The sequence below is a fragment of the Sphingobacterium micropteri genome (genome assembly GCF_014692515.1).
Classification (GTDB): domain Bacteria; phylum Bacteroidota; class Bacteroidia; order Sphingobacteriales; family Sphingobacteriaceae; genus Sphingobacterium; species Sphingobacterium micropteri.
Genome location: NZ_JACOIK010000003.1, coordinates 288,357 through 346,027, shown reverse-complemented (window position 1 = coordinate 346,027; position 57,671 = coordinate 288,357). Strand labels below are relative to the sequence as shown.

Annotated in this window: 47 protein-coding genes and 2 tRNA genes (1 of these 49 only partly in view); 19 read left to right on the top strand and 30 right to left on the bottom strand. The window is 40.7% G+C overall.

Features of this window, described 5'->3' with window-relative positions; translation table 11 throughout:
• Nucleotides 1-326: 326 nt before the first annotated feature.
• Nucleotides 327-411 (bottom strand) — tRNA-Ser (locus H8B06_RS05560).
• 207 nt (nt 412-618) lie between these two features.
• Here H8B06_RS05560 and H8B06_RS05555 point away from each other — a divergent pair.
• A tRNA-Arg gene (locus H8B06_RS05555) sits at nt 619-692 on the top strand.
• A 51-nt stretch (nt 693-743) separates the two neighbouring features.
• Here H8B06_RS05555 and H8B06_RS05550 read toward each other — a convergent pair.
• The 5 genes from H8B06_RS05550 to H8B06_RS05530 form a co-directional block, all read right to left on the bottom strand.
• Nucleotides 744-1,787 (bottom strand): ferredoxin--NADP reductase, encoded by a 1,044-nt coding sequence (locus tag H8B06_RS05550; RefSeq protein WP_190993300.1) that lies wholly within the window; start codon nt 1,785-1,787, stop codon nt 744-746.
• Between the two features lie 109 nt (nt 1,788-1,896).
• Nucleotides 1,897-4,944: a translation initiation factor IF-2 gene (gene infB, locus H8B06_RS05545; RefSeq protein WP_190993299.1), complete on the bottom strand. Its 3,048-nt coding sequence runs from the start codon at nt 4,942-4,944 to the stop codon at nt 1,897-1,899.
• Nucleotides 4,945-5,051: 107 nt separating this feature from the next.
• Complete coding sequence (gene nusA / locus H8B06_RS05540; protein WP_130139955.1) at nt 5,052-6,290, bottom strand: transcription termination factor NusA; 1,239 nt, start codon at nt 6,288-6,290, stop codon at nt 5,052-5,054.
• A gap of 2 nt (nt 6,291-6,292) precedes the next feature.
• Complete coding sequence (gene rimP / locus H8B06_RS05535) at nt 6,293-6,757, bottom strand: ribosome assembly cofactor RimP (protein WP_190993298.1); 465 nt, start codon at nt 6,755-6,757, stop codon at nt 6,293-6,295.
• A 126-nt stretch (nt 6,758-6,883) separates the two neighbouring features.
• Complete coding sequence (locus tag H8B06_RS05530) at nt 6,884-7,657, bottom strand: XRE family transcriptional regulator (protein ID WP_190993297.1); 774 nt, start codon at nt 7,655-7,657, stop codon at nt 6,884-6,886.
• Between the two features lie 113 nt (nt 7,658-7,770).
• Between H8B06_RS05530 and H8B06_RS05525 the strand changes: the two genes are divergently transcribed.
• Nucleotides 7,771-8,100, top strand: a complete 330-nt coding sequence (locus H8B06_RS05525) for a GIY-YIG nuclease family protein (RefSeq protein WP_190993296.1) — start codon at nt 7,771-7,773, stop codon at nt 8,098-8,100.
• 66 nt (nt 8,101-8,166) lie between these two features.
• Here the strand turns inward: H8B06_RS05525 and H8B06_RS05520 are convergent, their stop codons facing one another.
• Nucleotides 8,167-11,361, bottom strand: coding sequence for a DPP IV N-terminal domain-containing protein (locus tag H8B06_RS05520; RefSeq protein WP_223857497.1), 3,195 nt, complete (start codon nt 11,359-11,361; stop codon nt 8,167-8,169).
• Nucleotides 11,362-11,559: 198 nt separating this feature from the next.
• Nucleotides 11,560-13,890: a penicillin-binding protein 1A gene (locus H8B06_RS05515; RefSeq protein ID WP_190993295.1), complete on the bottom strand. Its 2,331-nt coding sequence runs from the start codon at nt 13,888-13,890 to the stop codon at nt 11,560-11,562.
• Between the two features lie 225 nt (nt 13,891-14,115).
• On the opposite strand from H8B06_RS05515, the gene rpoN reads away from it, so the two are divergent.
• Both rpoN and H8B06_RS05505 read left to right on the top strand, forming a co-directional pair.
• Entirely contained in the window at nt 14,116-15,579 is a 1,464-nt protein-coding gene (gene rpoN, locus H8B06_RS05510; RefSeq protein WP_190993294.1) for an RNA polymerase factor sigma-54, read from the top strand.
• A 71-nt stretch (nt 15,580-15,650) separates the two neighbouring features.
• On the top strand, nt 15,651-16,325 hold the full coding sequence (locus H8B06_RS05505; RefSeq protein ID WP_190993293.1) for a hypothetical protein: 675 nt from the start codon (nt 15,651-15,653) through the stop codon (nt 16,323-16,325).
• A gap of 14 nt (nt 16,326-16,339) precedes the next feature.
• On the opposite strand, the gene H8B06_RS05500 is transcribed toward H8B06_RS05505, so the two are convergent.
• Complete coding sequence (locus H8B06_RS05500) at nt 16,340-17,860, bottom strand: GH3 family domain-containing protein (protein ID WP_190993292.1); 1,521 nt, start codon at nt 17,858-17,860, stop codon at nt 16,340-16,342.
• A gap of 173 nt (nt 17,861-18,033) precedes the next feature.
• Between H8B06_RS05500 and H8B06_RS05495 the strand changes: the two genes are divergently transcribed.
• Nucleotides 18,034-19,221 (top strand): YbfB/YjiJ family MFS transporter, encoded by a 1,188-nt coding sequence (locus H8B06_RS05495; RefSeq protein ID WP_190993291.1) that lies wholly within the window; start codon nt 18,034-18,036, stop codon nt 19,219-19,221.
• A 3-nt stretch (nt 19,222-19,224) separates the two neighbouring features.
• Here the strand turns inward: H8B06_RS05495 and H8B06_RS05490 are convergent, their stop codons facing one another.
• Nucleotides 19,225-20,346, bottom strand: coding sequence for a WG repeat-containing protein (locus tag H8B06_RS05490; protein ID WP_223857496.1), 1,122 nt, complete (start codon nt 20,344-20,346; stop codon nt 19,225-19,227).
• A gap of 241 nt (nt 20,347-20,587) precedes the next feature.
• On the opposite strand from H8B06_RS05490, the gene ku reads away from it, so the two are divergent.
• Nucleotides 20,588-21,343: a non-homologous end joining protein Ku gene (gene ku, locus H8B06_RS05485; RefSeq protein ID WP_190993290.1), complete on the top strand. Its 756-nt coding sequence runs from the start codon at nt 20,588-20,590 to the stop codon at nt 21,341-21,343.
• Here ku and ligD read toward each other — a convergent pair.
• The 3 genes from ligD to H8B06_RS05470 all read right to left on the bottom strand — a co-directional run bounded on the left by ligD (nt 21,340) and on the right by H8B06_RS05470 (nt 24,434).
• A complete protein-coding gene (gene ligD / locus H8B06_RS05480; RefSeq protein WP_190993289.1) occupies nt 21,340-23,817 on the bottom strand; it encodes a DNA ligase D in 2,478 nt (825 codons plus the stop codon). The two genes, ku and ligD, sit on opposite strands and share 4 nt — an antisense overlap.
• A gap of 53 nt (nt 23,818-23,870) precedes the next feature.
• Nucleotides 23,871-24,083 (bottom strand): type 1 glutamine amidotransferase family protein, encoded by a 213-nt coding sequence (locus H8B06_RS05475; protein WP_190993288.1) that lies wholly within the window; start codon nt 24,081-24,083, stop codon nt 23,871-23,873.
• 144 nt (nt 24,084-24,227) lie between these two features.
• Complete coding sequence (locus H8B06_RS05470; RefSeq protein ID WP_130139944.1) at nt 24,228-24,434, bottom strand: hypothetical protein; 207 nt, start codon at nt 24,432-24,434, stop codon at nt 24,228-24,230.
• A gap of 252 nt (nt 24,435-24,686) precedes the next feature.
• Between H8B06_RS05470 and H8B06_RS05465 the strand changes: the two genes are divergently transcribed.
• Both H8B06_RS05465 and H8B06_RS05460 read left to right on the top strand, forming a co-directional pair.
• Entirely contained in the window at nt 24,687-25,385 is a 699-nt protein-coding gene (locus H8B06_RS05465; RefSeq protein WP_190993287.1) for a DinB family protein, read from the top strand.
• A 264-nt stretch (nt 25,386-25,649) separates the two neighbouring features.
• Nucleotides 25,650-26,771 (top strand): baeRF3 domain-containing protein, encoded by a 1,122-nt coding sequence (locus H8B06_RS05460; RefSeq protein WP_190993286.1) that lies wholly within the window; start codon nt 25,650-25,652, stop codon nt 26,769-26,771.
• A 151-nt stretch (nt 26,772-26,922) separates the two neighbouring features.
• Here the strand turns inward: H8B06_RS05460 and mnmE are convergent, their stop codons facing one another.
• The 5 genes from mnmE to H8B06_RS05435 form a co-directional block, all read right to left on the bottom strand.
• On the bottom strand, nt 26,923-28,332 hold the full coding sequence (mnmE, locus tag H8B06_RS05455; RefSeq protein WP_190993285.1) for a tRNA uridine-5-carboxymethylaminomethyl(34) synthesis GTPase MnmE: 1,410 nt from the start codon (nt 28,330-28,332) through the stop codon (nt 26,923-26,925).
• 31 nt (nt 28,333-28,363) lie between these two features.
• Nucleotides 28,364-28,756 (bottom strand): SMU1112c/YaeR family gloxylase I-like metalloprotein, encoded by a 393-nt coding sequence (gene gloA2, locus H8B06_RS05450; RefSeq protein ID WP_190993284.1) that lies wholly within the window; start codon nt 28,754-28,756, stop codon nt 28,364-28,366.
• 3 nt (nt 28,757-28,759) lie between these two features.
• A complete protein-coding gene (gene bshB1, locus H8B06_RS05445; RefSeq protein WP_190993283.1) occupies nt 28,760-29,479 on the bottom strand; it encodes a bacillithiol biosynthesis deacetylase BshB1 in 720 nt (239 codons plus the stop codon).
• Nucleotides 29,480-29,555: 76 nt separating this feature from the next.
• Nucleotides 29,556-30,047 (bottom strand): glutathione peroxidase, encoded by a 492-nt coding sequence (locus H8B06_RS05440; RefSeq protein WP_130139938.1) that lies wholly within the window; start codon nt 30,045-30,047, stop codon nt 29,556-29,558.
• Between the two features lie 20 nt (nt 30,048-30,067).
• The gene (locus H8B06_RS05435) at nt 30,068-30,709 is read right to left on the bottom strand and encodes a DUF4294 domain-containing protein (RefSeq protein ID WP_190993282.1); all 642 of its coding nucleotides are present in this window, start codon (nt 30,707-30,709) and stop codon (nt 30,068-30,070) included.
• A gap of 150 nt (nt 30,710-30,859) precedes the next feature.
• Here H8B06_RS05435 and H8B06_RS05430 point away from each other — a divergent pair, with 150 nt between their 5' ends.
• The 7 genes from H8B06_RS05430 (at nt 30,860) to H8B06_RS20900 (ending at nt 39,352) form a co-directional block, all read left to right on the top strand.
• Nucleotides 30,860-33,067, top strand: coding sequence for a RelA/SpoT family protein (locus H8B06_RS05430; protein ID WP_190993281.1), 2,208 nt, complete (start codon nt 30,860-30,862; stop codon nt 33,065-33,067).
• A gap of 168 nt (nt 33,068-33,235) precedes the next feature.
• Nucleotides 33,236-33,742 carry a Fur family transcriptional regulator gene (locus H8B06_RS05425; RefSeq protein ID WP_130139935.1) on the top strand — a complete coding sequence of 169 codons (507 nt, stop codon included), beginning with the start codon at nt 33,236-33,238 and terminating at the stop codon, nt 33,740-33,742.
• A 104-nt stretch (nt 33,743-33,846) separates the two neighbouring features.
• On the top strand, nt 33,847-35,118 hold the full coding sequence (locus H8B06_RS05420; protein ID WP_190993280.1) for an adenylosuccinate synthase: 1,272 nt from the start codon (nt 33,847-33,849) through the stop codon (nt 35,116-35,118).
• A 12-nt stretch (nt 35,119-35,130) separates the two neighbouring features.
• Nucleotides 35,131-36,423 carry an anthranilate synthase component I family protein gene (locus tag H8B06_RS05415; RefSeq protein ID WP_190993279.1) on the top strand — a complete coding sequence of 431 codons (1,293 nt, stop codon included), beginning with the start codon at nt 35,131-35,133 and terminating at the stop codon, nt 36,421-36,423.
• Nucleotides 36,424-36,440: 17 nt separating this feature from the next.
• Entirely contained in the window at nt 36,441-37,100 is a 660-nt protein-coding gene (locus tag H8B06_RS05410; RefSeq protein ID WP_190993278.1) for a TatD family hydrolase, read from the top strand.
• Between the two features lie 21 nt (nt 37,101-37,121).
• Nucleotides 37,122-37,847, top strand: a complete 726-nt coding sequence (locus H8B06_RS05405) for a tRNA threonylcarbamoyladenosine dehydratase (RefSeq protein ID WP_190993277.1) — start codon at nt 37,122-37,124, stop codon at nt 37,845-37,847.
• 119 nt (nt 37,848-37,966) lie between these two features.
• The gene (locus H8B06_RS20900; RefSeq protein WP_190993276.1) at nt 37,967-39,352 is read left to right on the top strand and encodes an exonuclease domain-containing protein; all 1,386 of its coding nucleotides are present in this window, start codon (nt 37,967-37,969) and stop codon (nt 39,350-39,352) included.
• Here the strand turns inward: H8B06_RS20900 and fbp are convergent.
• Nucleotides 39,331-40,353 (bottom strand): class 1 fructose-bisphosphatase, encoded by a 1,023-nt coding sequence (gene fbp, locus H8B06_RS05395; protein WP_190993380.1) that lies wholly within the window; start codon nt 40,351-40,353, stop codon nt 39,331-39,333. The two genes, H8B06_RS20900 and fbp, sit on opposite strands and share 22 nt — an antisense overlap.
• A 513-nt stretch (nt 40,354-40,866) precedes the next feature.
• On the opposite strand from fbp, the gene ppk1 reads away from it, so the two are divergent.
• Nucleotides 40,867-42,930 carry a polyphosphate kinase 1 gene (gene ppk1, locus H8B06_RS05390; protein WP_223857494.1) on the top strand — a complete coding sequence of 688 codons (2,064 nt, stop codon included), beginning with the start codon at nt 40,867-40,869 and terminating at the stop codon, nt 42,928-42,930.
• A 3-nt stretch (nt 42,931-42,933) separates the two neighbouring features.
• On the opposite strand, the gene H8B06_RS05385 is transcribed toward ppk1, so the two are convergent.
• Nucleotides 42,934-43,527, bottom strand: a complete 594-nt coding sequence (locus H8B06_RS05385) for a DUF502 domain-containing protein (RefSeq protein ID WP_190993275.1) — start codon at nt 43,525-43,527, stop codon at nt 42,934-42,936.
• 22 nt (nt 43,528-43,549) lie between these two features.
• Nucleotides 43,550-46,039 (bottom strand): bifunctional UDP-N-acetylmuramoyl-tripeptide:D-alanyl-D-alanine ligase/alanine racemase, encoded by a 2,490-nt coding sequence (locus H8B06_RS05380; RefSeq protein ID WP_223857493.1) that lies wholly within the window; start codon nt 46,037-46,039, stop codon nt 43,550-43,552.
• 57 nt (nt 46,040-46,096) lie between these two features.
• On the opposite strand from H8B06_RS05380, the gene H8B06_RS05375 reads away from it, so the two are divergent.
• The 3 genes from H8B06_RS05375 to H8B06_RS05365 all read left to right on the top strand — a co-directional run bounded on the left by H8B06_RS05375 (nt 46,097) and on the right by H8B06_RS05365 (nt 48,305).
• Nucleotides 46,097-46,585, top strand: a complete 489-nt coding sequence (locus H8B06_RS05375; protein WP_190993274.1) for a regulatory protein RecX — start codon at nt 46,097-46,099, stop codon at nt 46,583-46,585.
• A 115-nt stretch (nt 46,586-46,700) separates the two neighbouring features.
• Nucleotides 46,701-47,438, top strand: coding sequence for a DUF6733 family protein (locus H8B06_RS05370; protein ID WP_190993273.1), 738 nt, complete (start codon nt 46,701-46,703; stop codon nt 47,436-47,438).
• A gap of 450 nt (nt 47,439-47,888) precedes the next feature.
• Nucleotides 47,889-48,305 carry a hypothetical protein gene (locus H8B06_RS05365; protein ID WP_190993272.1) on the top strand — a complete coding sequence of 139 codons (417 nt, stop codon included), beginning with the start codon at nt 47,889-47,891 and terminating at the stop codon, nt 48,303-48,305.
• On the opposite strand, the gene H8B06_RS05360 is transcribed toward H8B06_RS05365, so the two are convergent.
• From H8B06_RS05360 to H8B06_RS05320, 9 genes are all read right to left on the bottom strand, one after another.
• A complete protein-coding gene (locus H8B06_RS05360; RefSeq protein WP_190993271.1) occupies nt 48,257-50,647 on the bottom strand; it encodes a GumC family protein in 2,391 nt (796 codons plus the stop codon). The two genes, H8B06_RS05365 and H8B06_RS05360, sit on opposite strands and share 49 nt — an antisense overlap.
• A gap of 12 nt (nt 50,648-50,659) precedes the next feature.
• Nucleotides 50,660-51,454 carry a polysaccharide biosynthesis/export family protein gene (locus tag H8B06_RS05355; protein ID WP_223857492.1) on the bottom strand — a complete coding sequence of 265 codons (795 nt, stop codon included), beginning with the start codon at nt 51,452-51,454 and terminating at the stop codon, nt 50,660-50,662.
• A gap of 4 nt (nt 51,455-51,458) precedes the next feature.
• Entirely contained in the window at nt 51,459-52,358 is a 900-nt protein-coding gene (locus tag H8B06_RS05350) for a hypothetical protein (protein ID WP_190993270.1), read from the bottom strand.
• Between the two features lie 47 nt (nt 52,359-52,405).
• Nucleotides 52,406-54,031 carry an ABC transporter ATP-binding protein gene (locus H8B06_RS05345; RefSeq protein WP_223857491.1) on the bottom strand — a complete coding sequence of 542 codons (1,626 nt, stop codon included), beginning with the start codon at nt 54,029-54,031 and terminating at the stop codon, nt 52,406-52,408.
• Nucleotides 54,032-55,126, bottom strand: a complete 1,095-nt coding sequence (locus H8B06_RS05340) for a nucleotidyltransferase domain-containing protein (protein ID WP_190993269.1) — start codon at nt 55,124-55,126, stop codon at nt 54,032-54,034.
• A gap of 2 nt (nt 55,127-55,128) precedes the next feature.
• The gene (locus tag H8B06_RS05335) at nt 55,129-55,398 is read right to left on the bottom strand and encodes a PqqD family protein (protein WP_190993268.1); all 270 of its coding nucleotides are present in this window, start codon (nt 55,396-55,398) and stop codon (nt 55,129-55,131) included.
• An 83-nt stretch (nt 55,399-55,481) separates the two neighbouring features.
• A complete protein-coding gene (locus H8B06_RS05330) occupies nt 55,482-55,940 on the bottom strand; it encodes a S24/S26 family peptidase (protein ID WP_190993267.1) in 459 nt (152 codons plus the stop codon).
• Nucleotides 55,937-57,052, bottom strand: a complete 1,116-nt coding sequence (locus H8B06_RS05325) for a glycosyltransferase (RefSeq protein ID WP_190993266.1) — start codon at nt 57,050-57,052, stop codon at nt 55,937-55,939. The genes H8B06_RS05330 and H8B06_RS05325 overlap by 4 nt, the downstream gene beginning before the upstream one ends.
• Before the next feature lie 4 nt (nt 57,053-57,056).
• On the bottom strand, nt 57,057-57,671 hold the 3' portion of the coding sequence (locus H8B06_RS05320; RefSeq protein ID WP_190993265.1) for a glycosyltransferase. Its footprint extends 510 nt past the window's final position; the window shows 615 of its 1,125 coding nt (coding positions 511-1,125); its start codon lies off the right edge, out of view — the gene reads right to left on this strand; the stop codon is at nt 57,057-57,059.

The following is a 57,671-nucleotide window of genomic DNA, read 5'->3' as shown; positions in this document are numbered from 1 at the left end:
TTTCCGCGGAGAGTGAGGGATTTGTTCAGCCCCACAATTCCCATTCTCGACCCTGAACCTTCTAGAATCGAACCCCGTCCAACCCTTCTGGTTCGAATACCTCAGCTAGTTATAGAGATAAACATGGAGACATAAAAAAAGCTCCAACCTTTCGATTGAAGCTTTGCGGAGAGTGAGGGATTTGTTCAGCCACACAATTCCCATTCTCGACCCTGAACCTTCTAGAATCGAACCCCGTCCAACCTTTCTGGTTCGAATACCTCAGCTAGTTATAGAGATAAACATGGAGACATAAAAAAAACTCCAACCTTTCGATTGAAGCTTTGCGGAGAGTGAGGGATTCGAACCCCCGAACCTGTGACAGTTAACGGTTTTCAAGACCGCCGCATTCGACCACTCTGCCAACTCTCCGCGACAAAAGTACAAATTTTCTCTTTTATGCAAAACTTTATTTCAAATTTCCAATACACCTGCAGATGCTCTTTTAAATAGCATATAGCACCCTAGAAACGAAAATATACCTTTGGCATGCAATAAGTTAGTATAGCCTTAACAAAAAATAGTCATTTTATTTTGCAAAATAACCGCAATTGCCTACTTTTGCTACTCCAAAAGGAGGCGCCAATAGCTCAGCTGGATAGAGCAACGGTTTTCTAAACCGTCGGTCACAGGTTCGAATCCTGTTTGGCGTACAAAAGGTGTCGTAAGACGCCTTTTTCTATTATGTGTCTTTGATTGAGATATCACATTACCGCTATCACCGTCCCTTCTTCCAATGGATGCGATACACAAATCAGACAACGGCCATTTTCCACTTCTCTATCTGTTAACACTTCATTGTAATCCATTCGCACACTACCGGCTGTACACTGTGATATGCACGTGCTACACATCCCGGATTTGCAGGAGTAAGGTAACTTGATTTTGTGCTCCAGACCTACTTCTAATACTGTCTTGTTATAGGGAATCGTTAAATTATATTCCGTGCCTTGGAAACGAAGTTTGATATTATAAGGAGTCATATCCACAGCTTCCTCTTCCTTCTCATCATCATCTTCCTCTTCTTCGGGAAAATGGAATGTTTCCTTTTTTATATGATTGTCAGGAAATCCCATGCCCAACAAGGTAAACCTTACCAAATCCATATAGAAAACAGGGCCACAAGTAAAGAACAATACATCGCCGTTTGCGGGCATTTGTCCCTTTACGATATGGATAAGATATTCTCGATTTAGTCGTGCATGCAAAAGATTCTTTGAACTGGAGAATATCCATTCAATTTCCAATCGGTCCGGATATTGCTTTTGCCACTCCAGTAACTCCTCATAAAAGACCGTACTTGCTATTGATTTATTACTATATACCAAGACAACTTTGGTTTTATCTTCCGCAACCAATGCTGTTTTCAAAATAGAATACAGTGGTGTTACGCCAACACCAGCACCAAAAAGAAACAATGTACGTTCGCGATCTCTTTTGGGTTCATAATAGAACAACCCCTGCGGTTCTAATACATCAATAATATCACCTATCCGGGTTTGATGATGTAACAAGCGAGAAATCTCTCCATTATCTACTCTTTTTACCGTGATGGTAAGCGGCTCCTCCACATCGGGTGAACTACTGAAAGAATAGGACCTCCTCACCTCTCTTTCTCCAAAAATGAAAGAGACCGTCAAAAATTGTCCTGCTTTGGGTTTTGGATAGTTTCCAGATAAGTCTTTAAATACTAGTGTAACCGTATCGTTGGGTTGATATATAATGTTCGAAATCTCAAATTTATACATACCATAAAAGTAGCCTAATTCTTGAAACTAGACAAATAGATAGCTTCTATGAGATATAAAAAATCCCGACAAAAATTTGCCGGGATTATATGATCAATATGTAAATCTTTTATAGCTTACGTTTAACTTCTACTTGCTCGTAAGCCTCTACAATATCACCAACCTGTATATCATTGAAACGGTCGATATTCAATCCACATTCATAACCTTGTGCTACTTCCTTGACATCGTCCTTAAAGCGCTTCAATGAAGCTAATTTACCAGTGTGGATAACAACACCATCACGGATAACGCGGATATCATTGTTACGGTTGATTTTACCTTCGCGCACCATACATCCGGCGATAGTACCCACTTTAGATATTTTAAATGTCTCACGAATTTCAACCTCTGCCACAATTTTCTCTTCGAATTTCGGTGCCAACATACCTTCCATCGCAGATTTCAATTCGTCGATAGCATCATAGATAATAGAATACAAACGGATATCAATTTGCTCGTTTTCCGCTATTTTCTTAGCTCCTTGTGTTGGGCGTACTTGGAAACCAATGATAATGGCGTCTGAAGCAGATGCTAATAGTACATCAGACTCCGAAATTGCCCCCACTGATTTATGGATAATATTGACCTGGATTTCGTCAGTAGACAGTTTCAATAAAGAGTCAGACAACGCCTCAATCGAGCCGTCCACATCACCCTTAACGATAACATTCAGTTCCTTAAAGTTACCGATAGCTAAACGACGGCCGATCTCATCCAATGTAATGTGTTTCGTGGCGCGCATACCTTGCTCGCGTTGCAATTGCAGACGTTTATTTGCTACTTGACGCGCTTCTGATTCGCTTTCCATTACATAGAGCTTATCTCCTGCCGTAGGTGCACCAGACATACCTAAGATTTGTACCGGTACAGATGGTCCCGCCTCCTTCACACGTTCACCACGTTCATTCGTCAATGCTTTTACTTTACCCGAATGCGAACCCGCAAGAATCGGATCTCCGACACGTAAGGTACCGCCTTGTATCAATACCGTTGTAACAATACCTCTACCTTTATCTAAAGCTGCTTCAATTACAGAACCAACAGCACGTTTTTGAGGATCCGCAGTTAATTCCAACAATTCTGCTTCCAAAACCACCTTCTCTAATAATAAGTCGACGTTCTCTCCAGTTTTTGCTGAGATTTCCTGTGCTTGATATTTTCCACCCCAATCTTCCACCAGAATGTTCATACCCGAAAGTTGTTCCCGTATCCGATCTGCATTAGCACCTGGCTTGTCTACTTTAGTGAAGGCAAAAACGATAGGGACTCCTGCTGCTTGTGCATGATTAATAGCTTCTTTTGTTTGTGGCATGACCGCGTCATCCGCCGCAATGACGATGATAACAATATCGGTCACTTTTGCTCCCCGTGCACGCATCGCAGTAAAAGCCTCGTGTCCTGGTGTATCCAAAAACGTAATTTTACGATCATCTTCCAATTTCACAGCATAGGCCCCGATATGTTGCGTAATCCCCCCGGCCTCGCCTTTTGTTACATTCGCCTTACGGATATAATCTAATAGGGATGTTTTACCGTGGTCAACGTGTCCCATGACGGTAACAATAGGTGCACGAGGAATTAATCTCGCTTCATCATCTGGTTCTTCCAGTTCAGTAACTTCCTCATCCTCTGGCTTAATAAACTCCACTTGGTAACCAAACTCTTCCGCTACAATTGTCAAGGTTTCTGCATCCAAACGCTGGTTGATGGATACAAACATCCCCAAACTCATACAAGTCGAAATAACTTGGGTTACTTGCACATCCATCAAATTTGCTAACTCGTTCGCGGTCACAAACTCCGTAACGCGTAAGATTTTGGATTGTGCAGCTTCCTCCATTGCCGCTTCTTCTGCAGAAAGTGCTATATCATCACGCTTCTGTCTACGTAATTTAGCACGTTGTGCAAATTTGCCAGATTTACCAGCCCCGCTCAGACGAGCCAGCGTAGCCTTAATTTGGTCTTGAATTTCTTTTTCGGATGGCTCCTCTTTCGGTGTCTCCTGATGACGTCCTTTTCCGCGATGATCATGGCGTCCTTTTCCGTGGGCATGTTGCTGCTGGTTTCCTTGACCTTGTTTATAACCACCCGTTTGCTGTCCGCCTGTTTTATTGAAGCCACCGCCACCACTGCGATTCGCGTTACCTTCATTCGTTCCCTTTTGACCCGTTACCGCATTCGGATTAACCGGTGCGTTTTTATTCGAACGTTTGCGTTTGCGTTTATTGTCATTGCTATGTGAAGGTCCCGACGATGAAGCTACGGGTTTACGCTCCACAGGAAGTTGAATTTTACCAACAACTTTAGGTCCGCTTAATGTTTCAGAACGCGCACGTATCACACCTTGGTGAGGTTCTTCGGCTACGGCAGGTTTTTGTTCTTCTTTTACCGGAGGTTTAATTTCTTCAGTTTGCTTATTCATGTCAGCCGCAGGCTCTGCTTTTATTTCTTGTTTTTGCTCTTCCTTCGGCTGCAGATCCTCTTTATCCTCCTTTTTAGGTTTCACTTCCTGCTGAGGAATTTCAGCTTTCGGCTGCTCCACTACAGGTTTAACCTCCTCTTTCTTCGTCTCCTGTTCAATAGGTTTAGTTTCTGGCTCCGCTGTCTTAGGCGATGTTTCTTGTACTACTTCCTCTTTCTCGGACTCTTTCTTAGGTTTGCCGCGTTTAAGGCTATCTAGATCAATTTTTCCAACCACTTTTAACGGACTGGAACTCTCCTCTTTTTCTTTTGTGGTAGATTCCTCCTTTACGGGTTCATCCGTGGGTTCCAATGCCGGACTAGAGCCCGTATCCTTAATCAGAACTTCTGGAGAGGTGGTATTATTTTCTTCTTGAATATCATCTCTAGATTCCGTAGGATTCGCTCCACTTAGTCCAGCAGCAGACTCGTCACGACGAATTTTACCGATAACAATTTGTTTGGCTTCATCTTTTACGATTTTGTCTCCTTGAAATTCTTTTAGAAGGACAGTATACATGTCTGGCGACAACTTAGTACTAGGTTTTGATTCTACATCAAAACCTTTTTTTACCAAGAAGTCAACAGCCGTACCTATCCCAATATTAAGTTCTTTTGCTGCCTTTAGCAAGTTTACGCTTTTTCCTTCTGTCATCTATTATTTACCTTCTATAATTTTAATACTACAAAAATATGTTTTTTTACACTGAAAAAACAATTTCAGCTCAATTGTTTTTTCAGCACACAGATACGGCGAAACCCTTATTCGAACTCAGCTTCGAGGATACGAAGAATCTCTTGTATAGTATCCTCCTCTAAGTCGGTGCGTCTCACCAGTTCTGCTTCTGTCAATGATAAAACCGATTTTGCAGTATCCAAGCCAACACGTTTCAATTCATCGATAATCCAGCTATCGATTTCATCTGCAAATTCTTCGATGTCCACATCCTCCTCCACTTCATCATTTTCTCTGTACACATCAATTTCATAACCGGTTAATTTACCAGCAAGTTTGATATTATGTCCGCCTCTACCAATGGCCAAAGATACTTGATCTGGTTTAAGGTAAACAGCCGCCGTCTTGTTTTCATCATCGATTTTAATCGAAGAGATACGTGCAGGGCTTAACGCACGTGTGATGTATAAAATATTATTTGATGTGTAGTTGATAACATCAATATTTTCATTGCGTAATTCGCGTACGATACCGTGTATACGTGATCCCTTCATACCCACACAGGCCCCTACCGGATCTATACGGTCGTCATAAGATTCTACAGCAACTTTTGCCCTTTCACCCGGTTCACGAACAATCTTCTTAATGGTAATAAGTCCATCAAAAATTTCAGGAACTTCCAATTCAAACAAACGTTGCAAAAATTCAGGAGCAGTACGCGAAATAATAATTTTGGGGTTACTGTTCATCATATCAACTTTGAACACCACCGCACGAATACTATCTCCTTTTTTGAAATAATCTGCCGGAATCTGCTCAGTTTTTGGAAGGATTAATTCGTTTCCATCTTCATCCAATACCAAGATTTCTTTCTTCCATATCTGATAAACCTCGCCAATGACCAATTCACCTTCGCGGTCTTTATACTTCTTGAAGACCTCATCTTTTTCCAATTCTAATATTTTCGAAACCAACGTTTGACGCGCAGCCAAGATAGCTCTCCTACCAAAGCTTTCCAACGTGATTTGTTCAATATATTCGTCGCCAACTTCTAAATCTGGATCATATTGGTGTACATCGGACAATTCGATTTCTAAATCATCATCTTCGGAAAATCCATTTTCCATCACCACTCGTGTCCTCCAAATCTCCAAGTCTCCATTATCTGGGTTTACGATCACATCCACGTTCTCATCTGTTCCAAAACGCTTGCGTATCATGCTGCGGAACACCTCTTCCAATACGGTGATAACGGTCGGACGATCGATATTTTTAAATTCCTTAAACTCTTGGAAAGAGTCGATCAAATTGATATTGCTGCTCATTTTTATTTAAATGAAATTAACACCTTTGTTTCTGTTATATTATCTAATGGAATTTCAGTCTCCTCTATGGTCGCTTTCTTCCCTTTTTCTTTTTTTGTTTCTTCTATGACGATATTTTTATCGTTCACTGCGATCAGTTTCCCTTCCCTTTTCTCTCCTTCCAAGCCTTTTATACGAACATTTCTTCCGATATTTTTTTGATATTGCCGAAGCAATAACAGAGGGCTATCAATACCCGGAGACGAGACTTCCAAGCGGTAGGCGCGGTCTATCGCGTCCTCTTCTTCCAAATGAAATCCTACATGGCGGCTAATTTGGACGCAATCCTCAATCGCTATACCATTGTCGCCATCCACCAATATCTCCAAAAGACCATTATTATGCATTTTAATCCGCACAATAAACAAATCCGCCCGATCAGCTATCTTTTCTTCAACCAGCTCCTGTACTCTTTCCTCTATTTGCATACCCTACTATTTCGATACGTGAATTAAAACTTTTCGTTAAATGAATTAAAAAAGGGGGCATACCATGCCCCCTCTTATTCAGATTATACAAAGGTATATATATTATTTTAAATAGACAAATGAAATTTATTTGTTATTGACTACCGATTTAATCGTTTTTTGCATTTGTGCCATCATCGACGTCAATGTTTCCATCGTAGGTTCTGGACTTGGTTCTGGAAGCTCCGTACTAATAAACGCTTTCGCTTTCCAGACCTCTATAATATCTTCCGTACTTACCCAATACGGTTCATACGTTTTATTATCTGAAACAAGCTTCAGGCCTTTCTCTTCCTTAAATTTGTAAGCTACACGCTTATATACTACGCCATCTTCTTTAGAAACCACCACATAAGTTTGGCTAGGTTTGATATCGTGCCAGTTTTCAATATACTCTCCAATAATGATACTTCCCGATGGCAGTGGCAACATCGAATCACCTTTGATTTCGAATGCGCGGTATGTCCCTTGATTAAACATAGGCAGTGAAAATTTAGGAAGCTCCGCTACATATTCCGGATCTCCGTACCCATTTAGGTAGCCTGCACTGGCTTTAACAGGTACCAACTCAATATTCTCTCGCTCATTTCCGTCTACGGTTATACTCAACACCCTCAAATTAGAGGCATTACTTTTAGGTTGAGGCCGCCATTTTTCGTCGATAACGTCATTCGCCAGTTCGTCCATCGTAAGATCGTAGAACTGTGCTATTTTTCTTAGCAGCTCATACTTCGGTTCAGCCCGATCCTCTTCATAGGCGCCCACAGAAGCCCTTTTTATTTCTAGCGCATCAGCAAATTGCTGCTGCGTTAAGCCTTTTTTCTTTCTCAGAAACTTAAGATTCGATGCGATATTTGACATATTTTTCTTAAAAAATTTTTATTTACTAATATAATTAGTATTATTGTGCCAATAAAATTAGTAATTAATATTCACACAACCAAATTTATTAGTACATAAAGATCAATTAACACATGGAAACACATATTGTATATATTATCACGAATAGCAACCGGGCATATCTCGAAGTCGGATACTGCACCGATATGCCTACTCGCTTACAGGAGATACATCACACATCTTCCGTTTTATTTAACCGTTCGCCTAAACTAAGTAATGTAGTTTATATGGAAATATTCGAAAGCAGAGAAATGGCACTTTCCTATCACAACACATTGCGTCACTTTACCCGGATGCAACGGGAAAAACTTATTCGCCTAAAAAACCCAAATTGGCTCAATCTTAACATCTCTCCAGCTTATCGAGATAAAATCGAGCATAAAAAAGTCGTTGTTTATGCTTAAATCATAAACAACGACCTTTAACAACCTTTCTTAAACACTAATCTATCCGCACATCTTCTTATTGGACTACCAGCCCGGCATGAAGTTTAATCCAAATGTTCCAAATTTCGTTCTCGACGACACAAACGGTATTGCATAATAAGGTTCGAGAATCATAGCTCCGAATAAATTTACCCGCATGGATATTCCCGCGCTGAATACCGGTACACGGTAGTTTCTATCATATCCGTAAACAGGCATTCCATTTTGATCAAGCATTGGCGATCCATCTGGATTAAGCTGTTGAACTCGTGGTTTTTTATCCAGATTGCTCACAATTTTATTTCCATTATTCCACGCCAATCCGGCATCAAAGAAGAGATTAAGGTCAGAGAACAACAAACCCGATTTTATGGCAGCAAGTTTTTCAGGTCCTGTAAACGGTAAACGAACCTCAAAGTTACCCACCAATACGCGAGACCCCATTAAATCATCAAACGAAATATTCCCAACGCGGTCGCGACTTAGATTGTCGTAACCTCGAACGAAAAATGGATAACCTATATAATTACCTCGTAAGCGATTTTCATCGTCTCCCGAACGGATATAAGCGTAAGTCCGTGCAGCTATTGTCACCGGTTTAAAGCGTAGATAACGTCGTAAATCGACATTATAAGCCCGCATGTTAATATCACCAAAATATTGTCCAGCAGACAAGCGGTAGCGAAACCCCTGCAACGGAGCGGTCAAACCAAATATCGAATTATCGCCCACAAAAGCCGCACTAATCTGCTGCATAACGAGGGGATCCAAGCTAAACCCAAGTAAATCCATTGCCTCCTCATTAGACAATCGTTTACGATCTACGAAACCAAAACTGAAGTAACTCTGTTGCCATTTTTCCACACTATAGCCATAACGAGCCAAAGCTCCGCCGATTTCGAACCGATGATGTCTATTAAATGGATAAGCTACGAAGGCATCGAATTGCGTCTCAAATTGGCGGATGATGTAGTCACTAAGTACCAGTTCAGGTCCCCTACCTAAATCATCCATTTCATACATCCGAAACCCACTACGATAAGGAATATGTGAAAACGACCCACCCCAATTCCAGCGGCTTCGTTGGTTTACATAAGCCACTTGTCCGCCGAAATCCTGTACCTCTCCGTTGATATTCAAAGTAGAGTAAATCTGGTTGTAGCCGAGAATATCGGAGAAAATACCAAAAATACCACCTGCCATTCCAGCTCCATAGCGCGTACCAACAGTCATTCCTACACCCGAATTCGCTAAATAGTCAAGTTTGAATTTCGAACGATAAGGCACTGGCCGTATCATGGATTCATTAATACGTCGATAGGCATTAAAGTTTTGCAAATTTGTATTGACCACATTGACACCACGATCTACATTTGGCGGTAACATTGCCGCCGTAAAGTCAGAAATGCCGGCATCTACCACTTCAGGCTCAAAATCTGATGCATTTGCTTTATAAATACTGTATTGATTACCTTTAAAATAAGAGTACACAATATCATCATTGCGCGATATACTCATCGCGGGTGAATATTCTGTAATACCACTAATACCCGTAAAGTAATCAGTAAGCCGCTCCACTACTCCTTCTTTCCGCGAATAACGGAACATATTGCGATAACCATCTCCATTGGATAAGAAATAAATATGCATTCCATCCCCTGAAAAATGTGGATTTAGATTGTTTGCCCCCGGAAAAATATCGATAGCTGTTACTTCCTTTGTAGCCACATCAATCGTTGCCATTCCCATCGGAATGTCGACAGAACGCGAAGCACTTTCCAATGACATTCTATCTGTACTGAAAACAATCGTTTTTCCATCAGGCGAAAAACTAGGCTGGAAATCAGAATATTTATCATTCGTCAATTGTTCCAATTCCTTTGTTTTGAAGTTATAGATATAAATATCACTTTGCCCTTCTTTTAATCCCGAAAATGCTACGCGGTCGCCGTCAGGAGCAAAATTGATATTTGTAAATTCTACAATATCGCCCATCGCTTCGAGCGCAACGGTTTTTCCCGTCTGCACATCGATGATCATCAATTTATTTTTCCCTTCACTAAATACACTGAAAGCAAAATATCGGCTATCGGCTGAAAAATCTCCTGCGGATTCCAGATAACTAAACTCATCAATATCTTGATTTGTTGTTCGGCTTCCCAACTTCCGCAATATCTTACCCGTTTGTGCGTCTGCTAAAAAGAGATCGATACCGAAAAGGTCCTTTTCCGACATAAATGCGACTAAACGTCCATCCGGAGAGATTGCCGGCGCAACGTTCATACGACCTGCATTCTTTGGCGTAATCAAGGCTTGCCCGATAGGACGGGAAGTCGTGTCTTTATTTAGCGCTTTAAAAGTAGATTCCATCGTGTTTCGCCACAAAGTCGACATGGTTTGTGCATCATAACCAAAAACACGACGTATTCCCATTTCATAACCATATTTCGCTGTTTCCATAAACATCGGCATGATGACCGTGTCGCCATAGGTAGCACCGATAAACGCTAAAAAAGCTTGACCATAACGATAAGGGAAATAATTATACGATTGTTCTGTTAGTTGCTTTAACGACGGAATATCATTACGTGCATACGCATCCCGCATCCACATCGCTGTAAAGGCGTCTTTTTTCCCGATAGACAGGTACTCTGCCATTCCCTCCACCATCCACAACGGGATATTTCCAACATTTTCCAAACGTGTCGTATCTCTTCCTTCCATCAACATACGGAACTGGAAAGCGTGCACCATTTCGTGCCCCAATACGTGTCTCGTTTGGTGATTAATCTGCATGATTGGCATCACCACGCGCTGCTTGAACGCCTCCGTCACACCTCCTGTACCAACAGATATTTCACCCGATATGGCGGTAGTTTGTTGAAACTCCGGATGATTGTTATAAATAATAAGCGGGTTTTTACGCAAAAACGTGTCTTGAAAGACTTGCTGATGCATATTGTACCACACTTCTGATTCTTTCGCCAACCACGTCATCATGCTATCGTTTTTAAGATAACTATACATTTCAAAATGCGGTGTTTCCTTCACATTAAAATCCAGCTTTTTATAACGCATTTTATTCTGGCCAAAATATTGCGCCGAAGCAATATCGGGCATCAGCAATAATAGCACCATCACTGCGATCGCCTGCTTAATTCTTGTCAAGCACTTCTCAACACACATATCCTCACTTTGAATCTGCTTTTTAATCGTCCGATGTGGAGATGAATATTTCATATGTAAATAATTATTTATGAGGGTTAGATTTCAATCGCATAAATGAGCTCGTTACACTCGGTTTTTCTTTCAATGGCCATATGGAATACCCAGATTATCTTCGATGAGCTCGCAAGCTCGGTTATTTTCATCGGTGTTAGTGTTTTCTAAACGTGGGTATTTCATAATTAAAGATTAGTCTTTTCTCAAAAATACAAATTATCTTTCTATTTCGTTTCTTTCCGTACCCTCTACTTCTGGCAATGTTAACAAGATTTCCGTACCGCTATCTTCGGTATCCAATTCTACTGCTGCACTATCACTTGGCACCTCTATCCGAATCCGTGGACTAGGACAATTGTATTTTTTATTAATCTCCACTTTCGGGTCTGGAAATTTTCCTTTGGTCACACCTAGTTCCGGTTGTTTATAGAGTTCTTCCATAAAAGTAGCATAAATCGGCAAAGCCGTTTTAGATCCCTCTCCTGTCTGCGAACTTTTAAAACGAATACTTTGTTCATCACACCCCACCCAAACACCTGCAACTAAATCTTTTGTAACCCCCATATACCATCCGTCCACGTAATCAGAAGAAGTCCCTGTTTTCCCTCCGATTTGATTTTCATGACCAAATAGATCCCATTCCCATAATGCTTGCGAAGTCCCTTCCGGTTCTTCGATCGTACCCCGCAACATATACGTCATTAACCAGGCATTTTCCGGATCCACAACTTGTTTTTCCGTTGTTTGGAAAGATGCAATCCGCTTTCCACTATTATCATAAATTTCAGACACCAAAATAGGCTCTACCCGCTTGCCCTCATTCATAAACGTCGCATAAGCATTTACCATTTCAAACACCGATACATCGTTTGAACCTAGCCCTACAGAAGGCACAGATTCCAAATGGCTCTCAATTCCACAACGATGCGCGGTTTCCACAATTTTATCCCAGCCCACATCCCGTGTTATCTGCGCCGTTATCGTATTTAAAGAACGAGCCATTGCCCAACGAAGCGACATGTTGCGATAAGAAAAATTCCAATCCGCATTTTTAGGTTCCCAAACCTCCTTTTCACCCTGTTTATTTACAAAATCTAATCGCACAGGCTTATCTTCATATTGATCACAAGGCTCCATACCATTTTCCAACGCTGTTAAGTAAACAAAAGGCTTAAAAGTAGATCCCGCTTGTCGCTTTGCCTGATTTACATGATCGAATTTATAATAACGATGGTTGATTCCCCCTATCCATACCTTAATCTTGCCGTTATAAGGATCCATGGCCATCATCCCGGTATTCAACATACTCACGTAATGTTTCAAAGAGTCCATTGTCGACATTTCTACTTCCTCATCTCCTTCCCAAGTAAAAATTTTCATTTTTTTGGGTTCTCGCAAAAGTTGAAATACCTTTTCTTCGTCCCCCTTATGTTGTTCCATCAATGCGGCAAAGATCGGTAACTTTCGCGCCTTGTCTTCTAAAAAACCAGGAATTATAGCCCCGCTTTTATCTCGCCACGGTTCCTCATTTCGCCAAGTATTATCTAATCGCTCTTGCAACCCCTTCATTTGCTTCACGATTGTTTCCTCGGCCAATTGCTGCATACGAGAATCGATGGTTGTATAAATTTTTAAACCGGCTGTATAAATATCAATCCCCTTTTCCTCACTCCACTTTTCAAGCCATTTTTCGACAGCCGTCCGCAGATAAGAATCATTCGTACCTCCTCGTTCGGGATTATTAACGTTCAGGTCCAATGGTTCTTTGGAAAAGGATTGATATTGCTCTTTGCTGATATACCCCTCTTTCTGCATCTGTCTCAATACAATATTTCTGCGCTCTATTGATTTATCCGGATTACGGATAGGATTATAGAGTGTTGTTCCCTTTAACATTCCGATCAACACAGCCGATTCGGCAGCAGATAGTGCATTAGGCTGCTTATTGAAATAGCGTAATGAAGCAGATTTAATACCATAAGCATTATTACTAAACGATACGGTATTTAGATACATGGTAATAATCTCGTTTTTTTCGTATTTGCTCTCCAGTTTATAAGCGGTCATCCATTCTTTAAATTTCGTCACGCCCATACGCAAGCCTGGAATGTGGCCGAGTAAACCCTGAGATTGATTATATCGTGTTCGGTATAGGTTCTTGGCAAGCTGTTGGGTAATGGTACTTCCACCTCGCTTATCGCCTCTTAGGGTGGATACAGCACTGGAAAACAAACCAATAAAATCTACTCCATTATGCTTATAAAAACGAACGTCTTCCGTAGCAATAAGAGCATTTAATATGTTTTCTGAAATGCTATCATAGTCCACAGGATCTCTATCCTCCTCAAAATAACGTCCTATCAGTACAGAATCCGCGGTGTATAACTCTGACGAAATATGGAGCGTAGGCAGAACAATGTCTTTTTTGGTTGGCGAATACCCAAACAGCCATAAGAAGTTTAACTGCACAGCACATACCACTAGAATAAGGCTATAAACCACTATTAAAAAATAGCGGACGACTTTGCTTTTAACCCTTTTAAACATACGGTAAATATGGAAATTGTTTTTCTAAAAACAGCTACACAAGGTAAAAAAACAGATTCTGGCTTTTGAAATTAACGTATTTTAACATTTAATGTGTAGACGTAAATCCCATATCGATACCGAACGCGCTATCAATAATTATACCTATTTTAGATCAACCGGTTATTGTATACTTTAGTTTTCTGATTTATTTAAGTATTTTTACCATGCAAAGAAGCATAGAGCATGTTAAAACAGACATTACAGCAAAAATTATTACAGAAACTCTCTCCGCAACAAATTCAGTTTATAAAACTGCTACAGGTGCCCACAGTTTCTCTGGATGCTCGTATCAAAGAGGAATTAGAGGAAAACCCAGCGTTGGAGGATGGAAGTTTAACGAATATGAATGATCCCGTTGAGGAATACCCAGATCATGATCCGGACGAGAATTTCGAAAACAAAGAAAGCGATTTCGATGAAGAATTTAGTGTAGATGAATATATCCAAGAAGATGATTACAACGATTATTCGACCAATTATGGAAGTGACGATGATGAAGACAGAAAAGAGATTCCGATAGCTGTCCAAGATTCGTTTTTCGAATCATTGCAAAACCAATTGGATCTACTAGCTTTATCAGATAAAGATTATCTTGTCGGACAACAGATTATTGGTAGTCTGGACGATGATGGCTATTTAAGACGTCCCATCCTTTCGTTGATTGATGATCTTGCTTTTTCGCAAAATGTGATAGCTGAAGAAACCGAGGTAGAAGCTATATTAAAAGTGATTCAAGATTTTGAACCCGCTGGTATCGGAGCACGTGATTTACAGGAATGTTTACTTATACAATTACGTAAGAAAGATCAAAATAATCCGATTATTAATCAAGCCATTAAAGTTGTTGAAAATTATCTTGATGAGTTCACCAAAAAACATTATGACAAGATAGAAAAGCAATTGGGGGTAAATTCAGAAGAACTTAAGGATATCATCAACGAGATTCTCAAATTAAATCCAAAACCAGGAGATTCGGGTGCTTCAGCAGGTAAACAACTCCATATTATCCCCGATTTCCATATCACGAATAATGACGGCATACTTCATCTGACACTCAATGGAAGAAATGCCCCAGAATTACGTGTATCCCGCTCTTACCAGGAGATGTTTGAGCACTATGAAAAAGCAGAAAAGACGGATAAAAAAATGAAAGAGGCCGTACAATTTGTCAAACAAAAACTGGATTCTGCCAAATGGTTTATAGACGCTATTAAGCAGCGACAACAAACGCTGTTGAAGACCATGAATGCTATTATGGAATATCAATACGATTATTTCCTTACAGGCGATGAGCGGCTACTTAAACCCATGATATTAAAAGATATAGCAGACAAGATCGAAATGGATATTTCAACTGTATCCCGAGTTGCCAATTCCAAATATGTACAGACTGAATTTGGCACTTTTCTGCTGAAATCTTTCTTTTCGGAAGCGATCCAAACTGATTCAGGCGAGGAGGTTTCCAATAAAGAAGTAAAGAAAATATTAGAGGAATGCATTGCCAACGAGGATAAACGCAAGCCGCTGGCAGATGAAAAATTAACAGAAATCTTAAAAGAGAAAGGGTATACCATTGCCAGACGCACCGTGGCTAAATACCGAGAAGCAATGAATATCCCGGTGGCAAGACTAAGAAAGGAGCTTTAAGCTCCTTTTTTTATACCATCATTTTATCGACAACAATTTCGGCCGCTCTTTGTTACTATGATAAAAAGCTTATGGGCATTTATACCGATACCGAAACAACTATAAATGGACAGTTACAGGCATTTTCTAAAAACAAGGAAATTCCCAAAGTTATTGAGCAATTGGTGTTTGCGGCGCTATCTCACTATCCAGAATTAGCGCATACACACATCCGGTTTATATTTAGCCAAAAACTTAAGAAATCAGTGATGGCGGCACGCCCCGTAGTGGGTACCTTACTCCAATCCCGTAATAAACGCGTATATGATATTTTAATCAGTCCGGTTTTTAAACTTACTCAAAGTATCGAGCCCATTCACCATTTACCGAAAGACGTACTGATTGGATGGCTTGGACATGAACTAGGTCATATCATGGATTACGAACAGCGAACGCTGTGGGGAGTAGCAAAATTTGGGTTGTTGTATTGGTTATCCAAACGGTATGTACGTAAAGCTGAACGCGTAGCAGATACGTTTGCCGTCAACCGGGGCATGGCTTCCTATATTTTATCTACCAAGGAATTTATCCTTGGACACAGTGAATTATCCTCCCGCTATAAAGAAAAGATCGCCCGTCTCTATCTTTCGCCAGACGATATTGTCGAATTGGTATCCGAAATGGAAAAGAAAACGCAACCGGAAAAAGAGGAACTTTTAGCCGATGAAACTGCATTAGCTCAAAGCACGCAAGGAGAAGATAATTAACTGATTATATATTATCACAATTCCCTTATGAAAGCCTCGAATGCTTCAAAATCTTCTGCATTCATAACACGTGGTATTTTGGCCTGCCCGCCCAACTTTTTATAATGTTCACTCCACTGATGAAAGTGCGTTATTGGTATGATTTCCACTTCTATGCCGTCTAGTGTCTGGCGTCTCGCGACAGTATAATTTTTATTGTTTTCTTGCAATGCTGTATCAAATGCTTCTATAATTTCTGTAGAGACCGGATATGCTTGATCTGCTCCAAGATACCATTTATTGATATAGCGCTCACCACGGCGAATAGAGGCAACTGTAAACTCTCGGATTTCTAAGCCAAACTGCTTTTGCAATTTTTGAATTGCCTGATTCATTTGATGCACGGACAGCTGTTCACCAACCACATTGAGAAAATGTTTTGTACGTCCGCTGATAATAATCTCTGCACGCTCTCTATCTGTGACAACAACCGTATCTCCTATCATATAACGCCAAGCACCTGCTACAGTAGAAATTAATAATACATATTCGACCTCCTCTTCCACCTCTTGAATCGTTAACGTGGGCGCATGTTGTTTTACACATCCTTCTTCATCCATATTATCAGACGTGAAAGGAACAAACTCAAAGAAAATCCCATTGTTGGTAATGAGTGCCATGGAGTCGGTGTCTGGTCGTTTCTGGGTTGCCAAATAACCTTCTGACGCCAAATAGGTGTCTATATAAATCATAGGTTTTGCAAATAGCTTTTCAAAGCTCTTACGGTATGGCCCGAAAGCCACCCCACCCGTGCTGTATACTTGTAGGTTAGGCCAGATGTCATGTATCGTATCCGCCTTATTCTGATGGATGATTTCTTTAATCAAAATTTCCGACCACGAGGGGATGCCAGTCATGCTTCCGATATCCCATTTCTTTGCCGCGCGCGCTATCTTATGCAGACGCTCGTCCCAATCTTTGCTATCCGCTATTTTTTTACCAGGCTTGTAGAATCTCCGAAACCATACAGGCAGATTAGCAGCCGATATACCGCTGATTTCGCCTTCCAAAAAACCATTCTGCTCCACAAGCTTCGTGCTACTGCCTAACATCATGATATCTTTTTCAAAAAAATCGCTTGGAAGATCAAAATTCTTCAAGCTTAATATCTGTTGTATCCCTGCCTTTTTGATGGAATTCAACATGTCATCTGTCACGGGAATCGCCTTACTATTGCTGGTGGTCCCACTGCTCATGGCAAAATAGCGTTGTCCTCCCGGCCATGTCACATTCTGATGCCCTTCATGCAGATAATGCCACCACGCCGTCTGTAGCTTGTCATAGTCGAATATTGGAACTGTGCGTTGGAATTGTTTAACGACATCTGGGTCGGCAAGGATCTTGCTAAAATTGTACTTTCTTCCAAAAGCCGTATTTTTCGCAACATCCAACAAATCCAATAGAACTTGCTTCTGCGCTTCCCAAGGTGTCGAATCCTTATTAATCAATCCATTCACGTCAATTACACGCTTGATAATTTCTCCGATGATCGCCATAATATATCTACTCTTCTTTGTGTAATAAGAGAATAGATTTGTACGAAAATTGTTTTTCAAATCAAAGAAAATCCATCTCCCCGACATAGGCAACATTTTTGTGTAATATGCTTTTCAATCTATTTATTATCTTGCGGCGACAAAATAAAAATGTCGTTAATTAATATACATCAGTGGTTTCTACAACAGAAAATTCAGTTAAAAAGGAGGCTCTCCGTTATTTGCTGGCAGGCATTTCGACCCTTGCCGTAGTCCATGCATTGGGTAGATTTTCTTTCACCCCCTTATTGCCATATTTTATCAGCGACAATATGTTGACGATCACACAAGGCGCAGATTTGGCAACAATCAACTATTTAGGATATCTAATAGGAGCCTTATTAGCTGTTCGTTACTCTGGCCCCAAGTTTATCAAGAGATATCTGCTCATTGGCCTTGTGGGAAATGTCCTTATTACCATAGCACAATGTTTTACCCCACAATTTGACCCACTATTGTTATGGCGATTTTTAAACGGCGTAACAAATGGAATTACATTCGTTTTAGCACCCGCATTGCTGTTAGAGTGGTTCATCATGAATAATAAACCACAACTAAGCGGCTTAGTATATTTTGGTGTAGCAGGCGGATTATTAGCTGGAGGATTGCTGGTAGATTCCACCGCTTCTTTTTTCCAATCAGCTCAACGCTGGATTCCTGTTGCTGTGGTCTCCGTGATATTAGCTATTTACAGTACGATACAGTTTGTAAAAATTAGCGTACAACGCTCCGAATACAGCAGTACAAATAGTAAAGCACCCTATAGCAACAGACTTTTCGATCGACGTAGTACCCCACTGTTTCTTTCCTATATCGGTGCAGGTTTAGGTTATATTCTACCCATGACTTTTTTACCAACCTTGGCTCATGACACCATGCCCACGGATAGTATATGGGTAAGAAATGTTTGGGTCATCACGTCTACATCATGTCTGGTATTTATCCCCATATGGAACTGGGTGGGACATCGATATGGAGATCGACTCAGCCTTATCTACACGTACATCCTCCAAGCATTAGGTGTAGCTATGGTATTGTTAGTCCCATCAGGTGTAGGTATCATAGCATGTGCAATTTTAGTAGGCAGTGGATTTTTGGGATCCGTGATGTGTACACAGCGCCTGGCAAGATATTTCCAACCGCATCAAGGCCCGAGACTGTCTGCGGCGCTAATTGCTATCTATGCCGGTTCACAACTTATTGGCCCTTGGCTCGCCAAGCTATGGATCGAATATGGAGGCACTTTACTACAAAGTTTTGCGGTCGGCTTAGGCGCTTTTATCTGGGGCTTATTCTGGTCATTGCGAACACCTAAAGCATAATTATCATTCTTTGATTTCTGCATTTCTAATCGTAACGGAAATTAATTTATATCCATTCTCCGTACGTAAAAAATCAAAATGGTTTTGCGATATATCTTCCGTTCCATAATTGTATGAAATAACCACGCTCAATACCGGATATTGCCATTCTTTTGCCTCACGGCAATTGTTGAAATATTTATCAAATTCTGCCCCTTCATATATAAATGGGTTCAACCCATTCAAGAAAATGGAATAGTTGGTACGGGCTTCGTTAATTTCTGAAAGTATGTGTTTTAATAATTGGAAATTGTTGTCTACAAATTCCTGCTTTTCACTTCTTGCCCATCCTTCTTTGGACTCCCATACGATTGTATCGTGTACGACATGTAACAACTGTTCTCTTGTAAAGTCGGACAGCAAGTCATCGATCAACCATGTCTTAAATTCTTTCTCAAAATCAATAAAGGTTACATATTTCCCGTCGCTAGCTGGAAAGCTCTTTTTCGATCTATCTTCCGATCGTGTTGATGTCCTTTCAACAGCATAAAAATCAAGTTTATTGTCATTCGGAAAATTTTCTGCTAATACATTATTTAAGGTATCGAGTAACACTTCTACCCCTCCGACCCAAGTATAATAATTATCTACTGGCGGCTCGTTCTCACGAACATATTTCTTTTTCGCTCCTTTCAATCCGACCAGCATTCCATTCCTAACCTTTGTTAAGTCATTGTATATAGCAGGTACTACGATGTGTCCATTTTTATCAAACAATCCCACTTTATCCGATTTTCTATCCCTAAACCGTATAAACCCTTCATTTTCACAATCTGCTACATTATCAAAAATGTATATGCTATCCTTACCGAATTCTCTACCTTTTTTATTTAAATAATAGCTTGTCCATTTTTCTTTGTTGCGTTCTGAACCGGCTATTATATCGCAAAATTTGACAGCTGTGACAAAACCGGCAAATTTTGGTTCTATCTTGACGGTCCCCGATTTATCTTTGTAACCTACTAAGGTGGAATCTTGATTATAAAAAACCGTCCAGGTATCGTTTGTTTGCCCATATATCGAATAGTTCGAAATCATTGTCAAGAAAACCACGGTAAATATCTTGAGATGTATAAAAATTTTCATGGCACTGTTATTTATATTCATCTAAAATACAAATTTCAATTTCAAGTTTTATTATTGTCCCTGACCCGATCTTCAAAATTCACTGTTTTATCAATGGGCTCGACTTAGTAACTTTGTTATATCACCGGACGTAACCGAAGACAAATCTGCTACCTACCACCGACAGGAAAGCGTGCAAACTTAAAAGCGAACCTTTTTAATAAAGCATTGTTCTTACTAATAGAAATAAAAACGAAATATTATGAGAGCTATTTGGACAGGAGCAATAGGATTCGGGTTGGTTAATATCCCCGTTAAAATATATAGTGCTGTGCAGAGCAGCTCATTGGATTTAGATATGTTAGATAGAAAAGATAAATCAAACATCAAATACAAACGCGTCAACGAGAACACCGGCAAAGAAGTGAAGTGGGATAATATCGTTAAAGGCTATCTGCTCAAAGATAAATACGTTATTCTCGAAGATTCAGACTTTGAAGAGGCCAGTCCCGAAAAGAACAAAATGATAAATCTGCATTCTTTCGTTAAGATGGATGAAATAGATAGCATTTATTTTGATACGCCCTATTATCTGGAGCCTCAAAAAGGAGGAACAAAAGCGTACCAACTTCTTCTCAAAGCACTTGAGAAAAGTAAGACCGCCGGATTGGGTTCTTTTGTCATGCGTAACGTTGAACATCTTGCCATCGTGAAACCCTACGAGAATATGCTGTTACTCAACAAAATTAGATTTGAGGAAGAAATCCGGGCAATAGATGAACTAAGCTTACCGGGCAATGCCCGATTAAAAAAAGAGGAAATGGATATGGCGCTCCAACTGATTAAACAGCATAGTCAACCTTTTGATATATCAAAATACAAAAATGAGTATACCAGTGAATTATTGAAAATTATTAAACAAAAAGCGAAAGGGAAACATACCTCTATTCGTAAGATGAAAGTGGAAAACACGAAATCGACAGACTTATTAAATAAATTGAAGGCGAGTTTAGCCTAAAGTTTAGCAAGAATCTGCTTTATATTGACGGCACTGTCCCATAAGGTAGCCCAAGGGTCGTCTACCTCTTGTACTCGTTTTAATATGGTCTTGATATTGTAATCGGCAATACGCAATTTGGGTGTTAATTCATCCCATCGCAAGGGTGTACTGACAGTAGCTCCCTCTTTGGGTCGTAAGGAATAAGGTGACGCTATCGTCTGTCCCCTTCTGTTCTGCAGAAAATCTAGGTAAATCATTCCTTTTCTTTTTTTTGGATCGCGCACCAAGCTTGTCGTATCAGGATGTCTTTCTTGAACCATTTGAGCGACCAACTCAATAAAATCCCGCGCAACGTCGTACGTATATTTCTTTTTTAAGTACACATAGATGTGGAATCCCGTAGCCCCAGAAGTCTTTAAATATGCCGATACTTTCAGTTCTTCAAAAATATCATGTGCCGTTTTCGCCACTTGTATCAATTCTTGAAAGTCTGCCCCATTTGGATCCAGATCCAGCACAGCAAAGTCTGGGTACTCCGGCTTTTGATAAGTAGAGAGCCAAGGGTTAACCTCAATAGAACCTAAATTTGCGATATAAAGAAGAGTGGCTTTATCGTTACAGACGATATAGTCTGTTTCTTTTCCCGTGCTTTCTGAATGAATCGGAACGGTTTTTATCCAACTAGGAATATTGTCCGTATCCACATCCTTTTGAAAAAAACCTTCCGCTGTAATCCCATTCGGAAAGCGATGCATCGATATCGGTTTATTTTTAATAAACGGAAGTATATAATCGGCCATTTGTTCATAGTAAGCTATCATTTGCCCTTTTATATAACGCTCTTTTGGCCAATACACTTTATTTAAATTGGTCAATTGAACCTTTTTACGACCTATCATTATTAAATCTTCATTCTTTTCATTTTTCATAGGACTCTCCTTTTCAATTTCTTCTGCATCTTTATCCTGTCGCAACCCTTTAAATACCGGATGGCGTAGATGATGGCCTGTTGTCCATTCGCTATAGTATACTTCGCATACCAATATCGGTCGTAGCCAAGTTACTTCTTTTTCTTTCGCCACTACCACCCCCTTATCGAACGGCTTTTGTCCGCTTTCATACTCCTTCATAAGGGTGTATATATCTTTAAGGCTCTTTGTATTGAATCCCGTGCCGCAGTTACCGATATATACGAGTTCTCCATCCTGATAATAGCCAAGTACCAAAGCCCCGAAATAGGAACGGCTCCCTTGTGGCGACGTATAACCACAAATGATGGCTTCCTGACTATTTCGCAACTTGAATTTTGTCCAAGAACTGCTACGTTTACCTTGTAAATATGTGCTATCTGCTCCTTTCGCGATGATTCCTTCCCACTGTTGCTTTTCGGCTTTCGCTTTAACATGTTGAGCTGTGCCTTGCAGAATCTGCGTTAACTGAACAATTTTAGGCTTTTTTATACGGCGAAACAATAGTGCAAGTAACTCTTCTCGATCTTTAAGCGCATAATCCGTCACATATTCATCTTCCAAACGGAGTATATCAAAAACATAATAGTGCAATGTAAGATTACTCGGAATAGGTTCGCCACTAGCTATCAATTGGAAGTGCGCTTTCTTGTGTTTATCCTCAATAACAAGTTCTCCGTCAATCCACGCATGTCTATCCAAGGAAGATAGTTCTGTCACCAGCGATGGAAACAATGTATTCATATCTTTCCCGTTTCGCGAATAAAGTTGAACACCCATTTCGTTCCTTATAGCCAAAATACGAAACCCATCGTATTTTTTTTCGTACCGCCATTCCATTCCTTCAGGAAGATGTTCTGCCAATTTTGCGAACATAGGTTTCGGAAATTCTTCCGTATTAGATTTTTGGTTCCTTTTAGGAAGTTTTTTAGAGGTATGAGCTTTCTTCTCTTTTTTAAAATCTACACCAGCTTGCTTAACCACTTCTTTTACACTATCCTCGCTGTTGTAAGGTTCATCCCATGCATATCGGTCTTTATGTTTTATGAGCAGCCAGGCATTATCCTCCTGCCCTTTCATCCGTACCAATGCAAATTCACCACGGAGAATATGGCCTTGTAATTTAAATTTTAAGGAACCTTTCTCTAATTCCAGCAAAAATTCTTTTTCATTCTTTGCTTCCGTAAATTCGTAGTATCCTGAGTCAAAAATAGTGACCACGCCAGCGCCATAATTACCTTTTGGAATAATCCCCTCAAAAGAAGCATAATCTATCGGATGATCTTCGACTTGCATGGCCAACCGCTTATCTTTCGGGTATAATGACGGCCCTTTGGGAACAGCCCAGCTCTTCAACACGCCATCCAATTCCAATCGAAAATCATAGTGTAAGCGAGAGGCATGATGCCGTTGTACGACAAACCGCAATTTTCTTGCCTTATCACTATTTCGCTTATTACTACCTTTTGGTTCTTGCGTTTGTTTAAAATCCCTTTTCTTTTTATAATCCGCGAGCTTTGCCATACCTGTCTTTTATTGAAATAAACACGCTCGTCTTCATAAGGTTTTCAATGATCTTATAGGTTCCCCGGATATGTCAGCAACTCAATCATGGTTTGAGCCGTGGAAGCAGCAGATAAAGGATTTTGGCCCGTAATAAGTTGATCATCCAACACTACATGCGGAGCAAACGGAAGTCTGGCCGTACTGAAATCTGCCCCATATTCTTTTAACCGTGATTCCAATTCGAAAGGGATGTTATTGTGACGCATGACCATGGTTTCTTCCATATTGGAGAACGCTGTAATTAAATGTCAATATCATATATTTAGTAAAAAACTATCCTAGCGCTAGAAAACAAGCACAAAACCACAATATATTAAACCATTTATTTCGTAATAAATTACGTTTCTATATTGTCTTAACCACAAAAATTAAGGTGTAACCGGAGGAGGCGTAGGATGCAATACGGAATCTGTAGTATCTCTGAGTGTTGTATCTCGAGGTAATGTTCCGTCTCTATATCCTGGTTCTTCCATTGTGCCTCTATCGTCCATCGAGTCGGTGTTTTCATTTCGATTGCCACCACATCCCGTCCCTAGCAATCCAACCATAAATGTAAAAAAAATGATTCTTTTCATAGCTGTATAATTTAATTATAAACCTGGTATTATACTTTTAAACCACTTGTTGAACAATATATATTCTCTGATAGTTGCCTTTAATGTTAATTTAGGTATTTATACACTTCTGATAGCTTAAATACACGTATTTTACGCTTTTTCCAAAAATCTTGCCCTATGTCAAGTATCCTGTTCGAAAAAGTCATCATATTGCATAACAAAAAATAGGTGAAGCATAAAAAAATAATGTTAATATAAAAGACATCTCGTATGAAAAGACACATAATACATTTTGTTTGGGCGGCTCCACTTTTAACAGCCCTATGGATAGAAAGTTCAACAGTAATCGCACATGATAAACAGTTAAATATTATATCCACAGAACATATCCCTGTTGTTGAGCACATCACTGAACAAGATAGTAGTGGTAATATTCAAAAACTGCTGGCACATTACGAACAAACAGCCACTCATTTAAAGAAAAGCGTAGCCGGCCTTACAGAAGAACAACTAAATTTTAGCCCGGCAGAAGATCAATGGTCTATTAACCAATGTGTGGAACATATCGTTTTATCGGAACCGATGATTTTTGGCATGTTCAAACAAGAAACTTCAAAATCTGATCCGTCCAAAACATCACAAAAACCAAGCTATACCGATGAAGAAATTGTAAACAGTATCACCAATAGAAGTGAAAAACATCAAGCTCCTGAAATACTAAAACCTACCGGGAAATACAAAAATATGAGCGAAGCTTTGGTTGCCTTCGAAAATGGGAGAAAAGAGATTATCAATTATATCAAAAATGCTGATATTAACGCATTACGCGATCATATCAGCCAAGGACCGGCGGGTCCGGTGGACGGATATCAAAATTTGCTATTTATCACTACACATTCTGATAGACATATTTTACAAATAGAGGAAATTAAAGCACACCCTAATTTTCCTAAAGGCAAAACAAAATAATACAAACAGATTATCTACGATTAATTGATTAAAATTATGCCAATGACATAATAATGTACAAAATAAACCGTTATACAAGTACTTCATAATTTAGGTTTATAATTGGTTAGTTAGTTAAAAGATACTGGAGCTCTCCGCTCCAGTATTTTTTTTGTTTTGTGCTTATCCTAAACTTTTCTAAACATCTCTTTATTTAGACTGTTCTATATATAGGCTACGCGAATATAAAAACGAGTATCAATGCATTCATTAAAAACATCTATTATGCAGACAATCGATTTGAAATTACTGAAAGAGTTGACGGCGATCCAGGATACACCCTGTATCTCCATTTACATGCCCACCCACCGGGTACATCCCGCAAACGCGACGGATCCTATCACTTTTAAGAATCTTTATAAAAAGACTTTACAATATATCCAGAACAATGGTCTCCACGAGCATGAAAAACTTATTCAGCCGTTAGAAAAGCTTATAAACGATAAAACGTTTTGGGATCACAATAATGAAGGTCTCGCGATCTTTGTATCTTTGGAAGACACACAGATATTACGTTTACCCGAAAAAGTGCAGGAGATAACCTGTGTGGCTGATTCATTTTGTGTAAAACCGTTGTTTAAGCTGTATCATGAAAACCAATCTTATTATCTCCTTGCTTTAGCGTTGGATGATGTACAACTTTATCGAGGTGACAAATACCAACTGCAAAAGTTGGATATAGAAGATAACGTACCTACTACCATGAAGGAGGCACTGGGTGAGGAACTTACGGATAATCATTTACATGCATCTGTTGTACAAGGAGCCGGATTACATGGATATATGGAGAAAAGCCAGGAGGAAGATATCGATATGGATCGATTTTTCAGAAAAATTGATCAAGCTATTCTGGAACATTACCCTATCCCTCAAGATGTACCATTAGTGTTGGCTGCTTTACCGGAACACCATAGCCATTTTATGCGGATTAGTAAACACCATAATTTCTCGCCTATTCACCTGCAAATTAACCCCCAATCTTTAAGCAAAACAGCTCTTTTAGAAAAAATACAGGATGTATTCAATAAAATACTCGAAAAACGAAAAAAAGAACTTCTCGAGCGTTACCAACTTGCTATACCCGAAAACTTAAGTAGTTTAGATATAGGTGATGTGACGAGAGATGTAATTGATGGCAAAGTAGAGGTACTTTGCATCGAGAATGGTAAATCCATCGAGGGTCATATTGATGTAGATGAACGTAAAATAGTACAAAAAGATGGACAACAGACCGACGTCATTAATGAATTGGTGCGCATGGTATTCAGCTACGGAGGGAGTGTGATTGTCCTTGACGAAGAGGAAATGCCATCAGAAACAGGTGTTTTCACAATTAATCGTTATTAGCGATATAGAAAAACAGATAAGGCCATCAATTTTGGCACAAACATTGTATGCTATGCTGTATTCATAATTTAGGTTAATAATTGGTTAGTTTAAAATCCTGGAGCTCCCCGCTTCAGGATTTTTTTGGTATTCTGCAGCAATACAAACGCAACTACTTTCCGATGCAGAACTTCCCGAAAATCGTCCCCAAAATATCACGGTCTACATCAATATCTCCCGTGATACTGGAAATATGGCGTAAGGCAGTCCTTACGTGGTGGGCAAGCAAATCACCCGGAAGCAAGATACCTAAACCCGCTTCCACCTGTCCAAGTGCCTCTAACGCCTGCTCTAAAGCTTCCACATGGCGGGTGTTGGTGATAATTTGTTGGTCCTCTACTGCCATTCCCCTAATTTTGTCCAACAGCACTCCTTTCAATCTGTCCACACTTTCGCTATCCTTAGCAGATATAGCTACAAGTGAATCGCTATAATTAGTAAATAACACATCTGTAATAGCTGTATCCATTTCGTTCGAATGATACCCTCCTTGCAGATCAATTTTATTCCGAACTAAAATCACAATAAGACCGTCATAATAAAGTTCCTTTACCTGTGCAATTACCTCATCCGCCGTGCTATCTTTATCATCATATAAATACAATAACACCTTTGCCTGCCGAACCTTTTCTTTCGCTTTCGTTACGCCGATAGCCTCAATGGTATCCGCAGTTTCCCGCAATCCCGCCGTGTCAATAAAACGAAAAGTAATCCCATCTAGGTTAATAGACTCTTCTATAGTATCTCGGGTAGTCCCGGCTATATCGCTAACAATAGCACGTTCCTCGTCAAGTAATGTATTGAGCAATGTTGATTTCCCCGCATTGGGTTTTCCGATGATAGCAACGGGAACACCATGTTTTATGGCATTTCCGTAGGCAAACGATTGAATAAGCTTAGCGATATGCATCTTTAGCTCCTGTACCAGTGCCTCAAATTGCGCCCGATCGGCAAATTCTACATCCTCTTCGCCAAAATCCAGTTCGAGCTCTAAGAGTGCCGTAAAATTAATTAACTGCTCACGCATTTCCTGCAGCTTATTACTGATTCCACCTCGCATTTGGTTCATGGCGATTTCATGAGAGGCTTTATTTTCCGAAGCGATCAAGTCTGCTACGGCCTCTGCCTGTGAGAGATCCATACCACCATTTAAAAATGCGCGCAGTGTAAACTCTCCCGCTTGTGCAGCCCTTGCGCCCTTCTTTATAAGCAGTGCTATTAGTCGCTCAATAATATATTTGGAATTATGAGTAGAAATTTCGACGACATCTTCTTTCGTATAGGAATGCGGCCCTTTAAAAAGGGAAATCAATACCTCATCAATTATCTCTTCCCCATCTCGTATGGTACCGAAATGAATCGTATGCGTGTGTTGATTTAGTAGATCTTTTCCGTTGAACACCGCGTTGGTAATCGTGATCGCTTGTGAACCAGACAAACGAATAACCGCAATAGCTCCATTTACTCCCGGCGAAGTCGCTAGAGCCACAATCGTATCTTGCGAAACTAATCCTGTTGACATACTGCAAAGGTACATTTTTTATGTGTACCCTCTACTTCTCGTAAAACTCAATCGGTAATCCATCTGGATCGGCAATGAAAATAAATTTCTTTCCAGTAGTTTCATCTGTGCGGATAGGTTCATACGCTATTTCGTGTTCCTCTAGCGCACGAATAGTTCCATCCATATCCAATACTTCAAAGGCCAAATGCCGTAGTCCGGCTGCTTCCGGATACGACGGGCGTTCCGGTGGTGAGGAAAATGAAAATAGTTCGATGATATATTGGTTATTTAGCGCTAAATCTGCTTTATAGGAATCGCGTTCAGCACGATAGATCTCTCGTTGCAATTCCAAGCCTAAAATATCACGATAAAAAGACAGGCTACGTACATAATCACTACAGATAATGGCAATGTGGTGCACTTTATTTAACTTAACCGCCATGCCTTATAAAAGTTGAAAGATATCCTGCACCCCTAAGAGTTTGCGAGCAGTGAATCCTTCCGCATATTTAACCTGAATATTACGGCCCAATTCTGCCGCTCTACCGCGGGTAGATTCCATAAAGGCCGGATTCGAAATATACGTCTGAGGTTGATCGTCATCTGAGGACACATTAAATTGTGTGGTATAAGCTAAAACAGATTGTTCTTTCTTTTCCCAAAAGTCTGTAATATCTAGTATAATATCGGGTTGGATATATTTATCTTGAATCACTTGCAATTGAAGTCGTGGACGAAAAGCCTCTTGTATCTGCCCCTCATCAACAGTTTCGATTCGGCGGAGTCCACTTAAAAAAAGTGCGTCATTCACCAGTTTGCTTGCCCTTCCATGATCGGGATGACGGTCATCCAATGCATTTGTTATGACAATTTCGGGTTGATATTTACGGATTGCACGGATAATAACAAGTTGACTTTCTTCATCATTGGTGAAGAAGCCATCACGTAGGCCGAGGTTTTCACGAACTTGTACGCCCAGAATATCCGCAGCTCTCGTTGCTTCCTGTTGTCGGGTTTCCGCGGTACCGCGCGTTCCCAATTCGCCTTGTGTCAAATCGATAATACCCACCTTTTTACCTGCAGCAACGTATTTTGCAATCGTTCCACCCGCACCTAATTCAGCATCATCGGGATGAACGGTCATTACCATTAAATCCAACTTCATAGTATGTTTCTGTTTGCTCCAAAAGTAGGCATTTCACGAAAATTTGGCAAATGAAGCAGTAGAGATCAAAAAAGCTTCATGCCGTTATCAATTTTTCAATTTTCGTGACCAACCTCTTCGCCTGAGGGCTTGTCAAACTATAGAAGTAGTCTACCACTTCTCCTTCCTTGTTGATCAGATATTTGTGAAAATTCCACACAGGCTTCACGTTTATGCGTCCATTTAGATTTTTGTCAGACAAAAACTTAAATAACGGATCACAATATTCACCAATTACATGTATACGTTTAAAAACGGGAAAAGTAACCTGTTGCTGTATGCGACAAAATGTTTCCAGTTGTAAACCCGTCATCGGCTCCTGTCCACGAAAATCATTGGATGGAAAAGCCAAAATTTCAAAACCACGGTCTTTGTATTGCTGATACAGCTTTTCAAGCGACTTAAATTGTTTGGTAAAGAAGCACTTACTAGCTGTATTTACAATCAACAGCACTTTGCCGGAATAATCTTGCAACGATTTTTTTTCTCCGTTAAACTGTAAACCGTGAAAATCATAAACCGTTTGCATCGCTCTCCTTTCCTTTACGTTTAATAATTATACAAATTCTTTATCGGGCGCACACGCTCATACCCTCGGATAATGTTTTCTATTTCATAGTCTTCTTCCGGATCATACACCGATTTGAGGTTATGACCGAATACTTTGGCTACCGATTGATAGAAGAAAGCAGAAAGTCCTCCTTTCATCTCTCGCACAAGTTCATAACTACTGTTTCCGGTTTGGCGTTGTACTAATTTGATTAATATCGCCCCCTGCGAAATGCTTAGATTCTTTATTTCGGTTCTGAATTTCTCCTTAATTTCATCTTCACACGCTTTTATCAAACGCTTTTCTTCTCGCTTGGAAGATGCAAGTGCAATATCGCGGTCTAGTTGCTCATAGCGCTTCTGTGCATAAATTGCGTAAGGCAATACCCGCAACACATTGCGTTCCAAACGCAGGTAGTTCAAGCGATCTTCTTCAGTCTTAAACGTACGCCTTGCTGTAATAATAACATCTTTAATCGGAAACCAGGGCACAACCTCCCCTGTTTCCAAACGCGTAGTCGTATAATGCTGCAACATTTCCCCTTCTCCTTCTCCGTAATGGGGAACTTGCAAAGCCTGCCCTTTGCCCCAAAATGGCATCAGGAAAACCAAAAATAAACCCCATACAAAAGACTGCTTCATCACCTCCTAAAAAATGTTAATGTATTTCCAACTATGTAAAAAATTTGCTATATTTATATGTTGTTTTTCCCCTGTTTCCACACGAGTGGAAAAACCATAATAAAATTACGAACAAAAAAATATAAAAGCAACTTTTTTCGGTGAGTATATATGGAAGAATTTGAGATTGATATAGAGGCAGAAAACAAGGAGATTAGGAAAAGGTACCGCGCATTACTTAGAGCCTGCAAACCTACCTTGCAGCGAGGGGATAAACAGGAAATCCGAAGAGCATTTGACCTTGCGTTAGAAAGCCATAAAGATATGCGCCGTAAGTCAGGCGAGCCGTATATATACCACCCGATAGCGGTTGCACAGATAGCCGCCGAAGAAATCGGTTTAGGAACGACTTCCATCGTATGTGCATTGTTGCACGACGTGGTAGAAGATACCGCTATCACCTTACAGGAGATCGAGGCACAATTCGGCAAAAAGGTAGCCCGCATTATCGATGGGCTTACAAAAATATCGGGGATTTTCGATCCAAACAGTTCCATGCAAGCGGAAAACTTCCGTAAAATGTTGCTCACCCTAGCTGATGATGTGCGCGTTATCCTGATCAAACTTGCGGATCGTCTACACAATATGCGCACGATGGAATTTATGGCGCGACATAAGCAATTGAAAATTGCTTCAGAAACGAGTTATCTCTACGCACCCTTAGCACACCGTCTGGGGCTCTATGCTATAAAATCCGAACTGGAAGACCTTTCCATGAAGTATACCGACCCCGATACCTACAAATTCATCGCACGAAAACTGAACGAAAAAAAAGCAGAACGTGAAAAGTTTGTTGCCGATTTTATTGAACCGGTGAAGACGATACTCGAAGAACAGGGCATCAAGGCGCAAGTATTCGGACGCCCAAAATCCATTTATTCCATTTGGAATAAGATGCGTAAAAAATCTATTCCGTTTGAAGAGGTGTATGATTTATTTGCCATCCGTATTATCATTGACACCCCTACAGAAAGAGAAAAAACAGAGTGTTGGAAAGTATATTCTATCGTCACGGATTTATATCGTCCTAACCCCGACCGCTTACGGGATTGGGTTTCTTCGCCAAAAGGAAATGGTTATGAATCCTTACACACCACCGTGATGGGGCCTCGAGGTCAATGGGTGGAAGTACAGATTCGTACAAAGCGTATGAACGAAATTGCCGAGAAAGGTTTTGCCGCCCATTGGAAATACAAGGAATCGAACTCGGACAGTGGATTAGACCAGTGGATACAAAAGGTTCGAAATCTATTGAGCAGCCCAGAGCAAAATGCCATGGATTTCGTGGACGATTTCAAAATGAATCTGTTCTCAGACGAGATATTCATTTTCACGCCCAAAGGTACATTAGTTCAATTACCTAATGGTGCCACAGCATTAGATTTCGCATTTGAAATCCATTCAGATATTGGCGCAACCTGTATAGGCGCAAAGGTCAACCACAAATTGGTTCCGCTTAGTCATCCACTGCAGAACGGCGATCAAGTCGAAATTATCACTTCCAGTAAGCAAACCCCGAAAGAGGACTGGCTTAATTTTGTTGTTACAGCGAAAGCAAAATCAAAAATACGTTCTTCGTTAAAAGAAGAAAAACGACGTGTAGCAGAAGACGGCAAGGAGATTTTAGAACGTAAGTTGAAATCACTAAAAATCACGTACAATACAGACAATATTAATAAAATAGCCAACTACTTTAAATACCCCAGCTCCCAAGAGCTTTTTTATAACGTTGCCAAGGGTGTTATTGATATAAAAAACCTACGCGATTATGCTGAAAGCGAGAAAACAAATACACCAGGTCAAAGCCATTTTAGTTCACATGTTTCTGGCTTGGTCGAAAAAATCAACAAAAAAGAAGTTGACACCATCCTTATTGGTGACGATTACCAACAAGTTGATTATACGTTAGCACCATGTTGCAACCCTATTCCGGGTGATGATATCTTCGGCTTTTTAACCGTGAATGACGGCATCAAAATACACCGTACCAGCTGTCCCAACGCCTCTAAACTTATGGCGAGTTATGGGTATCGAATATTAAAGGCGAAGTGGGCTTCTTCCCAGCCAAACATAGCTTTTCTTACAGGGCTACGTATCGTAGGAATTGACGACGTTGGGCTTATTAACAAGATCACAAATGTAATCTCACGCGAATATAACGTCAACATACGTTCATTGTCCATTACCAGTAACGAAGGAATTTTCGAGGGAAACATCATGGTATTCGTAAATCATATCGAACAATTGGAAGACCTCATGAAAACCTTGAAGCAAATTAGCGGAATAACGGGTATAACACGCTATGAAGCAGATAATTAATCTGAAGAACATAGTTCCCGATTAAACCATCGTTTTTTACAGATGAAATTGGTAAATTTGTAGAAGAAATAACTATTAATATGAAATGTCCATGATTGTCAAACACAAGCACCGACGACTATAAATCTGGACATTCCATATGACCTTTAAAAGACAAATAATATACATATGAATAAAGGCGAAAACTATCAAACGGTAAAAAAAATCTTCGAAGCTTACTTAGAAAATAAGAATCTGAGAAAAACGCCTGAGCGCTATGCTATTTTGGAAGAGATTTACTCGCGTGACGACCATTTTGATGTGGAATCACTTTATATCCACATGAAGAACAAAAAATACCGGGTAAGCCGTGCTACCGTATATAATACATTAGAATTGTTAGTATCCTGTGATCTGGTAACCAAACATCAGTTTGGCCGTAACATGGCTCAATTTGAAAAATCTTATGGTTTTAAACAACACGATCATGTTATCTGCATCGAATGTAATAAAGTGGTAGAGTTTTGTGATCCCCGTATCAATCAAATCCAAAGTTTGATGGGCGATCTGTTGAAGTTTGACATCAAACACCACTCTCTTAACCTATATGGCGTTTGTGAAGACTGCCAGAAAAAAGATACAGAAAACGCCGAAACCACACCGAAAAAAGGAAGAAGCCCGGTAATTTCAAATTAATGTGGTAATCGCCAATTATTGTATTACCTTTGTTCAGAAAAGACAGGTGTGTCCTGTTTTTTCTAAACGTATCATTTAAATTTTAATATCCATATTTCAATATTATGCAAGTTGATGTGCTTTTGGGCCTACAATGGGGCGATGAAGGAAAAGGAAAAATCGTGGACGTGTTCTGTCCGAAATATGATTTAATCGCCCGCTTTCAAGGTGGCCCTAATGCTGGACATACATTAGAGTTTGATAACAAGAAATTTGTCTTGAATACCATACCATCTGGTATTTTTAATGAAGGTACACTCAACCTTATTGGTGGCGGTGTCGTTATCGACCCTATTATCTTAAAACGCGAGTTAGATAATCTGCGCACCTCGGGATTTGATCCTGTGGGTAAAGGTACATTGGTTCTAGCCCGTAAAGCACATTTAATTCTACCTACTCACCAATTGCTGGACGCCGCCTCTGAATCAAAAATGGGTGCCGGTAAAATTGGCTCTACCCTTAAAGGAATTGGTCCAACGTATATGGACAAAACCGGAAGAAACGGTTTGCGCGTGGGAGATACCACACTTCCGGATTTTCAAGAACGTTATGAAAAATTAAAAGCAAAACATTTGGAGATCCTTTCCCACTACGGAGAGATTCCTGATTTCGCTGAAAAAGAAGCGGCTTTTATGAGCGCCATTGATTTTATCAAAACGATTCCACATGTCGATGCTGAACACCTAGTCAATAACTACCTGAAAGAAGGAAAAACAGTACTAGCAGAGGGTGCGCAAGGTACACTATTGGATGTAGATTTTGGTTCTTATCCTTTTGTTACGTCATCCAATACCACCACCGCTGGCGCTTGCACTGGCCTCGGTATTGCCCCAAATAAGATTGGCGCTGTATATGGTATCTTCAAAGCATATGCTACTCGTGTGGGGGGTGGACCATTTCCAACGGAGTTGGATGATGAAACGGGAGAAAAACTACGCCAGATAGGTCATGAATTTGGAGCGACCACCGGACGCTCTCGTCGGACAGGTTGGATTGATATTCCAGCCTTGAAATATGCCATTATGTTAAATGGCGTAACCGAATTAATCATGATGAAAGCGGATGTGTTGGACACATTTGAAAAAATCAATGTTTGTACACATTACAAACACAACGGCGAAACCATCGATTACATGCCTTATGAAATTATCACCAACCAAGCAGAACCCGTCTTGGAAGAAATAGCAGGCTGGAATCAAGATATTACGGGTATTCGTTCAAAAGACGAAATTCCCACGGCGTTAAAAAATTACATCGCTTATCTGGAAAAAGCATTGGAAGTGCCTATTAAATATTTATCTGTAGGCCCCGATCGTGTTCAGACAATCGAACTGTAATATAAATATACAATGGCTACAGCCGTATTTCAGGTTGACACGCAGCAATTCGAAAGAAAGGCGCTTCAATGGGCGCAACAATTTGATGAGGTTTGTTTCTTCCAATCCAATGGCTATAGTGATGAATATGCGCAAATAGGCAGTTTACTCGCCGTAAAAGCCTTAGACAGTTTTGTTAGCGAGCAAACAGATATATTCCATACGCTGGAAAAATTTAGAGCCAAGCATCCCGATATGTGGATGCCTGGCTTTTTTAGTTACGACCTTAAAAATGAAATTGAGGATTTAACAACCTCTTTTCCCAACCAATTAGCATTTCCAGAAGCCTATTTTTTTATTCCGAGCATTATTTTAGACTTTAAAGACACGCAGGTAAAAATTGAAGCTCTTCATCCTGAAAATATATATCGTGATATCTTAGCTTACGATCATATCGCCAGCGAAGAACGAGTCGAAACTGAACCTATCCAGTTTCAAAAACGGATGTCGAAAAAAGCTTACCTAGAGGCATTCCGGCAGTTGCTGAAACATATCCGGCAAGGAGACATTTATGAGGTCAATCTTTGTCAGGAATTTTATACCGAGCATGTTACATTGTCTCCGTTAACTGTATACCAAAAATTAAATCAAATTTCTCCTACTCCCTTTTCTTGTTTTTTCAAAATCAAGGATAAGTATATCTTATCCGCATCACCCGAACGTTTCTTGGCAAAACGCGGGAACACCTTGATTTCTCAACCGATTAAAGGCACCGCACCACGCGGAAAATCGACAGAAGACGACCGCGATATCATCGCCACGTTGAAAAATAGTCCGAAGGAAATCGCGGAAAATGTGATGATCGTGGATTTGGTTCGCAATGATCTAACACGTAGCGCACGGGAAGGAACGGTAAAAGCAGAACGACAACTGGAAGTCCAGACGTTTCAACAGGTGCATCAGTTAGTCTCCACCATCACTTGTGAAAAGAGACCTGACATATCAGATATAGAAGTTATCCGTAACACTTTCCCCGCTGGTTCCATGACCGGTGCGCCAAAAATCAGCGCCATGAAATTATGCGATCGCTACGAAAACAGCAAACGGGGTATATATGCCGGTTCGGTAGGTTATTTTGACCCTGCGGGCAATTTTGATTTTAACGTCGTGATACGTTCTTTGCTTTACAATAGTACAAAGAAATACCTATCTTTCCACACAGGCGGTGCGATAACCATCGATGCGGATCCCGAAAAGGAATACCAAGAATGCCTCTTGAAAGCTTCTGCTATTCTTAAAACCTTGAACGCGAATTTGGTAGAGTAAAATTTGTATCTTTAGGCATGTCTTCGCCTTACATCAACATACATACCCACTGCACACTTGCGCCCACTGCACAAATATTCCCCGTTCCTAACGTCATCATATCCAAGAATTATCTCTTTCCACATCCCTGTTCGCTTGGTATACATCCTTGGTACATCGAACAAAATATCACCGCACAATTGGATGCGCTTCACCAATATGGAAAAAAGAAACAAGTTTTAGCCATAGGCGAGTGTGGACTTGATAAACTTTGCGATACAGACTGGGCTTTGCAGGAAGTGACTTTTCGAAAACAAATCAGCTATGCCAATAGCATTCGAAAGCCACTGATTATCCATTGTGTCCGGGCGTATCAAGAATGTCTGCGTATACTACAAGAAGAAAACGTACAGGTTCCGGTTATCTTTCATGGATTCGAAAAAAAAATGGAATTGGCTACACAAATTCTACATTCCGGCTATTTTCTTAGCTTGGGAGCCGCCCTCCTCTCCGGTAACAAGGATCAACTCATTCAAGAAGTACCACTAGACAAAATTTTATTGGAAACGGATGATAAATCTGTTAATATCATTGATATTTATGCTTATTTTTGCCGCGTTCGAAAAATAGAGATGCAAGTCTTGAAAGAACAGCTATATCAAAACTTTACGCATATATTCAACTATCCGATAAGGTAGGGAGGGAAACAATTTATTTAAATGAAAGATTTATCTTGGTTATCAAGAACAGAAGCATTAACAGGCCGTGAGGCATTAGAAAAACTAGCAAGTTCACATGTAATGGTTCTCGGTTTAGGGGGTGTGGGTTCGTTTGCTGCGGAATTCATATGCCGCGCGGGTATAGGTAAAATGACTATTATCGATGGTGATACTGTAGATCCATCCAACCGAAATAGGCAATTGCCAGCGCTTGCTACCAATCACGGCGAAGCCAAAGCACAAATCATGAAAGATCGTTTATTAGCTATTAATCCCGAGCTGGATCTTCACGTTATTCAAGATTTTATCATACCCGAAAAAATCCCTGCCCTTTTAGCATCGAATCCTGATTATTGCGTGGAGGCAATTGATAGCATTACGCCGAAACTCTTTTTCATCAGACAGGCGTTGGAAGCAAAAATTCCTTTTGTTAGTTCGATGGGTGCAGGTGGAAAAGTCGATCCTACGAAAATCCGTATCGCCGATATTAGCAAATCATACAACTGTAAACTTGCTCAACATATCCGAAAGAAACTTCGTAAACATGGTATTCGTGATGGTGTTAAGGTAGCCTTTTCTACGGAGCTTCCCGATAAGAAATCCTTATTGTATACGGATGGTAGTAATTTCAAGAAATCCGCTTACGGAACCATGTCCTATTTACCGGCCGCATTTGGAGGTGCCATTGCTTCTGTCGCTATTCGCGATTTGATGGCAAGCGTCTAAAAGTCTTGATGTCGCTCTGTCTGTATCATCCTGCGGCTTGCCAACCGCGAAGCAGGCAACGATCTAAAAACTATAAACAAAGCCTTTAATATTACTAACTAAATTAGTAATATTGCAGCGTGAATAAACAAAAACACTTTGCTATAGTCGATATTGAAACCACGGGGAGTCACGCTGGAGGGAGTCGTATTACGGAGGTAGCTATTTTGATACACAACGGGAAGAAAGTTATCGAACGGTATCAAAGCCTTGTAAATCCGCAATCTCCGATTCCGTTTGCAATCCAGACGCTGACCGGTATCACACCCGATATGGTGGAAGGCGCCCCTATTTTCGACGAAATTGCAGAAGATATATACCATCTTTTACAAGGCAGAGTTTTTGTTGCCCATAATGTAAATTTCGACTATTCATTTCTTATAAAAGAATTACGGCAAGCAGGCTATGAGTGGCAAGCGTCGAAACTGTGTACCGTGCGGCTTTCCAGAAAAATATTTCCTGGCCACCGTTCCTACAGCTTGGGAGATATCTGCAAAGTGCGTGGCATCCACATTGCTGCACGACATCGGGCCATGGGGGATGCGGAAGCTACTGTCGAACTTTTTTCTCAATTACTTGCGCACGATGAAAATCAATATTTGCAGGAGAGCTTGCAAAAGAACATCGAACACCGCTTACCAACCCATCTTTCCCTCGCACAATTCCAAAGATTGCCGGAAACGACGGGGATATATATTTTCCGCAATAAAAAAGGAAAGATCATTTATGTCGGAAAAGCTATAAACATACGAAAACGTGTACTAAGTCACTTCGGGGGCATTAATACGAGTCTACGAAGACAGCAATTTATAAACGATATTGCGACGATAGATTTTGAAGAATCAGGCACCGAACTCATGGCACTTCTTATGGAATGTCAACTAATTAAAAAGCACTGGCCTATTCATAACCGGGCATTGAAACGCTACGAACCAAAATTTGTGCTTATCCATTATGAAGATATAAGAGGTTATGTTAGACTAGCGGTAAGCAAAGCAACCGCCCATACAAACAGTATCCGCTATTTTGAAACCGCACAAGAAGCAAATTTATTCCTGGCCAATCTGCTGGAAGAATTTAACTTGGCTCCGACATTATGCACATTTTACTCCCCGTCTACGGAGACACGCGAGGATCGAAAAATAGCGGGATCGCTCCCTTCACGAGAGGAGCACAATCAAACGATCGCTGGCGTATTTCAACAACTAGACAGCCGAAAACGTTCCTTTCTTCTTATCGATCAGGGACGGAACGAAACGGAAAACAGTTATGTTTATTTTAAAGAGGATAAACTCTACGCTTTTGGATTCATAGAGTTTATCCAACAATGGTCCCAGGTGGAAGACGTCGTTTCTTACACCGACAAATGCATTAGCAATTTTTATATGCAACATATTGTCTTGCAATATGCAGATCGTCATCCGCAAAAAGTAACTACCTTGCCTCAGGCTCCCACACTATCCTGAGTTTTCTCCACAAAACTGAGCACCTTATCTACCATATTTTTACTTCCGATAACAATCGGGGTCCGTTGATGTAAATGCGTTGGTTTAATACCCAATACTCTTTCTTTACCGGAGACAGCTTTTCCTCCCGCTTGCTCTATAATAAAAGCCATGGGGTTACATTCGTAAAGCAGCCGTAGTTTACCATGGGGGTAACTGGAAGTCTCGGGATATAAAAACACACCTCCCATAATCAGCGTACGGTGAATATCAGCGACCATCGATCCTATATAACGGGAAGTGTAAGGTCTTGACGTTGCACTATCCTCTGCCTGGCAATATTTGATATAATCTTTGATATATTGCGGAAATTTCAAGTAATTCCCTTCATTCACCGAATAAGAATTTCCATCTACAGGAACCTGCATGTCCGGATGCGATAAACAGAACTCTCCAATAGATGGATCCAATGTAAAGCCATTTACCCCTTTTCCTGTTGTATAAACCAACATCGTAGAAGAACCATAAATCACGTATCCCGCAGCAACTTGATCATAACCATATTGCAGTATTTCCTCTTCAGACACCGGTGCATCAAGTACCTTTCTTCGATAAATCGAAAAGATAGATCCAACAGAGACATTCAAATCAATGTTTGCAGACCCATCTAATGGATCCATACACACCATGTACTTGCCTTTATTTGTTAAGTTTTTTAACGATACCTCGATACATTCTTCATGTTCTTCAGAAGCGATATAACAGCATTCTCCACCGCGAGTCAATGCCTCAATAAACTGTTCATCGGCATATACATCCAGTTTTTTCTGTGCTTCGCCCTGCACGTTGTGATGACCATTTTCGCCTAAAATATCCACTAGCCCAGCTTTGTTAACCTCCCTATTAATAATCTTCGCTGCGATACCGATGTCCCGCAACAATCGGGAAAGTTCACCTTTTGCATAAGGAAAATCAGCTTGCTTTTCAATAATAAATTGACCTAATGTTTTAAATGCCATAATATGTAGTTGTTCAGTTTGGTAACAAATTTCACGGTGCAAAGCTACACAAGCAAAACAAATTAAAAAACTGATTTTCAGCTTATTGTATAATATACACATATTTATCATACTGATATTCAAGTAATTATTTTTAATAAAATTTTTTATTTTCTTTTTCCCCGTGAAAAAGAAACAAAAACCTCGTCGCTGCGGATGTTTGCCAGGGAGGGAAGTGCTAAGAATAGATTTCTACAGTTGTCAAAAATCCGGATGCGACATTGAATGTTAAGGGGGAGATTGTGCATTTGCATTGTCCCATTTTTAACCTCTTAATGCCACATATAAAATTTTGAAACATGTAGAAATATTATAGTTGCATTATCCCTCTATTCAAAATTTTAAAGTGGCGAGTTTTTTTGCGTACTTTTTTTGCGGAAAAAAAAGTATGAATAATCGATTTAATATTTTCATTATATTTAAGACACATTAGGGAAGTATATTTAAAGCATTCAAATAGTGGCTAAGAAAAAGAAGATGATAAATAGGTTTATTCCCCGCGATATCAGTTGGTTGAGTTTTAATGATCGGGTATTGCAGGAAGCTGCTGATGAAAGTGTACCTCTTTCCGAACGTATTAAGTTTTTGGGTATTTTCTCCAACAATTTGGATGAATTTTTTAGAGTAAGAGTGGCGGGATTAAAAAGGGCATTGGCATTTAATGAGAAAGACGCAAAAGAAATTTTCTTTGAAAAACCGCAAATTATCTTAGACCAATTAAATGAACTCGTCATCCAACAGCAACAGCAGTTCGATCACATTTGGCTGAAAGTACAAGCTGAAATGGCGAAGGAAAAAATTTTTATAAAAACCAATGAAGAGCTGAACGAGGAACAACAAGAATTTGTGAAGTTTTACTATGAAGAAGAAGTAGAATCAAACGTTATTCCTTTGATGCTGGATGAGGCACGTGCTATGCCCTATCTACGGGACAAAAGTTTGTACTTGGGCATCGCCATGCGTAAAAAAGATTGGGAATACGAAACACGTTATGCCGTTATTGAAAACCCAACACGGCGCAATGGTCGTTTCTTGCTATTGCCTTCACCGAAAGGAGAGAAACACGTCATATTGCTAGAAGATGTCATCAAATATAATATACCTTATATTTTTTCCTATTTCGGATTTGATTCCTTTAAGGCACATGCTTTCAAAATTACCAGAGATGCGGAATTTGATCTCGATAACGACATCAATACGACACTGGTAGAAAAAATTGAAAAGGGGATTAAAAACCGTCGAAAAGGAAAACCTACCCGCTTTATCTTTGACAAGGATATGGATTCTTCGCTTGTAGCTTTTCTAATCAAAAAGCTGAATCTATCCAAAAAAGATAGTATTATTCCGGGGCAGAAAATCCATAATTTCAAACATTTCATGGATTTTCCGAAGATTTTTAAATCGGAAAAGCCCACAAAAGAGCGTAGTTCGTTTATCCATCCTGACTTCGCCGGAAGGCAGCGTATCAGTGATGTCGTTGTCAAAAAGGATGTGCTGCTCTCTTTTCCTTATCACACTTTTCACCCCATCATTGATCTGCTACGCGAAGCAGCTATGGATCCCGATGTACGTTCTATACACATTACGATCTATCGTATGGCAGAAAACTCCAAAGTAGCCAATGCACTTATCAACGCTGCGAGAAATGGCAAGGACGTAACCGTAATGCTCGAGCTTCGCGCACGTTTCGATGAGGAACACAATATTATTTGGAAAGAACGATTTGAAATGGAAGGCATAAAAGTACTTTTGGGAATTCCAGATAAAAAAGTTCATGCTAAACTTTGTATTATCAAAAAAAGGTTAAACACCAAAACTGTCCAATATGGCTTTGTAAGTACGGGAAATTTCAATGAAAAAACAGCGAAGAACTATGGCGATTACTGCTTGATGACCAGCAATAGAACAGTGATGGCAGATATAAACCGCATTTTCACCGGACTGAAGAAATATAAGGGAGATTTATCCCAAGGTTTCAAATCTTGTAAGAATCTACTTGTATGTCCTACCAATATGCGAACCACATTTCTTGCACTTATCGACAAAGAGATCGCGGAGGCTCGTGCCGGAAATAAAAGCCGCATTATCATCAAAATAAATTCTTTAAGCGACAAGCAGCTTATTAAAAAAATATATGAGGCTGCTGCGGAAGGCGTTAAAATTGAAATGATCGTCCGTGGGATTTATTGTGCTGTTAATCAAAAGAAATTTACGACACCCATCCATGCCATCAGCATTGTCGATGAATATCTGGAACATGCCCGCGTAATATATTTTTATGCGGGAGGCAAAGAACAGGTTTATATTTCTTCTGCCGACTGGATGCCAAGGAACTTAGACTTTCGTGTAGAAGCTGCAGTACAAATCACCAATAAGAAAATTAAACAAGAACTTATAGAGATGCTGGAGATACAGTTAAAAGATAATGTAAAGGCTCGGATCTTAAATAATAAACTCGATAATACCTACGTACAGAATAACAAATCGCCGCACCGTTCGCAAGTGGAACTTTATAAGTATTTACGAAAAAAAACAAAATAATTGCTAATCGATTCCACTTACACCTCCAGAAACTACTAATTTCATGGCATCGGTAGCACTCATTTCTAAACGCTGTACATTTGATGCTTTTACAACAACAACTTGTCCAGCAACCGAATAGGAATATGGAAAATAGACGATTACTTCATCTGGCAGCCCGATTTTCTGTAGGTCACGCTGTGTCAGAAAACCGATTTTTTTCAGCCCCGTTTCGTTGACCAATACCAATACTGGCTCATTGAACTTCTTGGCATCTCCCACAAAAGCTTCTGTAAAGTCTTTTATGGAAGAATAAAGTGTATTAAACAACGGAATTTTATCGATAGTACGTTTCAGCCAAGCACGTATTGGTTCTGTAACGAAGGTGGTAAAAATCACGCCCACCAAAATAAGCATAATAAGCACTGTCAGAATTCCTATACCGGGAATATAAAGCGGATATCCTTGCTCATCCTCCAAAAAATGAGTTGTCAGATTTAAAGCATTATCTAACGATGCAACCACCCACACAATCAAAAAGATCGCGCCTGCAACGGGTAGAACCACCAATGTGCCTTTGATTAAATAGTATAATATTTTTTGTGAAACTTTCTTCATTATTTTGTTTATTAATCCTAATCTAGCCGTAAAAATACACCCTTTTTACCCTAGCTGAAATATTTACCAATAGCTCATAAGGTATCGTATCAATACGTCTGGACGCCTCCATCAAGTCGGGAAACACAACCACCTCATCCAATTCATGTGCCACCATATCCGTAACATCAAGCATACACATATCCATACAAATCGAACCTACTGTCCGTACCTTTTGTCCATTAATAGACATTTCGCCCACACCGCCACCGAAACGTCTACTGTAACCGTCGGCGTATCCTATTTTTACGGTGGCAATACGGCTTGGTCTGTGCAGCACTCCCTTTCTATCATATCCAACGGTCTCTCCCGCCGGCAATTCTTTAATTTGCGTGATGGTGGTTTTTAATTCACTGACTTTTTCCAACACCATTTTTTCATCCATATCGACCCCGTAGAGCCCTATTCCCAAACGCACCATATCCATATAAGCAGAAGGCCAATTAACAATACCAGCGGTATTTGCAATATGGCGGACTACTTTATACCCCAACCTCGCTTCCAATCTATCCACACTTGCTGAAAATAAAGCAATCTGCTGTTTGGTAAAATCAGCGTGTTGTTCATTACCCGCTGCGACCAAGTGTGAAAATATGGTTTTCACTTTTACTTCTGGTGCAGCAGCCAACAACGTTACCAATTCTTCCATTTCATCAGGCAAGAAGCCCAAACGATGCATGCCCGTATCAATTTTGATATGGATAGGAAAAGCTTTCTCCTTGCGCATACGTAGAAAACTGATTAAAGCTTTTAAAATCCGAAAGCTGTATATTTCCGGTTCTAGGCTGGAAGTTAGCAGACTTTCAAACACTTGCTCATCTGGACTCAATACCATAATTGGTAAGTCTATGCCATGTTGTCGTAGTTCAACACCTTCATCCGCAAATGCAACGGTCAAGTAATCTACTTTATTAAATTGTAAGAGGTTTGCCACCTCATAACTTCCGCTCCCATACGAAAAAGCCTTGACCATAACCATCAGCTTGACATTCGAGGGCAATATCGACCGATAAACCTTTAGATTGTGTTCCAACGCGCTAAGATTGATCTCCAAGACTGTTTCATGCGATTTAGCAACCAATAGCTTGCTGACGTCCTCCAAATGATACCGCCTGCTTCCTTTTAGGAGAATAGATTCATTCTCTAACGAGATCTCACGCAGATTTCGAACCAACTCCTCCGTGGAAGCAAAAAATAAAAGTGGTATCTGCAATTTATCTTGTAAGTATTTCAAGGTTTTGCCCACTACAATTATTCGGGTAAGATTTTGCTGCCTCAAGATAGAAATAAGCTTCATTTGTAGCTTTTCATTCAGCCCTTCCATATCAGACAGAATAAGTGTCTTCTTCTTATGTTGCTGCTGCTGGTGCAAAAAATCTAAAGCGATTTGTAAAGACGCCAAATCATTTGAATACGTATCGTCGATAATGGAGCAATTATTTCGCCCCGTTTTTAGTTGCAAGCGCATCTCCAACGGACGTAGTCTGCCTAGCTTATGCACAATCGCATCTAAAGAATAACCTAAAAACAACAGCGTGGTTAAACAAATTAGTACATTTTCGATGGAAGCCTTATCTATAAAAGGAACTGTAAAGGTTGCTATTTCCTGCCTATAGCTTACCTGTATAGACGAGCTGCCATCCCGTCTTTCTTCTATGCGTCCTATTTTCACATCATCCCGATCAGACTCTCCAAACGTAAACGTGCGGCTTCCCGCAGGTAGGTACACCTCAAATCCGTAGCGTGAAGGGAAAATAACGTCTTTGGCATGCTTAAAAAGCTTTATCTTTTCCGTTATTTTCAACGCTTTGCTCGTGAACCCATCCGCATGCGCGACCCCAATATTGGTCATAATACCGATATCCGGACGTATCATCGCTTCCAGCTGGTCCATTTCATCCGGCAAGCTAATCCCCGCTTCAATAATGGCACAATCATAGTCATCCGAAAGATCCCATAACGATAAGGCTACGCCCAATTGCGAATTATAACTTTTAGGGCTTTGATAAACTTTCTTGTCTTCTTGTAATAGCTGTGTAAGCCATTCTTTTACAATCGTTTTACCATTACTGCCTGTAATCCCGATAACCGGCTTATTAAATTTCTCGCGATGATAACTTGCTAATTTTTGTAAAGCAGCCAACACATCATCTACCCAAAAAAAGCTAGCTTCAGGATACGACACAACATCAATATCTTCACGCGACACAACAAAAGCACGGACTCCTTTCTGATAAGCATCCCGAATAAAAGTATGTCCGTCACGAACATTCTTCAAAGCGAAAAAAAGACTATGTTCGGCATTTCTTATTTTACGGCTGTCGTAGGCCAAATCATAGATTGGCAGTTCCGTATCACGAATCAGGTGCTGTTTACTATGAATAGGGATAAGAATGGATGCAAGTGTGTACATGATAAATCGCAAAGAACAAATTTCATCAATATTTTCAACAACTAAAAATGAATTACGCATCGTATTTTGTTTTACGAGGTATTCATGAATAATAGGCATTTTATTTAGGTTTGTGTTATGGAAGAATCTAAGAAACCAAGAAAGGTGTCAACTCCTCTGGAAGCAAAAAGAAAAGCGGAAAGTTACTGTGCTTATCAAGAAAGAGCCCAGCAAGAAGTACGAAACAAATTATATGAATGGGGACTTAATCATGAAACCGTAGAAAATATTATCGCCCAGCTTATCGAAGAAAATTTTCTCAACGAAGAACGATTTGCAAAAGCATACACTTTGGGTAGATTCCGTATGAAAGGCTGGGGGAAAATTAAAATAAAACAACACTTGAAATTAAAAAAAGTATCTGAACCGCTCATCCGACTTGCACTAAAAAGCATAGATATGGATGAATACGACAAAAAAATAGATGAAATAATAGAAAAGAGAACAAAATCATTAAAATCAACCATAACATTTAATGAAAAAACAAAATTATACACCTATTTACAATCAAAAGGATTTGAATCAGATATAATTTTTGAAAAAATAAACCAAAAACAAAACAATTAATACATAAAATACAGGTTGTTTTACATTTTTTATTACAAAACTATTGTAATTTTAAAATATTTACATAGTTTTGTGAACATAATTACACTTATAAAAACAAAACAACCCATTTTTTATGAAAAAAATTAAACAAATCATCAAACTAACTACAGTTTTAGCCCTAACAGCCAGCGTATCTTTTACAAATGCGCAAGAAAACGAAACAACTTTTTCTTTCGGGGTTACTTCGGATCAGTTTTTCGGTGTTGCACCTAGTGTAGCCATGGAATACAAGCTTTCCGATAAAGTCAGCGCATCAGTCTACGGTATTTTCTGGGGGGCAGGTACCGCCGGTGCGTGGGGCAACTGGACAGAATTCGGCGGTGGTGTAAACTTACAGTTAGCCGAGGGGATCACCTTGAACCCAAATCTTGGTTTCACTTTCGGGAACTTATTATCTAAAGGCGCAGCTGATGGCCAGCTAGGTGGAATTGCTGGAGACGGAATCGTACCTAATCTCTTTTTCAACGTAGACATTCCACAATTCGAAGCCGAAATATACGCTGGTTACTATGCTCCTCTTCGAGACAAAGCGCCAGAGGATGGCTCTACCCTAGCCTATTTGCACTATTGGGCAAGCGCTGGCTACAAAGTCAGTGATGCGTTCTCTTTTGGTGCACACTTCGAGCATCTAAAAAGGACAAAAGATGATATCGGCGGTAAATTAGATTATTTCCAATGGGCAGGACCTTACGTCCAATTCAATGCAGGCAAGTTTGGCAGCTTCGTCCGGTTATCTGCCGGGCCGGAAGTTAAAAACGGATTACAAGCGAAAGATTCTTTTTATAAATTATCTACTGGCTTTTCGTTTTAAGCATTCGTCATAAAAAACTCAAAGAAAGAGGTAAAACGCTAACCCCTCCAAGCGGTACAAAAGCTCTTGGAGGGTGCGTTTATTTACTAGCTAATGCTACGTAACATGGCATCAAACTCATACGCCTTTGCGACAAATTCAAAGCGATTATTAACAGCTTCAACAGATTTTTTTAAGCATTCACACGACTTTTTTCTAAAGACAAACCGAATTCCACCGACGAAATCCCGAAAATCTTGTATGTTACCCTCATATTTAGTGAATTAGTTCGTTTGTGACGACAATCCATGTGCAGACAGCCTAAAGTATAACGGAAAAGTCGTAAAGTCGATCGGCTTCGTTCCAAATTCAAACGGAGAACAAATAAACTCAAACAACAACAAGTCAACTCCATGCGTCTTTATCTTAAACAACAACGCGTTCAAGTTAAATTCACCTTTCTTTAAAAGCATGTTACGTTGCATCCTTTCGTCGACAGACGCCTTTATATCTACGAAACACCTCTTCAAAACACTTCCATACGTGTCTGTCTCCATTCCATACCGATACGGCTTCAAAGCGACCGAACAAACTCCATCTTTGGATGTAGTTAGCCCAATGTCGTTACACTTTGGAAAAAAGACGATTGCCATTAAACTAACTACCATTGTCTTTGATATAATAACAACCATCACGGAATCGTCCGCGCCCAGAAACCGTTTCCCGTTAATCCTCCATAAATTGCAAGCGATTGTCGATGATTTGCTGACAGTAGACCAACAAAAAGAGTCGTTACCTTTTGTCACGGTAACGACTCTTTTTAAACCAGGAACATTTTACTATCTTTTAAACAACCTCGCCAATCCTTTCTTTTCCTGCAGACCGTAGCCATAACCGTAACCATATCCCCCATAGCCGTATGTGCCGTAGCCATAACGCGAGCTACCTAGCTTTAGCCCATTTAATACAACAGCAACGTTATTGATCTTTTTCTCTCTATATATCCGCTCGATATCCGGTAACTGACGACGATCCATTTTGCCCACGCGTATCATAAACAAAGTCAAATCCGAAATACGATCTACGACCGCTGCATCAGCAACGATTCCAATCGGCACACCATCAACAATAATATAATCATATTGGTCTCGCAAGATCTGAATCAGATCATCTAATCTTCTGTTCAGTAACAATTCCACTGGATTTGGGGCTATAGCACCAATTGGGAAGAAATACAGGTTAGGAATTTCATTACTAATATGTTGGATATCTTTTATCTGTATGGTAGGATTAGCCAAATAGTGACTTACACCCTTTTTGCCATCAAGTCCTACTCTACTTGTCAATGATCCTTTGCGCAAGTCTAAATCTACTACCGCAACCTTTTTCCCCAGATAAGACAAGGTCGTTGCAAGATTCAAAGACGTAAACGTTTTCCCCACACCGATACCGAAAGAGGTCAATGTGATCACCTGTACCTCTTTGCCATCCCGCGACATAAAGTTGATATTCGTCCGCAAAATCCGAAAGGTCTCTGTAAGCGGATCCCGCCCGGTTTCTGACACTAAGATATTCGTTTTACTATTTGTTTTCCGATCAGATAGTGGTATCTCTCCCAAAAATGGTACAGACACAGCTTCTTCAATATCCCGGCGGCTACGGACTTTCGTATCCAACATCAGTGTCAACAATAAAATTACTGCGGGAAGGACTACCCCAATAGCCACCCCCGTGCCTACTTTGCGGAATTTACTAGGGTAAATAGATGCCGTTGAGCGGGTCGCAGCATCAACAATCCGAATACTTTCATCCGTCATAGCTTGATTGATGGCGTTTTCTTCCCTCTTATTAAGCAAATATAGATACAATTCTTCCTTGACTTTCTGCTGTCGTTCTACCGAAAGCATCATGCGTTGCTTTCTAGGTACCTGCATTACTTTGCCTCTAGCAGATTGTTCCTCCTTCAACACGTTGTTCATCTTGATGTCCAGCCCCCTCAAGGTGTTGTTCACCGCTTCATAAATATTGTCCCGCATAGATGCCAGATTTCTATCTAAATCTGCTACGACCGGATTCGCCGTACTACTTCCTTCAACCAAACGGTTTCGGCGCAATAACATAGCGTTATATTCCCCAATTTGGCTTTCCACGCTTCCATCAACCAGTCCGGTATTATTCGGCATCAACTCATATTGCCCTCCACTGGCTGTGAGATATTCGCGCATCATGTTCGCTAAGTTGATATCCGTTTCTATCTTGGTTCGCTCTGATTGGAACTGACGGGTGTCCGACAAATACATCTGTCCTGCTGTTTGCACATCCACGCCCTGATTAGCCGTCCGCAAGCGTTCAATATCCGACTCAACCGAACCCAACTCACTCTCTATAATTGCTAAACGATCGCGTATAAACTCCTCTGTATTCACCGCTATCTGATTCTTATCCTGCAAGGCGATTTCGTTGTATACGGCTATCAATTCCGTAATCAATGCCGCCGCACGTTGCGGATTCGTATCCTCAAGTGCTATCTGTAGCAATGAAGCATCATCATCCATTTGACTGATGTTCAGATTTGACAGGAAGTAACTTACCACCGCAGATATCGGTCGCTTGACCACGCGAATACTTCTACCATATGAAGTTTCATTGTAGAATGGTGTCGGTTTTATCGTTAGCAAACCGAACGATGTTTTCGTCTCTTTATGGAGGGGAACTTTGACTTCTTCGTCTTCAGTTTCGCTGTTCTTTTTTCGTACCCGTACATGATCGGCATCCAATGGCGTTACCAGGATGTCATATCCGATATTCTCCGATTTTCCGGCGAGCATAACGTTCACTGGACTGGCTTTGTATAACTCATTGTAACGCAGCCCAACACGTTGCAAATAGTTCGTTTCCGCACCTATACGCTCTATCGTATTCTGCATCAATTCCTTAGAACGAAGTTGTAAAATCTCACTTTTCACACTCACTGCAGTAACGGCGTTTGTCCGCGTAAGACGTGCCGTGACCGGCGTATTGATTGGCGTCTTGATCATCACCGTTTCTATGCTACGGTAAATAAAAGGAGATTTACTGTACTGATAATAATAAAATGCACCAAACAACAGAATGGATAAAGTGAACCATTTCCATTGAAAAAACAGGTATTTAATGATATCAAGCACATTGATCGATTGCTCTTTTTTTCCGTCGGCGGCTATACCACTATTATATTGATTAATACGCATTTTTCTTTTTATTTATTTTAATAAAATCAATGTTGACAGCACCAACCCCGTTACCCCCACAGCCATAGTCCAAAATTGCCTGTTACGTTGATCACGCGGCGTAGCCTCTGCCATTTTGGGTTCTACATATACGATATCATTCTGTTGTAGGTAATAGGCGGGTGAGTCAAAAATAGATGCTGCCTCTATGTCGTGTACAATTTTCTTCCGTACGCCGTCTTGTTCCCGAATCACAACAATTGCCTGGGGGTTAGCAATATTAGACAATCCCCCTGCTTGTGTAACGGCTTCTAATAATGTGATCCGTGCTTCGGGCACATCGAGTACTGTCTGACGTGTAACGGCTCCCATAACCGTTACTTTTAAATTTAACAGATCCACTTTCACGGTTGGGTTATTGATATATTCTTTGGCGATCAACGCACTGCGCACCTTTTCCCGCACGTCTTCCAACGTCAATCCTTCTATACGCATTTTGCCAAGAATAGGAAAATCAATATTTCCATCTTGGTCGATGGTATAGCCCGATGTCGAACTGGAACGATCTACTACCGTCGATACGTTGCCATCGTCTCCTACCCTATAATTGCCCACACCGCCATTGAACGGTGCTGCAAGTTCTGGTGCACCGGCGCTCACTACAATCTGGATACGATCGTTCTTTTGCAACCTTAACAATGGTATTTCCATAGCAAGATAGGCCGTATCCGGCACCATATCTTGTACATATACCACTTTTTTAGGTACGATGCAACCATTTAACAGTACTAAGCCTAATAGCCATGTTAATAAAGTAACTTTGTTCATTTTTCTATTTATTTTTATGATGTGTTAATTTCTGATAGCATAATTGTGCTGCCGCACGATCCGGCAAACAGGTCAGCTGCCCTATGCGTACGTTTGCCACAACCTTTTCCAAGTGATTGACCATGCCATTATACAGCTGCCGATTCCAACGGATGGCGGTACAACTCGGTAAGATCGTCATGAGGGCTTCTGCCCCACGTACACTTTTCCATTCATTTACCGGTCCTTGCTTTAGTCTCACCAGCCCTTTCAAGGGAACCCCCTGATTCTTATAGCAGGGCGTTTTCCCACTCCACGGTGTGCCATATATCATGACTGTTCCATCTTGTTCCATCCTAATGGCGGGATTATCGTCATTCAATAGCGCAGCGTTTGGAATATGAGTCAACCATAAGCGACTATGCGTACTCTTCCCTGTGCCACTCTTTCCCAAAAAAGCGTATCCCTGCCCGTCCTGCTCTATTACGGAAGCGTGTAGCAGAATCGTACTGAAAGATAGTACGGCTTGTCCATAAGTCACCATCAACATCCAGTTTAGGATAGACGATTCCTCCGGATGCCGCCCGGAAGCAAAGATTCTGGCGTATCGAAAATCTTTGCTGCTCAACATCTCCCAGGAACAACAGCCGTCCTCGCTTTTTATCGTGCAGCAGTAAGCATCAGCTGATTCCTCCAGCCAAAAACGATCTATCCATATCGGAGAAGCATCACTCAATAACCTACTGTCCTCCACTTCCGAAGCCTTTCCATAGACAAACGCAACCTTAACAGTAGGTAAATCTTGAGAACAGTCTATCACAAAATCCTTAAAAGAAGGAAGCCAATCGGATAAGGCAATCTCTGGAGGATGCGTCAAAGCGACTACATGTTCCGCTATTCGAAAGCAGGTTGTGCTGTTTTGCATGCTCCTATATGTATCTCGTATTTCCTCTTTCATAGCGGCAATTCCTATTATATGTAAATGGTTTGATCACAGGCCTCTGCCAATTTTAAATCATGCGTCACAAATACAACTATCTTGTCTTTCCCCGCGGCAATCAATCGCTGCATGAGCAGCATAGCCGTATCCGTATCCAAGGCCGATGTTATTTCGTCAAAAAGCCAAATTGGGCAGTCGCGCATACAGGCACGTGCAATCGCAATTCGCTGTGCCTGACCTTCCGACAGGCCATATCCAGACTCACCGATAACGGTATCTATACCCTGCGGCAGGTCATAAATAAATTCTGCACAAGCCAGATAAAGTGCTTCATCCAATCTACTTTCCCTAGTCAGTTTACCATCCGGTATTAAATTTTCGCGGATTGTTCCGCTGAATAACTTGTCCCCTTGAGGAACATAGGCGATATTGCCCCGATGCTTACCGGAGAGGCGTCTGCGCTCCCCTCCTGTTTGTATCCATATATCGCCTGCATTCGGTTGGATTAAACCCAGTACTAAACGGACGAGGGTTGTCTTTCCTTTCCCACTCGAACCGACAATCGCTGTCGGTTTTCCTTTCTGTAATTCGGCGTTAATACGTTCAATCACCGGTGCATCTTCGTAACGAAAATAAACCTGCTCGAACTGGATAGCTTGCGGAAATTCAATATGCTCCGCCTCCAATAACTTTTCCTGCGTAACTGATAAGGTCGCCTGTACACGTTCCAATGCGGTACGGAAAGGAATAAATGCAGGCACAAATCCCAATAGCGATAACATAGGTGATTGAATCCTGCCTACAAGTTGCAGGAAAGCTGTCATGGTGCCGAATGATATCTCTCCGTTGTGCAAACGGTATATCCCCCAGACGAAAGTCAGCAAAAAGCCGATATTGACGGTCAATTTCATAATCCCGCGCGAGGCCGTCGAAAAATTCAGCAGTTTATTTTTCAAATAGAAGATCGTCTCCTGGCTTCCAACGACCTTATTCCATCGATTTTCTTGCAGGCCCAGTGCCCGGATCACCATACGAAGACGTAGATTTTCCTGCACAATATTTCCCAGATTGCTTTCAGCCGTTTTCAGTTCGCGGTTCATCCGCCGAAGTCGTTTAAAATATAACTTGGAAAACAAGAAAAGTGGGGTAACAGCGATAATCAACAACGCCAGCATCGGATCCATCATCCACAAAAAACCAAAAGAGGCCAGTAGGCGGATAAACGTAAGCAAGCTGGAAAGTGCCGTTAGTCCGATCATCTGCACAATCTCCCGACAATCGTTATGGATACGTACCTGAATATCGCCTGTATGCCAACGTTTGACGTATTCCCACGTGGACAACATCTGCGCCGCAATAACACTGTTTTGAAGCTGCTGCAATAACCTCATCCGCGTACGCTCATTTATCCAACCAGCATAGGTTCTCAACAACAGTCCTGCCGTTATCGCAACGATACTGATCACGAGGGCATATTGCAAGGCATCACGGGTATCTTCTACCGCAATATCAATCGCTCGTTTTGACCACAGCACAAACACCAGCGACAAGACGATCGCTATACATTCCAAGACAAAATACGACAGTAGCGATACACGATGGCCTTTTGTCAATTTCCATGTCCATTTTAATTGATATGTCAATCCAGTGTCTATCATCTATCCAGATATTCTTGAAAATAAATGTGTAAAAGGAAAGCTGACCGCCTCCATCGGTGCATACGGTAGATACGTTAAAAAGTTATTCCAAAGTCTCTTCTTTTTATCCACTCTTTTCCCGCCGTTTTGTATATCCGTATACCGTCCGTCATGGAAACCAAAATTACCTACCGCCCAAATTTCTTCCATCATCCAATCGGCATCCTGTCCGGCATCCCTTCGGAAAGGCAGATCATCCGGCAGCATGCCCAAGTAATCAACCAATAAGCAATGCAATACGGAAATCCATTTCAAGATTCCAATTTTGGCATAGACCGCCAAAAGTCGATCTGCATCAATCTGTGTATGGTAAGCGCTGTATAAACGAGCCGCATCACAGAGTTGCCGCAGGCCTATCCCGAATGAAAGAAGGTGCTTCAATATATGTGCATTTACCTGTAGCAACTGTGCGGTCGGCGAGGGCAATATAATCGATTGCTCCTGTACCACCAGTTCAAGCTGTCGCGGCTGTTCCTCCTGTTCAAATTCTTTCAGGTAACCTCTTACGAATGGGTTGTGAATATCAAAAATGTTCCGATGGTGTTCTATCTCTACATTTCTCCACCTATACCAAATACTCTTTCCTGCCATTTTGTTCCATCCTATTCCCTTTGCTTTGATCTGCCTGTTGGCCTCATGGTAGTCTTCCTTGTTCGAAAAATACCAGTCAATGTCTCCACATACCCGACGCAACGGTTCCGCATATCCAGCTGCTATCCCCTGCCCTTTTAACAGCACGGGTTTGATGCCACAACTGTCAAAGAACAACGCCTGTTCTGCCAATACAGTGTTCATTCGACGATTCCTTTGTTCCAGCTTTTCAACCCTTACGAGCCATAGCAGCAATAATTTCCTTGGGGGTAAAAGCGTCGGTTCCAAGCTTTGTATGCCGTCAAACACGATACCCTCTACCGTTTGTTGACGTGCGATACGGTACAAGGCCTGCCATTCCTCTTCCGATAAAGGAAAACATCCCAGCATATCGACCCCTTGTTTCCATAGACCGGCACGCAACAAACTGAAAAAGGCTTTGCCCACTCTACCCTGTAATATCATCGCTATTCCGTAAGTAAACCGTGTTCTTTAAAAGTCTGTAGCAGCGCAAACGCGTCCCGTCTGGCTATATCTTCTTTCACGTCGTAGTTTTCCAATAGGACGCCTACCACCGTTTCCAAGGTAAATTCCCGACCTTGTAAACGCTCCCATATCAAAACAGCCGTATCATTAAATGTAAATACCTTCGACATATCCACCATATCCTGTCCAGGCTCTACGATTATATATTCACGGCCTAAACGTCTAAGAATTAAATCTGTCCGTAATTTCATATGTATATAATTTGTTTTTCAATGGCCATATGGAATATCCAGATTATTTTTTTTCGTATTTGTGTTTTGCAATCATGGATATATCATATGTATATAACTTTTAAAATCTTGTTCCAAACCCTTCGCCATGGCCTTAATCCAAACCAGATAATGCCGATCCAACGCCGCACAGCGGTATCACACATCCAGCTACGATTGCCACGGAAGGCCTTATATACGATCGCGCGGACATCGGCCTCCGTCACCTGTTCTATCTGTCCTATATTTCCGTCGCCTGTCATCCAAATCCTACATTCTTTTCGGCGTACCACGCGATGCAATACATATCTCTCATTATAATATGCTAATACTATACTCCCTCGTTTTGGCATTTTGCCGATCAGCGCATGAAGCTCTACAACATCTCCATCCACCAAAAAAGGCCGCATACTATCCCCTCTCACCGGTATTTTCACGTTTTTACCCTGCGCTAAGGTGTTGATCACTTGCTCAAAATACCAGGCGTTCGGAAGTGTTTTTGTCTGGCGTACCGGCGCTTTCATACACAAACTTCATTATACACTTCCAAACTCTTCTTCACCATCTTATCACGCGTAAAATAGGTTTCATAACGCTTTCGGCTTCCTTCCGACAATTGCTTTTTCAACACCGGATCAGCTGCTATTTTTTTAAACGCCTCCGCCAATGCTTCCGGATTCTCTCTTTCCACCACCAAACCAGACACACCACCCTGATTCACCCAGCTTACGCCCGAACCGGGAATATGCGTTGATACGATAGGTGTCCCACAGGACATCGCTTCAATCTGCACAATGGCAAAGGCCTCCGTTTTCCAAACGGAACTCAAACAAAATATATCCGCAGCGGCATAATACGTTGGTACTTCCTCATCCGGCAAAAAGCCCAACAAGGTCACCCGATCTTCCACCTCCAACTCCGCGATCAATGCGCTTAATGATTCTTGTAAAGGTCCTTTCCCACCAATAACGATATGGAAACCACCATCTAGGCAGCTAGCTGCCCGAATTAAATATTCATACCCTTTATAGTCCACTAAACGGCCCAACGAAAAAATCAAGTGCTTACCTTTATACCGCTCTCGAATCGCGACAACCTTTTCCGACGACGCCACTATCGGCAACACTCCTATGGGGATATAGTCCACCTTATGCTGAACCTTTTGGAGAAACGGTGATTCGGCTACATACACTGGTGTCGTACCAACAATGCTGTCTGCTCTTTTGATAAGCCAGTTTTGTAAAGGTGTATAGAGTTTCAATAACGCCTTTTGTTTCAGTATATCCGAGTGCCAATGCAGCACCACTTTTCCCTTGTATCCTGAAAGGAATAACGCCAAGGATGCCATCGGATCAGGATGATGGATATGGATGATATCGTAATACTTGGCAATCCGGCGAAGTGTAAAGATCATAGCCGGGGCCAACATGGTTGCAGCAAGTTTGATTTGTGTATGCATCACCATAACACTTCCAAAGTCGTTCAACTCGATCGTTTCCGCCGGATAATTCTCCGTCGACGCACAGAGCATGTCACAACGTACCCTCCGTTCCGACAAACCCAGCGTGAGGTCGTACATTACCTTTTCTACACCGCCCCGAATGGGATAAAATTTTCCTAACTGTAGTATGTTCATCTTCCTAAATATTTACGGTATCTAAAAGCTTACAAAACAGGTCGGACCAATCATTTGCTATCGGTTCCGCCATAACCGCAACCGGCACAGGCTTGAACGCTTGCTCTTCTCCCTTGATAAGCCGCATCATCAATTTTGCCAATGCCTCCGGTTTATCTGGATCAAAAAAAGCAGTATGCTGACTATCTCCTGCCGTTTCATGGGTATAAGGCATATCAGCGAGTAGCATATACTTATTGTATACCGCAAATTCCGAAATGGGTAAACCCCATGATTCCGCTTTCGATGGGAAAATAAGACAATCACATTCCTCGTAATAGCCTTGTAACCGTTCCTTTGATAAAAATCCAACGAATTGGAGAGATGCCAGTCTACCCCAATTTTTATGTAACCATTTAGCATATCTATTTTCATTTCCCAGAAGAGTAACATAGACCTTAAAGTCGTTCAGGTTGTGTTGATTATTCAATATATCCACCGCCTTACAAATGATCTCAAAATTTTTGTGCTTATTCGGAGAAGCGGCATAAATAAATGATGTTGTCTTTCCCGATACCGCCTTGGTCGATTGTGCCTCTCCAAAATTTGACAGCGTCGGTGGCGCAACAATTATTTTATT

Coding starts and splice junctions, on each gene's coding strand:
- H8B06_RS05515 (WP_190993295.1), bottom strand. CDS start 13,890: ATGTTTAAAAGGGTTAAAAGCAAAGTCGTCCGCTATTTTTTAATAGTG.
- H8B06_RS05340 (WP_190993269.1), bottom strand. CDS start 55,126: ATGATATTACAGGGTAGAGTGGGCAAAGCCTTTTTCAGTTTGTTGCGT.
- H8B06_RS05470 (WP_130139944.1), bottom strand. CDS start 24,434: ATGAAAAGAATCATTTTTTTTACATTTATGGTTGGATTGCTAGGGACG.
- H8B06_RS05370 (WP_190993273.1), top strand. CDS start 46,701: ATGAAAAAAATTAAACAAATCATCAAACTAACTACAGTTTTAGCCCTA.
- H8B06_RS05465 (WP_190993287.1), top strand. CDS start 24,687: ATGAAAAGACACATAATACATTTTGTTTGGGCGGCTCCACTTTTAACA.
- H8B06_RS05440 (WP_130139938.1), bottom strand. CDS start 30,047: ATGCAAACGGTTTATGATTTTCACGGTTTACAGTTTAACGGAGAAAAA.
- H8B06_RS05475 (WP_190993288.1), bottom strand. CDS start 24,083: ATGGAAGAAACCATGGTCATGCGTCACAATAACATCCCTTTCGAATTG.
- H8B06_RS05360 (WP_190993271.1), bottom strand. CDS start 50,647: ATGCGTATTAATCAATATAATAGTGGTATAGCCGCCGACGGAAAAAAA.
- gloA2 (WP_190993284.1), bottom strand. CDS start 28,756: ATGGCGGTTAAGTTAAATAAAGTGCACCACATTGCCATTATCTGTAGT.
- H8B06_RS05490 (WP_223857496.1), bottom strand. CDS start 20,346: ATGAAAATTTTTATACATCTCAAGATATTTACCGTGGTTTTCTTGACA.
- H8B06_RS05425 (WP_130139935.1), top strand. CDS start 33,236: ATGAATAAAGGCGAAAACTATCAAACGGTAAAAAAAATCTTCGAAGCT.
- rpoN (WP_190993294.1), top strand. CDS start 14,116: ATGTTAAAACAGACATTACAGCAAAAATTATTACAGAAACTCTCTCCG.
- H8B06_RS05435 (WP_190993282.1), bottom strand. CDS start 30,709: ATGAAGCAGTCTTTTGTATGGGGTTTATTTTTGGTTTTCCTGATGCCA.
- ku (WP_190993290.1), top strand. CDS start 20,588: ATGAGAGCTATTTGGACAGGAGCAATAGGATTCGGGTTGGTTAATATC.
- H8B06_RS05375 (WP_190993274.1), top strand. CDS start 46,097: ATGGAAGAATCTAAGAAACCAAGAAAGGTGTCAACTCCTCTGGAAGCA.
- H8B06_RS05410 (WP_190993278.1), top strand. CDS start 36,441: ATGTCTTCGCCTTACATCAACATACATACCCACTGCACACTTGCGCCC.
- bshB1 (WP_190993283.1), bottom strand. CDS start 29,479: ATGAAGTTGGATTTAATGGTAATGACCGTTCATCCCGATGATGCTGAA.
- H8B06_RS05385 (WP_190993275.1), bottom strand. CDS start 43,527: ATGAAGAAAGTTTCACAAAAAATATTATACTATTTAATCAAAGGCACA.
- mnmE (WP_190993285.1), bottom strand. CDS start 28,332: ATGTCAACAGGATTAGTTTCGCAAGATACGATTGTGGCTCTAGCGACT.
- rimP (WP_190993298.1), bottom strand. CDS start 6,757: ATGCAAATAGAGGAAAGAGTACAGGAGCTGGTTGAAGAAAAGATAGCT.
- H8B06_RS05415 (WP_190993279.1), top strand. CDS start 35,131: ATGGCTACAGCCGTATTTCAGGTTGACACGCAGCAATTCGAAAGAAAG.
- nusA (WP_130139955.1), bottom strand. CDS start 6,290: ATGAGCAGCAATATCAATTTGATCGACTCTTTCCAAGAGTTTAAGGAA.
- H8B06_RS05405 (WP_190993277.1), top strand. CDS start 37,122: ATGAAAGATTTATCTTGGTTATCAAGAACAGAAGCATTAACAGGCCGT.
- H8B06_RS05500 (WP_190993292.1), bottom strand. CDS start 17,860: ATGGCGATCATCGGAGAAATTATCAAGCGTGTAATTGACGTGAATGGA.
- H8B06_RS05335 (WP_190993268.1), bottom strand. CDS start 55,398: ATGAAATTACGGACAGATTTAATTCTTAGACGTTTAGGCCGTGAATAT.
- H8B06_RS05530 (WP_190993297.1), bottom strand. CDS start 7,657: ATGTCAAATATCGCATCGAATCTTAAGTTTCTGAGAAAGAAAAAAGGC.
- H8B06_RS05505 (WP_190993293.1), top strand. CDS start 15,651: ATGGGCATTTATACCGATACCGAAACAACTATAAATGGACAGTTACAG.
- infB (WP_190993299.1), bottom strand. CDS start 4,944: ATGACAGAAGGAAAAAGCGTAAACTTGCTAAAGGCAGCAAAAGAACTT.
- ppk1 (WP_223857494.1), top strand. CDS start 40,867: ATGATAAATAGGTTTATTCCCCGCGATATCAGTTGGTTGAGTTTTAAT.
- H8B06_RS05345 (WP_223857491.1), bottom strand. CDS start 54,031: ATGATAGACACTGGATTGACATATCAATTAAAATGGACATGGAAATTG.
- H8B06_RS05365 (WP_190993272.1), top strand. CDS start 47,889: ATGTTACGTTGCATCCTTTCGTCGACAGACGCCTTTATATCTACGAAA.
- H8B06_RS05460 (WP_190993286.1), top strand. CDS start 25,650: ATGCAGACAATCGATTTGAAATTACTGAAAGAGTTGACGGCGATCCAG.
- H8B06_RS05355 (WP_223857492.1), bottom strand. CDS start 51,454: ATGAACAAAGTTACTTTATTAACATGGCTATTAGGCTTAGTACTGTTA.
- H8B06_RS05325 (WP_190993266.1), bottom strand. CDS start 57,052: ATGAACATACTACAGTTAGGAAAATTTTATCCCATTCGGGGCGGTGTA.
- H8B06_RS05380 (WP_223857493.1), bottom strand. CDS start 46,039: ATGCGTAATTCATTTTTAGTTGTTGAAAATATTGATGAAATTTGTTCT.
- H8B06_RS05330 (WP_190993267.1), bottom strand. CDS start 55,940: ATGAAAGCGCCGGTACGCCAGACAAAAACACTTCCGAACGCCTGGTAT.
- H8B06_RS05520 (WP_223857497.1), bottom strand. CDS start 11,361: ATGAAATATTCATCTCCACATCGGACGATTAAAAAGCAGATTCAAAGT.
- H8B06_RS05420 (WP_190993280.1), top strand. CDS start 33,847: ATGCAAGTTGATGTGCTTTTGGGCCTACAATGGGGCGATGAAGGAAAA.
- ligD (WP_190993289.1), bottom strand. CDS start 23,817: ATGGCAAAGCTCGCGGATTATAAAAAGAAAAGGGATTTTAAACAAACG.
- H8B06_RS05430 (WP_190993281.1), top strand. CDS start 30,860: ATGGAAGAATTTGAGATTGATATAGAGGCAGAAAACAAGGAGATTAGG.
- H8B06_RS05525 (WP_190993296.1), top strand. CDS start 7,771: ATGGAAACACATATTGTATATATTATCACGAATAGCAACCGGGCATAT.
- H8B06_RS05350 (WP_190993270.1), bottom strand. CDS start 52,358: ATGCAAAACAGCACAACCTGCTTTCGAATAGCGGAACATGTAGTCGCT.
- H8B06_RS05550 (WP_190993300.1), bottom strand. CDS start 1,787: ATGTATAAATTTGAGATTTCGAACATTATATATCAACCCAACGATACG.